The sequence below is a fragment of the Paraburkholderia unamae genome, assembly GCF_003268775.1.
Classification (GTDB): Bacteria; Pseudomonadota; Gammaproteobacteria; order Burkholderiales; family Burkholderiaceae; genus Paraburkholderia; species Paraburkholderia unamae.
Genome location: NZ_QLSU01000052.1, coordinates 1 through 53,653 on the forward strand (window position 1 = coordinate 1; position 53,653 = coordinate 53,653).

At 59.8% G+C, this 53,653-nt stretch carries 42 protein-coding genes; 26 read left to right on the forward strand and 16 right to left on the reverse strand.

What is annotated here, in order from left to right; translation table 11 throughout:
* Nucleotides 1–215 precede the first annotated feature (215 nt).
* Nucleotides 216–1,394: an MFS transporter gene (locus tag C7401_RS42740; protein WP_112178096.1), complete on the reverse strand. Its 1,179-nt coding sequence runs from the start codon at nt 1,392–1,394 to the stop codon at nt 216–218.
* Between the two features lie 72 nt (nt 1,395–1,466).
* Here C7401_RS42740 and C7401_RS46225 point away from each other — a divergent pair, with 72 nt between their 5' ends.
* On the forward strand, nt 1,467–2,036 hold the full coding sequence (locus C7401_RS46225; protein WP_112178097.1) for a CGNR zinc finger domain-containing protein: 570 nt from the start codon (nt 1,467–1,469) through the stop codon (nt 2,034–2,036).
* Nucleotides 2,037–2,448: 412 nt separating this feature from the next.
* Here the strand turns inward: C7401_RS46225 and C7401_RS42750 are convergent, their stop codons facing one another.
* Entirely contained in the window at nt 2,449–3,282 is an 834-nt protein-coding gene (locus C7401_RS42750) for an SDR family NAD(P)-dependent oxidoreductase (protein ID WP_112178098.1), read from the reverse strand.
* Nucleotides 3,283–3,515: 233 nt separating this feature from the next.
* Between C7401_RS42750 and C7401_RS42755 the strand changes: the two genes are divergently transcribed.
* From C7401_RS42755 to C7401_RS42765, 3 genes are all read left to right on the forward strand, one after another.
* The gene (locus C7401_RS42755; RefSeq protein WP_112178099.1) at nt 3,516–4,700 is read left to right on the forward strand and encodes a lipid-transfer protein; all 1,185 of its coding nucleotides are present in this window, start codon (nt 3,516–3,518) and stop codon (nt 4,698–4,700) included.
* Between the two features lie 20 nt (nt 4,701–4,720).
* Complete coding sequence (locus tag C7401_RS42760) at nt 4,721–5,869, forward strand: acyl-CoA dehydrogenase family protein (protein ID WP_112178100.1); 1,149 nt, start codon at nt 4,721–4,723, stop codon at nt 5,867–5,869.
* A gap of 133 nt (nt 5,870–6,002) precedes the next feature.
* On the forward strand, nt 6,003–6,974 hold the full coding sequence (locus C7401_RS42765; protein WP_112178133.1) for an NAD(P)H-dependent flavin oxidoreductase: 972 nt from the start codon (nt 6,003–6,005) through the stop codon (nt 6,972–6,974).
* Nucleotides 6,975–6,998: 24 nt separating this feature from the next.
* Here the strand turns inward: C7401_RS42765 and C7401_RS45280 are convergent, their stop codons facing one another.
* Nucleotides 6,999–9,674, reverse strand: coding sequence for a winged helix-turn-helix domain-containing protein (locus C7401_RS45280; RefSeq protein ID WP_181565829.1), 2,676 nt, complete (start codon nt 9,672–9,674; stop codon nt 6,999–7,001).
* 203 nt (nt 9,675–9,877) lie between these two features.
* Between C7401_RS45280 and C7401_RS42775 the strand changes: the two genes are divergently transcribed.
* The 4 genes from C7401_RS42775 to C7401_RS42790 all read left to right on the forward strand — a co-directional run bounded on the left by C7401_RS42775 (nt 9,878) and on the right by C7401_RS42790 (nt 15,348).
* A complete protein-coding gene (locus C7401_RS42775) occupies nt 9,878–11,002 on the forward strand; it encodes an acyl-CoA dehydrogenase family protein (protein WP_112178102.1) in 1,125 nt (374 codons plus the stop codon).
* Nucleotides 11,003–11,010: 8 nt separating this feature from the next.
* A complete protein-coding gene (locus C7401_RS42780) occupies nt 11,011–12,249 on the forward strand; it encodes an acyl-CoA dehydrogenase family protein (RefSeq protein ID WP_112178103.1) in 1,239 nt (412 codons plus the stop codon).
* Nucleotides 12,250–12,301: 52 nt separating this feature from the next.
* Nucleotides 12,302–13,879 carry a fatty acid--CoA ligase gene (locus C7401_RS42785; protein WP_112178104.1) on the forward strand — a complete coding sequence of 526 codons (1,578 nt, stop codon included), beginning with the start codon at nt 12,302–12,304 and terminating at the stop codon, nt 13,877–13,879.
* A 344-nt stretch (nt 13,880–14,223) separates the two neighbouring features.
* On the forward strand, nt 14,224–15,348 hold the full coding sequence (locus C7401_RS42790; protein ID WP_258397468.1) for a porin: 1,125 nt from the start codon (nt 14,224–14,226) through the stop codon (nt 15,346–15,348).
* Nucleotides 15,349–15,947: 599 nt separating this feature from the next.
* Here C7401_RS42790 and C7401_RS42795 read toward each other — a convergent pair.
* Nucleotides 15,948–16,709 carry an IclR family transcriptional regulator gene (locus C7401_RS42795; RefSeq protein WP_258397469.1) on the reverse strand — a complete coding sequence of 254 codons (762 nt, stop codon included), beginning with the start codon at nt 16,707–16,709 and terminating at the stop codon, nt 15,948–15,950.
* Nucleotides 16,710–16,907: 198 nt separating this feature from the next.
* Between C7401_RS42795 and C7401_RS42800 the strand changes: the two genes are divergently transcribed.
* From C7401_RS42800 to C7401_RS42825, 6 genes are all read left to right on the forward strand, one after another.
* Complete coding sequence (locus C7401_RS42800; RefSeq protein ID WP_112178106.1) at nt 16,908–18,353, forward strand: amidase; 1,446 nt, start codon at nt 16,908–16,910, stop codon at nt 18,351–18,353.
* 27 nt (nt 18,354–18,380) lie between these two features.
* Complete coding sequence (locus C7401_RS42805; RefSeq protein ID WP_220092909.1) at nt 18,381–19,694, forward strand: MFS transporter; 1,314 nt, start codon at nt 18,381–18,383, stop codon at nt 19,692–19,694.
* 99 nt (nt 19,695–19,793) lie between these two features.
* Entirely contained in the window at nt 19,794–20,600 is an 807-nt protein-coding gene (locus C7401_RS42810) for a polysaccharide deacetylase family protein (protein WP_220092910.1), read from the forward strand.
* A gap of 77 nt (nt 20,601–20,677) precedes the next feature.
* Entirely contained in the window at nt 20,678–21,439 is a 762-nt protein-coding gene (locus tag C7401_RS42815) for an SDR family NAD(P)-dependent oxidoreductase (RefSeq protein WP_220092911.1), read from the forward strand.
* A complete protein-coding gene (locus C7401_RS42820; RefSeq protein WP_112178110.1) occupies nt 21,436–22,170 on the forward strand; it encodes an SDR family NAD(P)-dependent oxidoreductase in 735 nt (244 codons plus the stop codon). The genes C7401_RS42815 and C7401_RS42820 overlap by 4 nt, the downstream gene beginning before the upstream one ends.
* A 181-nt stretch (nt 22,171–22,351) precedes the next feature.
* Nucleotides 22,352–23,587: a porin gene (locus C7401_RS42825; protein WP_373864497.1), complete on the forward strand. Its 1,236-nt coding sequence runs from the start codon at nt 22,352–22,354 to the stop codon at nt 23,585–23,587.
* 312 nt (nt 23,588–23,899) lie between these two features.
* Here the strand turns inward: C7401_RS42825 and C7401_RS42830 are convergent, their stop codons facing one another.
* The 3 genes from C7401_RS42830 to C7401_RS42840 all read right to left on the reverse strand — a co-directional run bounded on the left by C7401_RS42830 (nt 23,900) and on the right by C7401_RS42840 (nt 29,925).
* Nucleotides 23,900–25,216 carry an McrC family protein gene (locus tag C7401_RS42830; RefSeq protein WP_220092912.1) on the reverse strand — a complete coding sequence of 439 codons (1,317 nt, stop codon included), beginning with the start codon at nt 25,214–25,216 and terminating at the stop codon, nt 23,900–23,902.
* Nucleotides 25,213–27,681, reverse strand: a complete 2,469-nt coding sequence (locus C7401_RS42835; protein ID WP_112178112.1) for a DUF4357 domain-containing protein — start codon at nt 27,679–27,681, stop codon at nt 25,213–25,215. Before C7401_RS42835 ends, C7401_RS42830 begins: the two co-directional genes overlap by 4 nt.
* A gap of 384 nt (nt 27,682–28,065) precedes the next feature.
* Nucleotides 28,066–29,925, reverse strand: a complete 1,860-nt coding sequence (locus tag C7401_RS42840; RefSeq protein WP_112178113.1) for a site-specific integrase — start codon at nt 29,923–29,925, stop codon at nt 28,066–28,068.
* 246 nt (nt 29,926–30,171) lie between these two features.
* Here C7401_RS42840 and C7401_RS42845 point away from each other — a divergent pair, with 246 nt between their 5' ends.
* The 8 genes from C7401_RS42845 (at nt 30,172) to C7401_RS42875 (ending at nt 39,345) form a co-directional block, all read left to right on the forward strand.
* A complete protein-coding gene (locus C7401_RS42845) occupies nt 30,172–30,705 on the forward strand; it encodes a hypothetical protein (RefSeq protein ID WP_258397470.1) in 534 nt (177 codons plus the stop codon).
* Nucleotides 30,686–30,877: a hypothetical protein gene (locus C7401_RS44730; RefSeq protein WP_146758096.1), complete on the forward strand. Its 192-nt coding sequence runs from the start codon at nt 30,686–30,688 to the stop codon at nt 30,875–30,877. The genes C7401_RS42845 and C7401_RS44730 overlap by 20 nt, the downstream gene beginning before the upstream one ends.
* A gap of 440 nt (nt 30,878–31,317) precedes the next feature.
* Nucleotides 31,318–31,671, forward strand: coding sequence for a hypothetical protein (locus tag C7401_RS42850; protein ID WP_112178115.1), 354 nt, complete (start codon nt 31,318–31,320; stop codon nt 31,669–31,671).
* 179 nt (nt 31,672–31,850) lie between these two features.
* Nucleotides 31,851–32,930 carry a type IV toxin-antitoxin system AbiEi family antitoxin gene (locus tag C7401_RS42855; RefSeq protein ID WP_112178136.1) on the forward strand — a complete coding sequence of 360 codons (1,080 nt, stop codon included), beginning with the start codon at nt 31,851–31,853 and terminating at the stop codon, nt 32,928–32,930.
* The gene (locus C7401_RS42860) at nt 32,918–33,787 is read left to right on the forward strand and encodes a hypothetical protein (RefSeq protein ID WP_181565830.1); all 870 of its coding nucleotides are present in this window, start codon (nt 32,918–32,920) and stop codon (nt 33,785–33,787) included. The genes C7401_RS42855 and C7401_RS42860 overlap by 13 nt, the downstream gene beginning before the upstream one ends.
* A 59-nt stretch (nt 33,788–33,846) precedes the next feature.
* A complete protein-coding gene (locus tag C7401_RS42865) occupies nt 33,847–35,175 on the forward strand; it encodes an AbiJ-related protein (protein WP_258397471.1) in 1,329 nt (442 codons plus the stop codon).
* A gap of 77 nt (nt 35,176–35,252) precedes the next feature.
* Nucleotides 35,253–36,038 carry a hypothetical protein gene (locus C7401_RS42870; protein WP_112178117.1) on the forward strand — a complete coding sequence of 262 codons (786 nt, stop codon included), beginning with the start codon at nt 35,253–35,255 and terminating at the stop codon, nt 36,036–36,038.
* Nucleotides 36,031–39,345 (forward strand): DEAD/DEAH box helicase, encoded by a 3,315-nt coding sequence (locus C7401_RS42875; protein ID WP_112178118.1) that lies wholly within the window; start codon nt 36,031–36,033, stop codon nt 39,343–39,345. Before C7401_RS42870 ends, C7401_RS42875 begins: the two co-directional genes overlap by 8 nt.
* 136 nt (nt 39,346–39,481) lie before the next feature.
* Here C7401_RS42875 and C7401_RS42880 read toward each other — a convergent pair whose 3' ends face one another.
* Together C7401_RS42880 and C7401_RS42885 are read right to left on the reverse strand one after the other, a co-directional pair.
* Nucleotides 39,482–39,937 carry a DUF2971 domain-containing protein gene (locus C7401_RS42880; RefSeq protein ID WP_112178119.1) on the reverse strand — a complete coding sequence of 152 codons (456 nt, stop codon included), beginning with the start codon at nt 39,935–39,937 and terminating at the stop codon, nt 39,482–39,484.
* Between the two features lie 46 nt (nt 39,938–39,983).
* Nucleotides 39,984–40,388: a hypothetical protein gene (locus C7401_RS42885; RefSeq protein ID WP_112178120.1), complete on the reverse strand. Its 405-nt coding sequence runs from the start codon at nt 40,386–40,388 to the stop codon at nt 39,984–39,986.
* 591 nt (nt 40,389–40,979) lie between these two features.
* On the opposite strand from C7401_RS42885, the gene C7401_RS42890 reads away from it, so the two are divergent.
* From C7401_RS42890 to C7401_RS42905, 4 genes are all read left to right on the forward strand, one after another.
* Entirely contained in the window at nt 40,980–41,984 is a 1,005-nt protein-coding gene (locus C7401_RS42890) for a PD-(D/E)XK nuclease family protein (RefSeq protein WP_112178121.1), read from the forward strand.
* A 327-nt stretch (nt 41,985–42,311) separates the two neighbouring features.
* Nucleotides 42,312–43,235, forward strand: coding sequence for a hypothetical protein (locus C7401_RS42895; protein ID WP_112178122.1), 924 nt, complete (start codon nt 42,312–42,314; stop codon nt 43,233–43,235).
* Nucleotides 43,228–43,701 (forward strand): hypothetical protein, encoded by a 474-nt coding sequence (locus C7401_RS42900; protein ID WP_112178123.1) that lies wholly within the window; start codon nt 43,228–43,230, stop codon nt 43,699–43,701. Before C7401_RS42895 ends, C7401_RS42900 begins: the two co-directional genes overlap by 8 nt.
* On the forward strand, nt 43,698–45,755 hold the full coding sequence (locus C7401_RS42905; RefSeq protein WP_181565831.1) for an AAA family ATPase: 2,058 nt from the start codon (nt 43,698–43,700) through the stop codon (nt 45,753–45,755). Before C7401_RS42900 ends, C7401_RS42905 begins: the two co-directional genes overlap by 4 nt.
* Before the next feature lie 45 nt (nt 45,756–45,800).
* On the opposite strand, the gene C7401_RS42910 is transcribed toward C7401_RS42905, so the two are convergent.
* The 7 genes from C7401_RS42910 to C7401_RS42945 all read right to left on the reverse strand — a co-directional run bounded on the left by C7401_RS42910 (nt 45,801) and on the right by C7401_RS42945 (nt 53,308).
* A complete protein-coding gene (locus C7401_RS42910) occupies nt 45,801–46,145 on the reverse strand; it encodes a DCL family protein (RefSeq protein ID WP_146758097.1) in 345 nt (114 codons plus the stop codon).
* A 533-nt stretch (nt 46,146–46,678) separates the two neighbouring features.
* Nucleotides 46,679–48,664 (reverse strand): hypothetical protein, encoded by a 1,986-nt coding sequence (locus tag C7401_RS42915; RefSeq protein ID WP_112178126.1) that lies wholly within the window; start codon nt 48,662–48,664, stop codon nt 46,679–46,681.
* Between the two features lie 316 nt (nt 48,665–48,980).
* The gene (locus C7401_RS44735) at nt 48,981–49,289 is read right to left on the reverse strand and encodes a hypothetical protein (RefSeq protein WP_146758098.1); all 309 of its coding nucleotides are present in this window, start codon (nt 49,287–49,289) and stop codon (nt 48,981–48,983) included.
* 667 nt (nt 49,290–49,956) lie between these two features.
* Nucleotides 49,957–50,640, reverse strand: a complete 684-nt coding sequence (locus C7401_RS44740) for a hypothetical protein (protein WP_146758099.1) — start codon at nt 50,638–50,640, stop codon at nt 49,957–49,959.
* Between the two features lie 285 nt (nt 50,641–50,925).
* The gene (locus C7401_RS42935; protein ID WP_112178130.1) at nt 50,926–51,573 is read right to left on the reverse strand and encodes a hypothetical protein; all 648 of its coding nucleotides are present in this window, start codon (nt 51,571–51,573) and stop codon (nt 50,926–50,928) included.
* 254 nt (nt 51,574–51,827) lie between these two features.
* Nucleotides 51,828–52,451: a hypothetical protein gene (locus tag C7401_RS42940; RefSeq protein ID WP_112178131.1), complete on the reverse strand. Its 624-nt coding sequence runs from the start codon at nt 52,449–52,451 to the stop codon at nt 51,828–51,830.
* Between the two features lie 422 nt (nt 52,452–52,873).
* Nucleotides 52,874–53,308 carry an SET domain-containing protein gene (locus C7401_RS42945; protein WP_112178132.1) on the reverse strand — a complete coding sequence of 145 codons (435 nt, stop codon included), beginning with the start codon at nt 53,306–53,308 and terminating at the stop codon, nt 52,874–52,876.
* Nucleotides 53,309–53,653: the final 345 nt, after the last annotated feature.

Sequence of the window (53,653 nt, forward strand, 5' to 3'; positions counted from 1 at the left end):
CCTGCTCAAAGGTTGAGCAGGGCATTCAATCACGTGGGTCAAAATTCGATGAAAACTACATGTCTAGGTGGGTCAATTCTGGGTGAACGTCAACAGGGTAACTGCGCATGCATTGCGCGCAGGCCCCGATTGCTCGCTGGGGGGCAGTAGTCGGCCAGTTTGAGACATTCGATCGAGGCAGCAAGATCGTTGACGACAATGGGCTGAGTGCCGCTTTATCGCGGTGAAGTCCGAAGAAGGGTCTTCGGGAGGATCAGTGCAGCCGCCGCGAAGCCTAACCCACCGATACTTCCGAACGCAGTCCACGTTTCGAGCGATGTTGCGTTCATGATCAGCCAGCTGCCGCAGTAGTATCCCGCTGCGCCAGCAAGTGCCCCTGTGGCACTCAACACGCCAAAGAATGTGGCCTGACTTCCGTCAACAGCCAGCGAGCCAGTCATCGTTTCCAGTGCCGGAAGCATGGTCGTCTCAATAACCGTATATCCGGCGACGAACAAAAGAAACCATGCAAGGTTATTGAACGCAGCTACGCTGCTGAAGGCAATCGCGGCCGCCAGATAGGCATACGCGGTCGAAGTCGTGGGATTTAACCGGACAAGCCAGCGCTTCGCGGACAGCATGAATGCCAGTCCGATGACGCCGTTCACAACGTAGACAGCCGATGCCGCGTGCGGACCCGCAAGACGCCCTGCATACAGGGGAAAGGCAACGTAAAGCTGCGGGAATAGAAAGAACCATGGAAAGGAAACCACGATCAAGCGCCATAAATCGCGGTGAGTCGCAGCCGTGCGCAGGCTTGCAAAAACGGCACGGCGGCCCGATGTTTCGAGAGCTTCGACTGTTAACCGCAACACAGTCGCGCCCAGCAAGCCAAACAAAAGAGCACTTCCAACGAATGCAAAACGGACATCGATCAGACTCGCCAGTCCGCCGATTATTGGGCCGACTGCCGTTCCCATGTTCAGCATTTGGTTGTTGGCTGCGAACAGGTCAGAAAGCGATGCTCTCGGTTGGCGAGCCAGAATTCCGTACAGACCGGCCTCGTAACATGCAACGCCAGATCCGGCGGTAAAGGCAAAGCACACCCATGCAGTTACGTCAGTTGCGTAGCCGAAGCCAAGAAATCCCACCGCCCTCAACCAGAGCCCCAACACAATGAGCCGCCGGGAGCCAAAGCGGTCCGCCACCGCGCCGGCGATCAGCGGTAGCGCCTGTGCCGAAAGCATGTTCGCCGACATGACGGTTGCAAGCGCAACCGAGTTGAAACGCAGCGTCGTCGACATGTACAACGCGAGCAGTGGAACACTCATAAAGTGCGAAGCATTCATCACACCCTGCATGCGCAACAATGCCCGAATGTCGGGCGAGAAGGTCGAATTGGCCGATGCGTGCATCTTGCGCTCATGTAACCATCGTAGTATTTTGATGGTTACGTAAACTCTGCGCTTTTGCAATACGGAGAGGCAATGCCGGACCACAATCAGACTGCGCCGGGAGAGCTTGAAGCGGTGCGGCGGTTCATCAATACGTGGTCGATTCCAAACGACACGCGTAAGGCGACAGATGCACTGCCGGAATTGGCCCGCGCACCCGGAAGGTGGAACACTGAATTTCCGCGCCAACCGAGGTCGAGAGCCGACTCGCTGGACAGGCTACAACGGCTGCGCGCAGATTTGCGCAGCGCGTGCGACGGGGAACCCTCAGGCGACGAGGCACTGAACAAGTGGTTCAGCAGTGCCGCACTGGGTGTAAAAGCCCGATGGGAGGGTGGCACTACGAAGTTGGTCGTCGAATCGTCAGAAGCGAGCTTCGTGGGCTATATCGTAGCGGTGGTCGCAAATGCCATTGCGGCCGGCGATTGGCCACGTCTAAAGACTTGTCCCGATTGCCAGTGGGCCTTTTACGATCACACCCGGAACGGGAAAAAGCGCTGGTGCGGTATGACAAAAGGAGGGCCTGGCGGCAGGGCGTGCGGCACCATAGCTAAGGTCACAGCATACCGCGCTCGCGAGGCAATGAAGACTGGCGTTGCTTGACGTGTTTTTGCCGACGACTGGTTGCTGCGCGGTCTTTGGTCGCGCGGCACCGCCTCATTGAACGTCCGCTTTGCGGAACGCTGATTGTCCCTTGTGGGTCGGGTTGCGTCAGTCCGCTCTTCAAATTCATCGCCGGAAAGCGGCCAGTGGAGTTGAGCTTCCCGGAAGCGGCCAGTCGGCAGTGCGTACTCCCGACCCTGAGCTGCCGTTTGCCCCCGCGCGCCACAATGGCCGTTATGGTGCAAAAAGCGGCCAGTCCTTCCTCTCCGACCATGAGGTTGCCGTTGCGGAAGTCGCTATGGACGGGCGTGGGTCGCAGCGGCGCAGCCACTGGAACGCGAGTTCGAACACCGGATTCGCCGACCCGTAATCCGTCGTCATGGGCAGGACAACGGCTTCCGCGACATCGCGTTTAGAAGTTCCCGCCGGGACCGCCGCCGCAATAGAGAACTTGTCCCGAGAGATAGTTGGAGTCCGGCATGCAAAGGAAGCAGATCGGGCCCGCAGCTTCGAGCGCTGTGCCGGGGCGTCCGAGCGGGATCATCTTTTTCGATTTTTCGACCAGCGCCTCGCTGATGCCAACCTTGATCTCGCGGCCTTCGATATTGACTGTCGCACTCTCCTCGCCGGCGAAGGGAACGGTCAGGCGCGTTTCGATATGACCAAAGGCAACCGCATTCACGTTGACTTTCAGTCGGCCCCATTCCTTCGCGAGCGTCTTTGTCATGCCGAGGATGCCTGCTTTAGCGGCCGAGTAATTGATCTGGCCGGGATTGCCTCCGGCGGCGCCCGACGAGATATTAACGATCTTGCGAAATACCTCACGCCCTTCGGCGGCTTCGCTTTTTGCGGCAGCGCTGATAACCGGGTAGGCGGCGCGCAGGATGCGAAACGGCGCAGTGAGATGGCAGTCGATGATGGCGTGCCATTGTTCGTCGGACATCTTCTGGATCACGTTGTCCCAGGTGAAGCCAGCGTTGTTCACGATTATGTCAACGCCGCTGAAGTTATCGACCGCAGTGCCGACGAGCCGTGCTGCGAAGTCGTCCGCCGTGACGCTCCCGACACAGGCGACGGCCTCGCCACCTTGCGACCGGATAAGTTCGACGACTTCGTTTGCTGGTTCCGTATCGAGGTCGTTGATCACGACGCGGGCGCCGTCCGCGGCCAGTTTCAGTGCGACTTCACGGCCAATGCCGCGTCCCGACCCCGTGACGATAGCGGTCTTCCCTGCAAGCTTGCTCATACGCGGATTCCTTGAATTTCATTGGATGACGGGATGATTGTGCGGATCAGGGAGACCCCATGTCTGCGTTCGAACGATCGAATTTCAGCGGAGGTTCCGAGATGGTCCAAACGAACGGTTCGCCGTAGGCCGGCGCAGTGCAGGCGAGCGCCAGATTGCTCCATTCGACCGTCGATCCATGCGTGCAAGGCAAGTCAAACTCGCCGCATATCTCACATCGAAGGAGTATCTCCATGGGTAACAAGGTTGTTGTCGCCGGCGTCGGCATGATCCCGTTCACCAAGCCTGGGGCGAGCGACGACTATCACGTGATGGGGGCAGCGGCGGCCGCCGCAGCGCTTGCCGACGCGAGCATTGACTATCGCCTCGTCGATCAGGCCTTCGTGGGATACGTGTACGGCGATTCGACCTGTGGACAGGCCGCGGTCTATGGCGTCGGGTTGACGGGCATTCCGGTCGTCAATGTGAACAACAATTGCTCGACGGGTTCGACCGCGCTTTTTCTGGCGCGGCAGGCTGTGGAGAGCGGCGCAATCGAGTGCGCCATTGCGCTCGGCTTTGAGCAGATGGCTCCCGGGGCGCTGAAGGGCGCCTATACGGACCGCACGCCGCCAATGGCGCGGCACGCCGAAGTCATGGAGGGCCTGCAGGGTCTCGATCCGAACGCACCCTGTGCCGCACAGTTCTTCGGGGGCGCCGGGCGTGCCTATATGCAGAAGTACGGAATTGCGCGCGAGACGTTTGCGCGCATTTCAGTGAAGGCACGCCAGCATGCTGCACGTAATCCGTTGGCGGTGTTCCGCAATACCGTGACGCTCGAAGAGGTGATGGCGGCGCCATCCGTCTTCGACCCGCTCACCCAGCTGCAATGCTGCCCGCCGACCTGCGGAGCGGCGGCCGCGGTGATTTGCAGCGAAGCGTTCGCGCGCCGGCACGGCCTGGATACGAGCGTGGCCATTGCCGGCCAGGCAATGACCACGGACCGCGCGAGCACGTTCGACGATGGCGACATGCGCAAGGTCGTGGGCTACGACATGACGGTCGACGCGGCCGCCAAGGTTTACGCGCAGGCCGGCATCGGCCCCCAGGATGTCGACGTGGTCGAACTGCACGACTGCTTCACCGCGAACGAATTGATCACGTATGAGGGTCTCGGGCTGACGCCGGAAGGCACCGCCGAGAAGTTCATTCTCGACGGCGACAACACCTACGGTGGTCGCGTGGTGACCAATCCGTCCGGTGGTTTGCTGTCGAAGGGGCATCCGCTTGGCGCGACGGGACTCGCCCAATGCTACGAATTGACCCAGCAGTTGCGCGGGACGGCGGATGCGCGCCAGGTGGAAGGCGCACGCATCGCGCTGCAGCACAACCTGGGGCTTGGCGGCGCCTGCGTCGTCACGCTTTACGTGAAGCAGTAAAGGTACGGAGTACGAAAACCATGGACACTCGCAATTCGCCCTGGATTACCGAAGACCTCGTTATTTTCCAGGATGCCATACGCCGGTTCGTCGCTCGTGAACTCGTTCCGAACGAAGAGCGATGGGCAAAGCAGCAGCAGGTGGACAGAGAGGCCTGGCTGAAAGCCGGAGAAGTCGGGATGCTGTGTCCCAGCATCCCCGAAGAATACGGCGGCGGTGGCGGCACGTTCGCACACGACGCGATTATCACGCTGGAACAGACCCGTGCGGGCACGGCCAGTCTCGGGACCAACGTCCATAGCGGCATAGTTGCCCATTACCTGCTTCGCTATGCCACGGAAGAGCAGAAGCAGCGATGGCTGCCGAAGATGGCGCGTGGCGAGCTCATCGGCGCGATTGCGATGTCCGAACCGGGTGCCGGATCGGACCTCCAGGCGATCAAGATGCGCGCGGTGCGCGACGGCGATCACTACGTGCTCAACGGCTCGAAGACGTTCATCACGAACGGCATTCTTGCGGACTTGATTCTCGTCGTCGCGAAGACTGACCCGGCAAAAGGCAGCAAGGGAACGTCGATTGTGGTGCTGGAGACTGCGCAAGCCGAAGGCTTCCGCCGTGGGCGCAACCTCGAAAAGATCGGCCTGAAAGGCAACGACACGGCCGAGCTGTTCTTCGACGATGTGCGCGTTCCTTGCGAGAACCTGCTGGGCCCTGAGGAGGGCAAGGGATTCGTGCAGCTCATGCAGCAGTTGCCCCAGGAGCGCATGATCATTGCGCTCGGCGCGCTCGCCACGATGGAACGCGCGCTGGAGGAAACGATCGCGTACGTGCGCGATCGCAAGGTGTTCGGCCAATCGTTGCTCGACTTGCAGAACACCCGTTTCCGGCTGGCCGAATGCAAGACTGTGGCAACGATCGCGCGCACCTTCGTGGACGACTGCATGCAAAAGGTGCTGCGCGGGGAACTCGATCCCGAGACCGCCGCCATGGCCAAGTGGTGGTCCACGCAGCGCAGCTGCGAAGTCGTCGACGAGTGTCTTCAGCTCCACGGCGGCTATGGCTACATGATGGAGTACCCGATTGCGCGGCTGTATCTGAACGCCCGGGTCAGCAAGATCTTCGGCGGCTCCAACGAAATCATGAAGGAACTGGTGGCGCGGACGTTGTGAGCCCGAGCACGGGCAGGCTCGTCGTTTTACTCGAATCACGCGGTGGCGAGTCCCTTGAAGGATCCGTGACACACGGCACCAACGGGGGGCTTTTGCTCGCCGCAACTGAACGGAGCATCTGGCGATGAACGCCATGCGCACACGCATCACCGATTTGCTGGGCATTCGCTACCCCGTCATTCAGGGCGGCATGATGTGGGTCGGCTACGCCGAAATGGCGGCTGCGGTTTCCAATGCTGGCGGCCTCGGCATTCTCACCGCGCTTAGCCAGCCCACTCCCGACGATCTCGCGCGCGAAATCGAACGGTGTCGCAGCATGACCGATCAACCCTTCGGCGTGAACCTCACGATTCTTCCGTCGATCAATCCGCCGCCGTATGAGCGTTACCTCGACGTCGTTATCGACAGTGGCGTGAAGATCCTCGAGACCGCCGGCAACAATCCCCGGGCCTTCATCGACAAGGCGAAAGCTGCGGGTGTTCGGATCATTCACAAGTGCGTGGCGCTGCGTCATGCACTTTCGGCTGAACGCAACGGCGTAGATGCGGTGTCGATCGACGGTTTCGAATGTGCGGGACATCCCGGCGAGGACGACGTGCCGGGACTCGTGCTGATCCCGCTTGCGGCGCGCCGTCTGAAAATACCCGTAATTGCGTCCGGCGGTATCGCGGACGGTCGCGGCATGGCTGCTGCGCTGGCGCTGGGCGCAGAGGGCGTCAATATGGGCACACGGTTTTGTGCGACGCGCGAAGCGCCCATTCACAGCAACATCAAGCAAGCCATTGTCGCCGCCACCGAGCGTGACACGCGACTGATCTTTCGCACGCTGAACAATACGGCGCGCGTTTTACGGAATCGGGTTTCCGAGGAGGTCGTGGAAATCGAGCGCCGCCCCGGCGGTGCGCGTTTCGATGACATCCGGCACCTCGTGGCGGGCGCCCGCGGGCGGGCGGCGCTAGCGTCGGGTGACCCGGACGGCGGCATCGTCACGGCTGGCCAGTGTGCCGGACTGATCGACGACGTACCGACGTGTGCGGAGCTGATCGAGCGGATGGTCGCCGAATGCCGTGCCCAGCTAGGCGTGGCCACCGGCTATTTCGCTTGATGCGGCGTTGACGTGCAACTCGCGCTAATGCAGCAAGCCGAGGCGGCGTGCGATCGCTACCGCTTCGGTTCGCCCAGTCGCGCCAAGCTTGCTGTTAATGTTGCGCAGGTGCGATTTGACGGTGAATTCGGAAAGGAAGAGCCTGTCGGCGATGACCTTGTTGCGCAGCCCGAGCGCCAGAAGTTCGAGCACTTCGATCTCGCGGCCGGTTAGCGGATCCAGGAGGGCGGGCGGCGTGGGCATTGGCGAGGCGGTCAACGGCGACGTCGATGCTGCGGGAGCGTCATCGGGTCCCCCTGCAATCCCGATCACGCGCGCGGCGAACGCTGCGAGTCTGGTCTGCGTCGGATTGCGTGCGTACCAGGTCTTCAGGAGCCGCATCAGGCCTGCGCCTTCTTCGATGAACGTGGAAACGAATCCCTCATGAGCCGCGACCTCGAGTGCCGTGCCGAGGGCGTCCAGTGCGGGCTGTTCGCTGTTGCTGACGTTGAGGCACATCGCAAGCAGGATGCGAAGCTTCAGGGCACGTCGGCGCCGCTGCACGCTCTCCGATCGCTCGATGGCCGTGCTCAGCTCTTCGGCCAAACCGGCGGTGTCTCCCATTGCAACGCGCAGTCTCGCACGCGCTGCGAACGGCTCATCGACGTCGTTGGCCAGATAGGACAGTTCGGGCGAGGTCCAGTGACTGGTCAGGCCAGCGCTGCGCAGAGCGCGCTGGGCGGCATCGTATTCGCCGTCGAGCGTGGCCTGACGAGCGCGCTCCAGCCATGCGCTACAGACGATTCGCAACCCGCCCTCGCCACGCCCGAGCGCTTCGAGTTCGGCGAGTGTGCGCCGGGCAAGTTCGGTGTCTCCGCGCATCGTGGCGAGCCGCGCCGTCAGCACGTGGCTGATGATGAGCGAATCGTTCGTGCCACTGCTCTTGACGTAAGGCATGGCCGCGCCAAGCAGGTGCGCCGTCTCCTCGTATTCGCCGCATTCGTACAATGCTACCGCCAGTGGCATCGCCAACCCGGCGTGCGGTTTCCCCTGCGGTGAGGTTCCGTGCCTGGGTGGCACGCCATGCCGCCCGTCCAGCGCGAGGCGCGCGCGGGCGTTGTTTAACTGACCCTGCATCAGGTCAATGTGTATTTCGATGCTGGCGCCCACGTTCAGCATGAAACCCGCCTCGTGGTCCTGGTCGTGCTGTGCGGCGCGAGCGAGTATCGCCAGTGCCTCGTCGTGCCGCATCGCGACGGCGAGTCCCCATGCATAGGCATTGGCGACCGCAGCGCGATTGAAATAATCATCGGGCGGCAAGCGTTCGAGTCTGGCCTCGCCAAGCTCGCAGCAGGCCTGCACCTCATCCGTCATGGCGAGGATGACGAGTTGCAGTGCTCGAGCCTGCGCGCTTCCCGCCGAGGTCGGCGATTCGAGCAGACGCGTTGCATCGGTGAAGCGGCGGTTCAATGCGACTGCCCACGCGTAGTCGAGCAACAGGTCGTGGCGTCGCGCGAGGAGCGCGTGGGGAATCTGATCGAACCAGCGCGCGAGCAGGCGAACCCGGCCAGTCGCCCGCAGTGTGCCCACGCAGCTCGCGATGATGTCGAGCGCCTCCTCGTTCGCGTGGGCTTCGAGCAAATGCTCGACAGCCTGCACCGGGTGGCCGGCGCGGATATGCCAGTCGGCCGCGGCACGGTGCAGTTCCGGCGCGGCGCCTGGCAAATCCTTGTTGAGCCGGTCTCGCAGGAACTCTGCAAACAGACTGTGAAAGCGATACCAGGTGCCTGCTTCGTCTACGCGAAACAAGAACAGGTTGGCCTGTTCCATCGCTTCGAGCATGCGTGCGCTGTCGCGGCGGCCGAGTGCCGCGTCGCACAGTTCGGCGCAGAGCGGACCGAGCACGCTTGCGCGCAACAAGAAGTCGCGCGATTCGGCGTCCTGGCGTGCAAGCACGTCCTCGGCAAGATATTGCGCCAGTTCCCGATTCGAGCCGGAGAACGACGCGACGAAGGCTGCGTAGTCGGTGCGCGACTCGAGCGAAAGCGTCGCGAGGAATAGCGCGGCGACCCAGCCATCGGTGCTGCGGTGGAGCCTGGCGATATCGTCGTCCTGTAAGGGCAGACGTCGCTGCTCGCGCACGAAAGCGGTCGCTTCGTCCAGCGAGAAACGCAATGCGGCGGGGCCGATTTCCAGCATCTGGCCCCTTGTGCGCAGCCGCCCGAGATTCAGGTCAGGCATGGTGCGCGAGGCGATGACCAGTAATGAATGGTTGGGCAGGAGGTCGAGCAGCCGTCGCACATAGTCAAGCACGGGGGGCGCGTGAATGGCTTCGAACTCGTCGAGAAAAATCACGACGGGATGCGAACTGGCGGCGATGCGCTCCGAGAATTCGGCGTCGCCGTTGTCCTCGTCCGGCAGTCCGGCGGCTCCCGCTTCGAGATGCTCGACGAAGCGCGGCAGGTCGTTGTCCGAGCTATCGAGGCTTAGCCACAGCGTGTGTCTTCCCGACGCCTTTTCCGCAGCGTGGTACTGCTGCATCAACGTAGTTTTGCCGAAACCTCCCGGCGCACGTAGCAGAACGAGGCGCATGCCTGTGGCTCCGAGCGCATCGAGCAGCCGCTGGCGCGGCAATTGAAACGACAGGGACGGGGGTGGAGCCAGCTTGCTGGCTCTCACCGGGGATCGGTTGTGCTCCGAAGGAGGGCGCGATGCTTGCATGCTTTCTCGGACTGCGCTGTCGTAACGGCGGGCCGCTTGCCGCGAAGCCTAGATCATAAGCGTAGTCGGGTGGCTGGGCCTCGTTCGTTCGATCGATCGTTCGGACGAACGTCGTGGCAGACAGGATTACTCCATTCGACCGTGGTTTCCAGCGATTGCCGCGCACAAAATGGCTGCATTCTGTCCACAACCGGAGCCATCTCGTGGATTTCCGATTCAGCGATGAGCAGGTCATGTTGCGCGATACGCTCGCACGCTACCTGTCCGATCACTACCATTTCGATTCACGGCAGGCTGCGGCGCGTTCCGCTGCGGGTTGGCGTGCCGATTGCTGGAAAGCATTTGCGAGCGAACTCGGCCTGTTGGGCATCGGCGTTGCCGAACGCTTCGGCGGACTGGGCGGCGGGATGGTCGAGCACGTCGTCGTCATGGAGCAGTTCGGCAGGCATCTGGTGCTCGAACCCTATCTCGGTACAGCCATCCTCGCGACCGAAGCACTGCAGCACGGCAATGAGGCGCTTGCCGCCGGCGTGCTGCCCGCCATCGCTAACGGTGACGTCATCGCCGCCTGGGCTCACGCGGAGTCCGGCACGCGCCACGGATCGGCTGTGAGAACCCGCGCGCGCGCGGTGTCGGGCGGCTTTCTGCTGAGTGGGCGCAAGGCGCTCGTCGCCGGCGCGCCGTGGGCCACGCACATCATCGTGAGCGCCGACACGGAAGCCGGTCCGACGTTGTTCTGGATCGAGCGGGCTTCCGCCGGAGTGACCTTGCATGAATCGCCGACCTTCGACGGGGGCCGTACCGCGGACGTGTCGCTCGACGAGGTGTTCGTCGAAGAGGCGCAGTTGATTGGCGCGCCCGGTGCGGCCATGCCGTTGATCGACCGGTTGAACGACGTGGCGGCCGTGGCACTGTGCGCCGAAGCAACGGGCGCGACGGCGCGGATGATCGAGGACACGGTCGAGTACGCGCGCCAGCGCCGGCAGTTCGGCCAGGCCATCGGGAGCTTTCAGGCACTGCAGCACCGTATGGCTGATATGTACATGCTGCACGAGCAGGCGGTCGCGCTGACCCAGATGGCCGCCATGTCCATGGAGGCCGAACCCCGCACGCGCGCGCTTGCCGTCAGCACGGCCAAGGCGCATGTCGGCGAGGCCGGCCGCCGGATCGGTCAGGGCGCCGTGCAGATTCACGGCGGCATGGGCGTGACCGAGGAGACCGCGGTCGGCCACTACTTCAAGCGCGTCACTGCTATCGACCTGCAGTTCGGCAGTACCGCCTGGCACCTGCGCCGCTGCGCCGACCTGTGCTATCCCGTTGCCGCATGAGAGTTGCCATGGACCTGAACTACTCGACTGAAGACATGCAGTTTCGCGCCGAGGTGCGCAACTGGATCGCGGAAGCGTTCGACGAGCCGATGCGCGCGATGATGGCGCAATCGAAGAACGGCTATCTCGACAAGGCCGGACAAGTGCGCTGGCAAAAGGCGCTGCATGCGCGCGGCTGGGCCGCGCCCAACTGGCCGCAGGAGCATGGCGGCCCCGGCTGGTCGCCAACCCGCCGCCACCTGTTCCAGAGCGAACTGGCCGCCGCCGGCTGCCCGCCGGTGTCGCCGATGGGCTTCAAGATGGTGGCGCCGGTCATCATGAAGTACGGCACGCCGGAACAGAAGGCGCGCTTTTTGCCCCGCATTCTCGCCTCCGAAGACTGGTGGTGCCAGGGCTATTCCGAGCCCAACGCCGGCTCGGACCTTGCGTCGCTCCAGATGCGCGCCGTGCGTGGCCGCGACGCACAGGGCGACCATTATCTGCTCAACGGCTCCAAGATCTGGACCACTCACGCGCAATGGGCGGACTGGATCTTCTGCCTCGTGCGCACGTCACGGGCAGAGCGCCCGCAGGAAGGCATCACCTTCGTGCTGCTCGATATGCGCACGCCCGGCGTCACGGTGTCGGCGCTACCCACGCTCGATGGTCCTTGCGATGGCCAGCAGGAGGTCAACCAGGTTTTCTTCGACGATGTGCGTGTCCCCTTGGAGAATCGCATTGGCGAGGAAGGCATGGGCTGGGCCATTGCCAAGTACCTGCTCGAATTCGAACGCGGCGGCAGCTACGCGCCGATGTTGCGTCGCCAGCTCGACAAGGTTGCCGCCATCGCCGCCGACCAGCCGTGCGAGGACGGCACCGGCCGTCTCATCGACGATCCGGTTTTCCGTCAACGTCTCGCTGCGATGCACGTCCGAGTGGCGGCGGCGGAGGCGACCGAACTCCGGGTGTTCTCGAGCGTCGCGTCGGGAGCGTCGATCGGTGCCGCGTCGAGCATGATCAAGGTGATGGGCACCGAAACCGCACAGGCCATCTCCGAGCTGGCAGTGGACGCGCTCGGTCCCTACGCGTTGCCCTTCGTGCAGGACACCTGGGCAGAAATTCAGGGTCGCGCAGCGAGTCCCCGCCTCGGGCCGGACTACGCCGCGCCGGTCGTGCCGCGGTATTTCAATTACCGCAAGGCGTCGATTTACGGTGGATCGAGTGAGATCCAGCGCAACATCATCGCCCGGCAGGTCCTGCGGCTCTAGGCGTCTCGCCGGGACTGGGAAGCGTCGCACAAAACAACAGGAGACACTGCTCATGCAGACGGACTATCTCGCGACACTGCCAAGCGCGGTTCGCCACTTCGCGGTCGAACGACCGCAAACCGTCGTCTACGCGTTCGAAGGCCGTGAAACGACTTTCGAGGCGTTCGATCGCCACAGCGACCGGGTCGCCCAGGCGTTGGTGCAAGACGGCGTGAAGCCCGGCGATCGCATCGCGTACGTCGGCAAGAACAGCGACCACTACTTCGAGCTTTTCATTGGCGCCGCCAAGATGGGCGCGGTCATCGTCCCGGTGAGCTGGCGTCTCGCGGCACCCGAAGTGCAGTACATCCTTTCGTATAGCGATGCCGTGCGTCTCTTCGCAGGCCCCGAATCGTGCGCACTCGTACGCGGGCTGTTGCCGGAACTGCCGTTGGTGCGTGGCGTTGTGGCAATGGAAGGCCGCGAGGTCGGCTGGCCCGCTTATGCGGACTGGCGCGACGCGCAGCCGGACGTGGCGCCCGCTCATGAACCGCAACCGCAGGATGTCGTCCTGCAGCTCTATACGTCCGGCACCACAGGCAAGCCCAAGGGCGTCATGCTCATGCATCGCAACCTGACCTCCGGCACCCGGATCGCGCTGCACGACAGCGCCGACTGGTCGAAGTGGCGCGCCGACGACATCTCGCTCGTGGCCATGCCAGTCGCGCACATCGGCGGCTCGGGCTGGGGGGTGCGGGGGCTGTTGTCGGGCTGCAAAGGCGTAGTGGCACGCGAATTCAATCCACACGCGGTGCTCGACTTCATCGAACACGATCGCGTCAGCAAGCTCTTTCTCGTGCCCTCGGCCATGCAGATCGTCCTGCGCGATCCGCGCGCCCGGCAAGTGGACTACTCGCGCCTGCGACACATGTTGTACGGTTCGTCGCCGATTCCCGCCGCGCTCTTGCGCGAAGGCATGGAGGTCTTCAAATGTGGGTTTGTGCAGCAGTACGGCATGACGGAGACCACGGGCACGATCGTGGCGCTGCCGCCTGAAGACCACACGCTGGCCGACGTGCCCCGTATGCGCGCGGCCGGCCGCGCGATGCCGGGTTGCGAGGTTGCTGTGGTCGGACCTGACGGCAAGCGCCTGCCTACGTTCGAAGTGGGCGAAGTCGTGATCCGCTCGCAGCAGAACATGGCGGGCTACTGGAAGCAGCCGGAGGAAACCACCCGCGTCGTGGACGCCGATGGATGGCTGCGCAGCGGCGACGCTGGTTACATGGACAATGACGGCTACCTGTACATCTACGACCGCGTCAAGGATCTGATCATCAGCGGCGGCGAGAACGTCTATCCTGCCGAGGTGGAAAGCGCGATTTATGGCCACCCCGCTGTCGCCGACGTCGCGGTGATCGGCGTACCCGACGACAAATGGGGCGAGGCTGTGAAGGCGATCATCGTCTTGCGTGCGGGTTCCGCTCCTGATGAGGAAAGCATCCTCGCCTGGACTCGCGAACGGGTGGCCGCATTCAAGGTCCCCAAGAGTATCGACTTTGTCGATGCCCTGCCGCGCAATCCCTCCGGCAAGGTGTTGCGGCGTAGCCTGCGCGAACCCTTTTGGGCGGGGCGCTTGCGTCAAGTGAACTGAGACTGGACGAACACCAACGAACTCGCCGATCTCAGCCTGCAAGGTGCCACGCATCATCGACATTGTCGATGCGCTCCCGAAATCCGCCACCGGTAAGATCGAGTGGCGCAGGCTCCAGGAGAGTAGTGACGCCGGGGCGATAGTACGCTAAGGGGCGCTCTGGTGATGATGGATTTCAGTGGCAAATAATAAATAGGAATACTAGATAAATATATTTGGAAGCGAGTGCCTCATGGCCCGCGTGTCGTGATTCTTCGCATTTGTCCATCCGGTTTCACACGCAGTACCTGCAACGCAACCCAACCTGTCAATCGACGGGAACATAAGAGAGAAAGGAGACATGCATGCGTTTGAAGCCGATTTGTCACGGAGTGAGTGCGATGCTGTTGACACTCGCGACGGGTGCCGCCATGGCTGATCCGTCGAGCGTGACGCTCTACGGCGTAGCTGACAGTTTCCTCCAATATTTGAACAATGGAGGCAACGGCTCTGTGTCTATGCGTAGCGGCGGTAACACCGGGTCGATGTTCGGCCTGCGCGGGACCGAGGACCTTGGTGGAGGGCTAAAGGCCCAGTTCGTGCTGGAGAACGGCTACAACATCAACAACGGCTCGGGATTCGTTGACACCACGGCGATGTTCTATCGACAGGCCTGGGTGGGACTGAGTCACGACGCGTACGGATCGTTGACGTTCGGTCGACAATATGAGCCAAGCTTCCGGATTATCTATCCCTCTGATCCGTTTCGCGCGAACGAAATACTCTCGCCGCTTGCGGCGGGAGTATTGGCCGTCGACCGCAATACGCTATCAACGCAATACATTGCGGGGCGAGCCAGCAATTCGATTCTCTACCAGTCGCCCGTGCTCGGTGGTGTCCAGCTGAATGCGATGTACGCGTTTGCGTCGAGTATCACGCAGCCAGCTGTGGCGACGATGGGCAACATTCTCGATCTCTCGGTGTCGTACAGCGGTTACGGACTCTTTGCAGGTTTCGGCTACCAGTATCAGCATTCCGGATTCGAGGCCGTTCCAGGCCTTCCCGTCGCACTGACGCTGGCCGATACAGAGCACTTTTCCGCAGCGCTCACTTATCGCATTGGCATCGTGAACCTCATGGCCAACTACTCGTACAATCGCGCCAAAGCCGTACCCGAGCGATCGCTTGCGGCAACGCTGGGCACATCACGCTCATACAACCTCGCTGAAGCTGGTGCGACGATCCAGGCGACGTCTGCGGACTTGTTCGAAATCGCCGGGATTGAACGCAGCGTGCGTGGGGTGGACGATGGCACTTGGGGTATCCAGGCCGGCTACGATCATTCGATCTCGAAACGCACGAACCTCTATATGCGTGTGGGTTACATGAAAAATCACGGTGCGGGAACCATGAGCTGGCCGGGTGTCAGTGTCACCGCGGCGGGCACGTCACAGACGCTGGCCGTGATTGGTATGACGCACCGCTTCTAGGACCTGCGTTCAATCGTGAACTGTGTGGTGTCTGCGGGCGCTATTTCGGGTCTGCTGCCGCCCACTCGCGCGTTTGTGTCGTGCGTCCCGGCAGGGTTATGAGGTACGCCCGGAATAGGGCGTCCTGGACGTCACCTCATCTTCCATTGGCGTCGGCAAGACGAGGCACCCGCGTAGGTCGGGTAAAAGGCAGGAAGCGGACACTGTAGCGTCCAGCCGGCGTCGGGCGCGAACGGCCGCTCCTGGCCGAATTCGGACCGACGCTGTCAGTGGTAGCCGGCCCATCGCGTTCAGTCTCTGCTTGACTGCCTCCGACGACTGCTAATTGTGTTGACGCATCCGCTCGACGGTGCACGTGACGAGCGTGCCAGCGTTTTGCACGCACGGGCCGCCCTTTGTGCAGCAGGATTTTCAATGTCCAGCCACCGTCAACGCGGCGGGATGGACATGACCCGGAGTTGAGGCCTGCTCAGGGTTGACCCACGAGGTTGGAAACTTGCGCGACTTGCTGCAACGATGCGGTCGTTGGTGCGGGGTGCGCGATCAGCAGAACGCGGTGTTGGGCTCGAGGCTTCGTGTCTGCGCTGTGGGCGCGCTTTTCAGCGCCCGCCAAGTGCGCGTGCCGCCTCGATTGCAAGCGGTGAGAAGCGCCGGACGAACGCCGCTTTAGTCCAGTCGGAACAAGAACCGGCAATGTGGACGGCGCCTAGCGGCCGGCCGTCACGATCGAGCACGGCGCTCGCAAGCGCCAGTTCTCCGAGCAGACTTTCTTCTTCTGCGACCGCGAAATTGCGTGATCGCGCTTCTTCGATCTTTTCCTTGATGCGGAGAAGATCGGTTTCCGTTTTCGTGGTCAACGGCGTGAGCGTGGAGCGGCTCAGAATGTCGTCGACTTGTGCGTCGTCCAGCTTCGATAGCATGGCGCGCCCGCCCGACGAGCAGAACGTCGGAATGCGCCGGCCAATGAGCGTTGCATAGTACGTCTGTCGCTTCGACTGCCGGCGCAGCGCATAAATGATGTGCACGTCGTCGAACAGGCTCAGGTCGACGCGCTCGCCGGTTTCCTTCTGCAATTCCTCGAGGATCGGTGTGGCCCGTTCGATGAGCGTCGAATTGCGGAGGAAGTCAAAAGTGCGCGCGAGGATTTCCTTGCCCAGCACGAGGCCGCGTCCTCCGTCCGCCTTCTCCAGATAGCCCTTCAGCACGAGCGTATGCGCAAGACGCTGGCTCGCGCTGCGGTCCAGCCCGGTGAGATTGGCCAGTTCGCCGAGGCTTAGCGGTCCGCCCGTCGATGCAAACGCCTCCAGCAGATCGAGCCCACGCGCGAGCGACTGCACGTACAGGTTGTCCTTTGTTGCCACACGCCCTCCTGCATCCTCACGGATATTTTTCCGGTTGCGAACGATTATAAAAAATGCCAAGATGGCCATATATCAATGCAACTGTATTGATATTTAATACAGGTGTCAAGCGAAAAAATCGACCGGCCGGACATCTGCTGACAGGCGTAACGCCACGCAGCCAGGTTCCGGCGATTCATACTGGCCCAACACGACACAATGCGAGACTACGAATACCTTGAACTGGATGGCGTTGCGCTTTCGGAATTGCTGGCAACCGGCGAGACATCTTCCGAAGCACTGCTGGCGTGCGCGATTAGCATTGCCAGGCAAACGAATCCCGCGCTGAACGCCATTTGTTATCCCGACTACGAAGCCAGCATGCAACTTGCGCGCGACTGGCGGCCGAGCGGTGCTTTTCGCGGCATTCCCTTTTTGCTCAAAGACTCGGGCTTAGCGTCGGCACGGCTGAATTCGAAGCTCGGCTCGTCGCTCTTCGACAGCATCCAGTACAGTGCCGACTCGACGCTCGTGGCGCGCTTCGCGGATGCCGGGTTGATTTCGTTCGCCCGTACCACCGTGCCGGAGCTGTGCATGGCGCCAACTACGGAAGCCACGCAAAACGGCGGCCCAACGCGCAATCCGCATGATCATTCGCGATCCGCTGGCGGATCGAGTGGCGGCGCTGCGGCTGCCGTCGCGACCGGTATCGTTCCGGTTGCGCACGGCAGTGACGGCGCGGGCTCGATTCGCATTCCCTCGTCGTGCTGCGGCGTCTTCGGCCTGAAGCCTTCGCGGGGGCGCGTGCCGATGGGTCCGTACCGTGGTGAAGGGTGGGCGGGTCTTGCGGCCGACGGCGTGATCAGCCGCACTGTTCGCGACACGGCGGCGGCGCTCGACGCCGTTTCCGGTTTCGAGCCGGGTGCGCCATACTGCGCGCCGCCACTCAGTCGGCCTTTGATCGATGCGGTGCACCGGCCGTTCGACCGCCCGCTGCGTATTGCCGTGTGGAAGGAGCCGCTGGACGGAATCGCGCTCGCTCCCGAGTGTGCTGCCGCTGTCGATGCGACCGCGCAACTCCTGCGCGATCTCGGCCACGAGGTCGAATATCGGCCGCCGCCCGCCGGTCTCGACTATGAAGATTTCGTTGCCGACCACATTCGCGTGCTTGCCGCGAACATCGTGCTGTCCGTCGACGCGCGGCTGAATGTGCTGGGACGCAAGCTCCGCGACGGCGACCTGGAGCCGGCGATTCTCGACGGGTACGAACTTGGAAAAAGCATTTCGGCCTCGCAGTACGCTGCCGCGGTGACGCGGTTTCACTCGCTTGGCCGACTCCTCGATGAGCCGTTCGAGCACTACGACATCGTGCTGACCTCGACGCTCGCGCAACTGCCCGCAAGGCTCGGATCACTGTCGATGAACGACTCCTTCACGTCGTTCCGGGCAAAGGTCGGCCGCTATTCCACCTATTTGGCAATCCTGAACGCATCCGGTCAGCCCGCCGCAAGCGTCCCGACATACTGGACAGAGAACGGCCTGCCGGTCGGTTCCCAACTCGTCGGCCGCTTTGGCCGCGAGGACCTGATCGTTCAGCTCGCGTCGCAGCTGGAATCCACGGGCACCTGGCAGCCAGCCCGGCGACGTCCCCAATTTAACGCATAAGCAATGAATAACCGCTCAGAGGCAGCAATGGCAAACAGTCTGACCACCGCGCCCACCGTCGAAGCCGAAACCGGCGTGGAGAAGCTCGCCTATGCAAAGGTGACGCTGCGCTTGATTCCCTTGCTGTTCATCTGCTACGTCGCCGCGTATCTCGACCGCGTGAATGTCGGGTTCGCGAAGTTGCAAATGCTCTCGGACCTGCAGTTTAGCGAGACGGTCTATGGCCTTGGCGCCGGCATTTTCTTCATCGGCTACGCGCTGTGCGAAGTGCCGAGCAATATCATTCTTCACAAGGTCGGCGCGCGCACATGGATCTCGCGCATCATGATTACGTGGGGCGTGCTGGCCGGCGCCATGGTGTTCGTGAAGACGCCAACGTCGTTCTATATCGTTCGCCTGCTCCTGGGCATTGCCGAGGCCGGCTTTCTGCCCGGTGTGGTTCACTACCTGACCTACTGGTTTCCGAGCAGCAAGCGGGGCAAGGTCGCGGCGATCTTCTTCACGGCCATTCCGGCTTCCGGCGTGATCGGCGGGCCGCTGTCGGGCTGGATCATGCAGTCGATGAACGGTACGCACGGCCTGGCCGGCTGGCAATGGATGTTCGTGATCGAGGCGGTTCCATCTGTGCTCCTCGGTCTGCTCATCCTGTGGAAGCTGCCGAATCGCGTAGCCGACGCAAAGTGGCTCACGCAAGAGGAAAAGCACGCACTGCAAGGCGCAATCGACGCCGACGACGCACAGAAGTCGAGTATTCCCGTGAGCCGCATCTTCACGGACCGGCGTGTGCTTACGCTGATCGCAGTGTGTTATTGCATGGCCCTCGGCTCGTATGGAATCAGTTTCTGGCTGCCGTCGATCATCAAGGCCACAGGCATCAAGAGCTTGCTCGAAATCGGTGTGCTTTCGGCCATTCCTTCCGTGGCGGCCATTGTCGGCATGATCCTGTTCGGGCGTAGCGCCGACCAGCGCCGCGAAAGAAAATGGCATCTCGGGGCGGCGATCGCCATTGGGGGCGTTGGCATGCTGCTTAGCGTAGTCTTCAGCACGAATACGGCCGCGGCGCTTGCAGCACTATCCATTGCCTCAATTGGCGTATTTGCGGCGAACCCGCTGTTCTGGAGCTTGCCCACTGCATTCCTTTCCGGTGCGGGGGCGGCAGCAGCGGTCGCCTTCATCAACTGCACGACGAGCACGGCGGGCTTCGTGAGTCCCTATCTGATCGGCTGGATCAAGGAGACGACCGGCAGTACCAACGCCGCAATGCTGATTCTCGCCGCATGCAACGGCATTGGGCTGCTCATTCTCGCGACGTCGGTTCCGGCGAAGCTGGTCAATCGCTAGCCGCTGTCATCGTCGCCATGCGAAGCCGCTGGCTATCGCTCAACAAGCCAACAGGAGTGCAACATGCCTTTGAAACTCCCCCAGGGAAAGAAGATCGCCGTGAACATTGGCGTCGATTTCGACGGCCAATCGGTCTGGATGAATTCTTTCGGTCTCACTTCGCCAGGTTATCTGTCCCGTGGCGAGTTCTGCGCCGTTGTGGCAGCGCCGCGCCTGCTTGCAGAGTTGAAGCGATTCGACATCCCATCGACGTGGTTCACGCCGACGCATACGATGGAGACGTTTCCCGCGCAGTTCGATGCCGTGCTTGCACACGGGCACGAGATAGGCGCACACGGCTGCGTACACGAGAAGGTCGGCGGACTGACAGAGGAGGCCGAGCGGGCGCTGATGGAAAAGCAGTTGCGACTGCACGAGCGCATTGTCGGCAAGCGTCCGCGCGGCTACCGCTCGCCTTCGTGGGACCTCACCGAAAATACGCTGTCGATTCTCGAAGACAATGGTTTCGACTGGGATTCCTCTCTGATGGGCCGTGATTTCGAGCCCTACCGTCCGTGCAATGTCACACTGCGCGACGACGGTGGCAACGTGTTCGGGCCGCCGAGCACGAGGATTCTGGAAATGCCGGTTTCGTGGCATCTCGACGATTTTCCCGCGATCGAATATGTGCCGCGGATGAACGCCGGCATGTCCGCGCCGGATGTCATTCTCGGGCGGTGGATGGACCACTTCACCTATGCTTACGAAGAGGTTCCCAATGCGGCGGTGTTCTACACGCTGCATCCGCAGTCCATTGGCAAGGCGCCGTACATCCTGATGCTGCGCAGGCTGCTCGAGCGCATTTCGTCATACAGCGACGTCTGGTTCGCCACGATGAGCGAGATTCACGACTGTTGGGTCGATTGAATTCGCGCACGGAAATCATCGGAAATTTTCTTTGACTTTCGATGGCGGTTGCCGCTATCGCTTTCAGGTATCAGAGCATGAGAAGGTTCGAGGGACGTGTCATTGCCATCTCCGGCGCCGCTTCGGGTTTGGGCCGGGATCTGGCGCAGGCGTTCGCGCGCGAAGGGGCGCGAGAACTCTATCTTTTTGACATCGACATGGCAGGCTTGACGCAAACCGCCGCCACACTACCTGTCGAGGCAACGACCCGGGTTTGCGACGTTTCCAGTGAAGAGAGTGTCGAGTCGGCATGGCGCAACGTGCCGGCGGATGCGGGGCTGGACGTGCTCGTCACGGCAGCGGGAACCATAGGCGCGGGTTCCGCCATCGAAACGTGCAGCCTCGAAGAATGGGACCGCGTATTCAATATCAACGTTCGCGGAACGTTTCTTATGGTCAGGCACGCCTTGCCGCTATTGAAAAGGAACAAGGGAAATATCGTCACGTTCAGCTCGACGGCGGGACTGGCCGGGAGCGGCACGCTGCCGGCGTATTCCGCGTCGAAAGGCGCGGTTGCGATGTTCACGCGAAGTCTTGCGCTGGCCTACGCGAAAGACGGCATTCGCGCCAATAGTGTGTGCCCGGGCTCGATCGAAACGCCAATGCTGCAGGCCACGTTTGAAGCAGCGGGCGGCCCAGAAGCTGTGCAGGCCCGCAAGGCTGAGTATCTCAAACGCTATCCGCTGGGGCGCTTCGGCACACCGCGTGAAGTCACCGACGCCGCATTGTTTCTCGCAAGCGAGCAGGCGTCCTATACCACCGGCGTGTGTCTGCCCGTAGACGGAGGGCGACTGGCATGACGCAAGCAAATAAACGGCTCGCGCTCGTCACGGGCGGTAATCAGGGCATTGGGCTTGCGACGGTGAAACGGCTGCTTGGGAGCGGCGTTCAGGTTCTTGCCGTTGACCTCGCTGACGACAACCTGCTGGATTTTCCGGTTCATCGCCTCGTGCTCGATCTGGCGGCAAGCGACGCGCCGGCCAGGATCGTCGACGCGATTACGACGCTCGGGTCCGGACTCGACATTCTCGTCAACAACGCAGGCGTTGGCGGCTCGAAGCGGCTGGCCGACAGCGATGACGCATTGATCGACCGTATCGTCGACATCAACCTTCGCGCTGTGCTGCGCCTGACGCGCGATTGTCTGCCGTTGATGAACAGTGGCGCGGCGATCGTCAATGTCGCGTCGGTGTTCGGTGAAGTCGGGTTTCCGGGCTCGACAGCGTATGCCGTCACGAAAGCGGGCATTTCCCAGTTCACGCGGCAGCTGGCCTCCGAGATTTCCGGCAAAGGCATTCGCGTGAACGCCGTTGCGCCCGGCCTGATTCGCACACCGATGACCGAGGCGCGGCTCGAACGAGACGCGTCATACCGCGATGCGATGCTTGGCGCAACGCCCTTGCGCCGGGTGGGGCTTCCGGAAGACGTGGCTTCGGTCATCGGCTTTCTGGTCGGCGAAGACGCCTCGTTCGTCAATGGCCAGGTCATTGCCGTCGACGGGGGCTGGTTGACCTGCCGCTACCTGGACTGACACCCCCCGCTAGCCGACGTTTTTCCTGACGCGCGGACGCTGTTTCGCCCGCGCGTCGCCGGTTGACTTCCTGATGACGTTATTTTCCCGCTTCTCAGTGCGGCAGGGTGTATTAGCTCGTCTATCAATAAGGATAGCTAATAGAAACGAAAAAATGTACTAAAACCATAAAGGACTACAGATGGAAATTAAAAAGAAAGACATGATCGTCAGGGCCGGGAAGCTGGCTTTGATCTCGGGGATCGCCGTCCTCGATATGACGGGCGCCAGGGCGCAGACATCGCTGACGATGTTTGGGGTGGTCGACAACGGCATCATCTACCAGAACAGCCAGACCACGCTTGGCTCCAATTCGGGCGGTCGGTCGAACGTGAAGCTTTCGGCTGGAAACTGGCTGGGTAGCCGCTGGGGTTTCAAGGGGAGCGAGGAATTAGGCGGCGGCACGAAGGCGATCTTCACGCTCGAATCGCGTTTCAATACCAACACGGGTGGTGGCCAGTTCACGAATGCAGCATTCGGAGGGCAGGGATTCGTTGGCGTGACGAATCCGTTATACGGTACGCTCACCGCGGGGCGGCAGTACACACCGTATTACACGTTGCTCTATGCGTTTGGTCCGACGCCTTGGTTGTCTGGCGAAACGGGGGCGCACCCGGGCGATATTGACGGTCTCGATTCCGGGTATCGTGTGAATAATTCGCTGGTGTATACGTCCCCCGTCTTCGCGGGATTTACGGTTGGCGCTTCATATGCGTTGAGCGGCGTGCCGGGTACGCTCACGCGTGGTTCAACGTGGAGCCTCGCGGCCCAGTACGTGCGAGGCCCGGTCTCGCTCGCGGCGGGCTTTGAGCGCTTCAGCAATTCGAACCTGGGCGGTGGCGCGTGGGGTGCGGATTCAACGGCGACAACCGGTGGTCAGCCAGGAGTGTCGGCGCTGACCAACGGCTACCAGACCAACGCGGCGCAGCAACGCATCGCAGTGACAGGCGCCTATGCGATTTCCAGTGCTTTCGACATGTCATTTTCCTATTCGAACGTCCAGTATGTGCCCGGGATCAATTCGTCGTTTCACGACCTGGCAGTCTTCAACACAGTGGGTACGGTCGGTCACTGGCACGCCGGCCCCGCACTGGACGTGGGGGGAGGCTACAGCTATACGTGGACGAGCAAGGCGAACGGTATTGAGAATCCCGCCCAGTATCATCAGGTCAGTCTGGCCGAATCGTATGCATTGTCGAAGAGGACGACACTCTATTTTCTTCAGGCATGGCAGCGCGCGAGCGGACAGACGCTGGGCACCGCAGGAGCAGGCGACGTGATCAACGCCACGGCGACCATCGGCGATGGGTTCCAGTCGGCTCCCGCGTCGGGGCGCACGCAGATTGCCGCGGGTATGGGAATTGCCCACAGGTTCTAGACGCGCGGAGTTGCCATCGCGCGAGCGAGCTTCGGTAACGCGGTGTTCGGGAATAGATGCGTGCATCTCCCACGCATCTATCTGACCGCATTCGCAGGTTCCCCAACTCAATACGTCGGGAAATACGGGATTGGATCTGTGCCAGAGCGACAGCGTGGACTAACGACGTCGACGTTACGAAGTTTGCGGTGGTGCTGTCGCGCGGCGTGTTGCCGCCCTCGTGAAGCTCCCGGCAGCGTGGCTCGTTTTGGACGTTGGTCGCAGCACGGCAGTCTTGGCGTGTTAAGGGCGATCCACTCGACGGGCCGCTTTCTAGAAAGCCAGACGCTCCTCGGTGGTGGTAAGGAAGAGCGCATTCCTCAGGCGTGCCACAAGATCCTTCCCGTTGGCCACGTCGACGCTGGCTGTCTCGATGACCGTCTGCTGACCCGTGATCTGGAACTTCGCCTGAATGCCCTCATTGCCGCCAAGCCCTTCGTAATGGGGATAGAGCAGGGTCAGCCGGGGGGCCTTGTAGAGATGGGCGTAAGCCATCATCTGGTAGACGTCTCCTTGTGAAACGCCCTGCTTCGGATCATCGATCCGCGAGGATATGCGTTTCCATTTCGTGTCGATCACATGGGTAACCTGTCCCGCGCGCCAGATCAGTATGTCAGGCCTGGTCTGGAACACGGCACGCGCATCCTCCAGCGAAGTAAGACAGAACAGGCGCCCACCTTGCAGAGTTACGCGGAACTCCGTCCCGGCGAGAGCGCGCAAGACCAATCGACCCACATACTCTTCGAAAAGCGCGCTCATCTCAAAAAGGAGCGCCGAGCCTTGCCCTGAGCCACCGCTAGTCGTCTGGTATTGGTTCCGGAGGAACAGTTGTGCCATGCCGAACAGGTCCTGCCACGCGCGGTTGGTCCGATCGATGACGACCTCTGCCCAGTTTAGGGCCGGTGCCGGAACATCCGTGATATCGGCATAAACGAAGGCCAACTCACGCAGACGCTGCTGGTTCGTCGCATTCCGAGAAATCTTGAACAGGTGCGAGACGGCTGCCTTCGTGATGCGATTGAGCGCGATGTCTTCCGACAGATCGTCGAACCGGCAGGCAAGGCGTGCCGGGTTAGCCGCGTGGCGGGTGAATTGACGTGGCACATTGAGTGTGCCGCGTAGGGTTGAAAGGTCGTCCTCGTGGCCGAGATAGCGACGGGGTATGCCTCGACGGAGCGTTTCGGTCAGCTTGTCACAAAATATTCGGATCAGGATTTCGAGAAGCGTCTCGCGCTGCCAGTCGAGTTCCGTAATCCGTCCCGTCTCGATTTTCAGATCCAGCGCAACGGCGAGCATATGGACCAGGCGCTTGCGGATGGCAGCATTCTGACGCTCAGCGCCTTCCCCCAATGCAATGTCGATCTTAGGAAGGATCTCGAGGTTGCAGTCCTGCGTAGCAAGAACACCAACCACACCGCGAGCCCGCAACTCGTGCCGTCGATCCTCCAACACTCCATTGCCGCCCCGGCCAGCGAAAGGCGAAGTCTTGGCCAGTGCCACTAGCCGACTGGCCATATGTGGTGAAATGCAGCCCTCCACATCGCCATGGGGCAGTGTCTCCCACTCGCGGAGAGTGTAGGATGGCTTCAAGCCTCGAACTCCGAGAAAGTGAACTGGTCCTTCACACGCCAGCGCAGCTTTTCGCCAGCAAAATTATCCTCTTCAATACCAGCGGGCGCGGCAAGCCGCCGTGCCTCTAGGAACCGCCCCGGGCCTTGCCCCGTGTCACCGAGAACGGCGGCAACCTTCGACCAGTCCTCGTAGAAATACTCGGCCAGCAGCGGGATTACCTTGTGACGCATCACCTCTTCGACGTCGTCGCGGGTCGTGCAGTTGGTGAAATAGGCGTGCCCGATCTGATGGTCCCGGTCGAAGAGATACTCGATACGATCGTTGATGGAGGTCAGGAGCTTCTGCAGATCGATTCCGCCCACGTTCTTCGAAAGGACCATCGAATCGGGCATCAATTCGCGGAACGTGAAGCGACGGCGGAGCGCCGTATCCAGAAGCGCAATGGAGCGATCGGCCGTGTTCATTGTGCCGATGATGTGGAGGTTCGCTGGGATGCCGAACGGCTTCTTCGAATAGGGTAACAGGAGGCGTATCTCATTCTGCATGCCCAGCCGCTTGTCTGGTTCTAGAAGCGTGATGAGTTCACCAAAGACTTTCGAGATGTTTGCCCGGTTGATCTCGTCGATGATGAGGACGTGGTCCCGCGCTGACTGGCTTGCGCGAGGCCTCTCAGCGCCGAAGACAATCGCTTCCAGTGCATCCCAGTCCACGAGTGACTGATCGAGTTTGTAGACCGAATGCCGCCTGAAGCTGTTCGGGTAAAAGCGATCGCGCTCGGTCCCGTTGTCGTCGCGCCAAAGCCACTCCACGTGGCGGCGGTGTGGATGGAATGCGGCATCCGGATCGTAGAAATATTCACTGGTGACTCTGCCAAATGCCTGGAACCGATCCCGCCCATCTGAGACGACAATATAGTCGCCAACCTGCATGTCGGCCCTGAATGAGAAGGTGATCACGATGTTTCCATCGTGCCCGGTCGCCTCGGGGTCCTTCTGGGCTCTCCATTCGGAGAAAATCTCGTTGTAGTCATCGAACCGTTCGTCTGACCAGTCGATGTCCCCGCCCCAACCAACATGGATCAAGCCGTGATCCAGACCGAAGCGGATCCTGTCATCCTCGATTTGTCGCCTTCCAAGTGCGACCTTGAACACACGGGCGGAACGGTCGAGCCGCGCTGATGTATTTCCCCCTCCTTGATCAAGTCTTGCGCGTTCGCTGACGCGCTTGAAGACGCCATCGTATGTCTTCAAGCAGAAGCCGGAGCTAATTTCCACCTCGTCTGGTCCCTCACCAGGATCGTCTCCAGTGCTTGGCCGTAGGCCTTCGACGAATTCCTCGTAGGACATGGACTGATGGAAGGTCACGAACTCGATCCGTCCTTCGCTTGACAAACGCCGATACTCGTCCATCAACGCTTCACGCTTCTCGCTGCCCTGAAAGTCCACGGCAACCTGATCGCCAAGACAAAGGCGAACCGCTTCCAATGCGGTGCGGTAAGTTTTGCCCGTGCCGGGCGGTCCGTAAAAGATCAGGTTGGTTGCTGAGCGGTTTGGCGTTGCTGCTGCGTCTGTCACGGTGGCTGTCCCCGCCTGCGATGTGAACTTGTATGTGAAGATGGTCGAGCTGCTGGGGTTGGGCGTGGTATGTGATGGTGGGGGCACGTGGGCTAACTGCTGAAACTTCTCACCGCCGAGCGCGCTACAGATGGTCGGGAATCTGTCTCGTAAGCCCATCGCTTCGGCGATCTCGCTGGCGCGAATAGCGACCTCAACAGCGCCGCGCTCTCGCGCTGGTTCTATGAAGTAATTCACTGCGCAAAGACGTATTCGGTCTGCGTCGCTTGTGAGGTGATCATAGCGTTCAGGGGGAAGGATGGGCTTGTCATCTCGATCCACGATAATGAAGCCCGAATTGTGTAGCCGCGAGGCAGCATCTGCTTTCTGCCCCCAACCTCCGTTCAGCTCGGTCTTTTTTAAGATAAAGCCGACAAGGGGCTTCGAGGGATAAACGCGATTTGGACGCTCGCGACTGGAGCGCACCCAGAAATCGCGAGGGTCCCCGAACCGACTGAAGATATCTGAGTTTTCACCAGTTTCGCCGTGCCGATCAAAGGCGTCCATAGCCCCTTCAATCTCTGCTCTTGTAAAGACACCTTTTGCGTCGGTACTAATGAGAACGTTCATATTAGCCGGTTGCCAATGACTGCCATTGCTGTTGCCGTCGATAACTACGCCTGCCGCACGACTCTGGCTACTGAAGACATGATCGACGCTGAAACGGAAAAGCGCCGGGTTATTGTCGGGAACCAGAACACCCTGTGCCACCAAACGATGGCGTTCCGGCCTATCGCGTTTCTTATCCGGGGAACCTTCACGCATCGCGGTTGAACCCTCGCGAACAACAAAACCAGATGGAACTGGCTTGCCGAAGGCTAAGGCCTGTTCTTTCTGGATCTGAAGCCATTCACCTTCATCTTTTGCCATCGTCTTCTTTCACTTTTGAATTTTAGAAAATTCCAACGCACAGAGCGTGTCCCCCGGTTGCATCCTGCTCGACGGTATCGCATTTGGCCTCACGCAGGCGCGGCGCGCCAAAGACGAAGCGCCAGCCCCTTGGCGCGACACGGTCACGTTGATGCGGTCCAGTTCAGCTGCAACGTGGTCGCCACCGATTATGGCCGAATGACGGTGATGCGAAGAGTAGCCGCCGTCCCAGTTTTGCTCGGTGGAGGACGGCAACGGGTCGACACCGGAAGTTCGCGCGGCATTTGCTTGCAGCAGCCGCGCCTCTGCGCCCTCCAGTTGGACCGGATCGGTTGTCCCGCGCGAAGTCGCGCGCCCGCTGGGACGAAGCTGCCGATCGCGACTTTATGCGCGAGAGCGCGACTGTTCGGGCCACGCCGGCTCGCCGTCAGAAACCTCGTCCGGGTCCTGGCGCCCGGCACGGTTCCGTTTCCTGAACATCAGGCTGACCTCGCGCATCATGCGCTGCGTTTCGGCCTGCACGTAGATCGACGTGGTCTGCACAGACTGGTGACCGAGGACCTTCTGGATGACATCAATGGGCACAGCGTTGGCTGCGGCCTGGGTGCCGAACGTGTGCCGGAACGCGTGCGGAGACAGCTGTTCGAGCGACGCCTGCGTTGCGGGTGTCAGGCTCTCCAGTTCAACGAGCAGCTGCCGCCGCAGCCAGTCGATCAACCGGTTGAGGACGTCGGTGGCGTACGGCATGCGCTGCGAACCGTCGTGTTTCAGCCGCGCAGCTTTGGTCCGGGGAATCACAAGCGGCGAGAGCAGGGGGCCGGTGGCCGTCGGTGCGTCGAAATCCTCGCCGCGATCGCGCCAGTGTGCGCGGATCGCATCGACCGTCCCGGTGCTGACGGGAACCGTTCTTTCCCGGCTGCGTTTGCCGGTCACGGTCAGCGCCCACACGTCCGTGCCATCTGCAGCGGGGTAGGGATGCAGGGTCTCGCGCCGCGCGTTCGCTGCTTCCTCACGCCGGAGACCCGAGTCGCCCAGCAGCAGCATCAGGGCGTGAACGATTCGCCAGCGCTGATTTTCGGCTGCAGCGCTTCGACGTTGGACGTGCCGGCGTACATCCGACCACAGCTGCCCGGGCAGTGCACGCTCGACCCGCAGCTTTGCTTCCCGCTCGATCGTCACAGGATCGTTGACCATTTTCCATGGGTTGCCCGCGAGATACCGCGCGTCGACGAGCCAGGTGAAGGCCGCGCGTAGCGCCCGCACGGCGTAAAGCTGCGACCGGGGACTGAGACTGTCACTCGCGAAGGGGCGCCAGCGCCGGGAGGTGCGCGGCGCACGCGGCCCAACGAAAGACGGGGAGGGCTGCTTCAGGAAATCCTTGAAAGCCTCGCAATCGTCGACGTGCAGTGAGCTGAGGGCCTTGCCGCGGATGGTCACCGACCAGAGCAGGAAACGTTGGAGTTCCCTGGTATAGACACGCAGGGTTTTCGGCTGGTCCCGGTACAGGTGCAGGTAGGCGCGGATGGCCGCGAGATCGTTGTGCGCGTCGATATAGGGAAAGGCAGCGGAGCGATTTACGCCGCGCGAGCCGTCGAGCGCCTCACATATGGCCATGCGCTCGAGCGGTGCGAGCAGCCCGGCTTCGCCTCCCACAGTGATGACCCCAGAGTCGGGGGCGACGAGCGGATCGGCCACGTCGACGTAGGGTTCGACGCGCAGTCCGATTGCGCGTTCGTGCCGGCGCAGCCAGGCGACGATCCGGCGCGCGCGCCCGGGTCCGATGCGGGGCACTGAGCGCCACCCCCTGCCGCCGCGTGTGTTGCAGTAGCCGGCGAGATCGCCGGGCGTGGCGATGCTGCGGCCCTTCAGGTAACGGGCGCCCATCGGGCGAAACCACATCCCGATACCGTGTGAGGCCGCGGGCGTGGTGACGGCGAGCAGGGCGGCCTCCTCGACCAGCTTCAGCGAGCCAGCTGTGAGGCGGCCGCTTCCGTGTTGACGGATGGACGCCGTCAGATGGTCAGCCAGCACCGATGATCCATGCCCGATCGCCAGATCAAACAGCGTCGCCAGCATGTCACGCAGGTAGCGCTCCATGGCATCCGGCGTGGCAGCGTGCACATCTCCATTGGAATCGTAATAGGTGCGTGCGATGGTCGCGGGCGGGTGTTTCTGTAAGAACGCGCGCAGGGCGGCGAAGTCCTTTGACGAGAACCGGCGTTGCAGGGGGAGCTGTTCAGTCATGTGGCGATCCGGTAGGGACAATTCGCGCCCATGCAACTAACTGTCAGGCCCGGTCGCAGGCGGGCCGCGTCGACCGCCCGACGGCGGGCGACGGGTGAGCGCGCAACGGCGGCTATTAGACTTAACTACGTTCGAAAACCTGTAAAACTGGAACAGCTGGCCCTCCAGCAACCGTCCCGGCGGCGCCCGGAGCGCGTGTCTGGAAACAATGGAAGGAAAAGGCCCGACCGACGAATGATCAACTATGTGACCCCGGCGCTGATCGCGCGCCTGTTTCCGGACCCGCCCGACGACGTCATTGTGACCGAGCCGCTGCCCATCGACCCGACCGTGGAAGCGGTCGGCATCGACCTCGCGGGCACCCGATTTCTCGTCGTTTTTGCCGACGTCATGGCCTACGCAGGCAACGACCCCGATTTCATGCGGGACACGGCTGTCGCCTGGAACAATGGTTTTATTCCGGCGCCCGGTTCGCGCATCGTGAAGTTCCTGCGCGCCGGCGCCGACCGGGGCACCATGTTCGACCCGCACGCGTGGCCGCTGCCGGACATCGGCATGATCTGGCAGTTCATGGAGGTGCTCGCTGTAGCGGTCGAAGGCCATGCTCTGGCGTTTCCGGCCGTGCGCCAGTATTTCTATGCGCCGCAGAACGGCAAGCTCGACTCGATCAATAATAGGATGTCGCGCCAGTTTGGCCGGGGCGAATACGGGGCGTCGTTCCGGTGTGTGACGCGGCCCGCCACTGACGAAGGAGGAATCTATGGCTTTGAACGCATCTAGCAGGCTGCGCCCGAAAGTGGTCGCGATGCAGAAGCGCGGCTTTGCCGTGGTCCTCGAATATACCGAGGCGGCGATGGCGAATGGCACGCTGCCGAAGCAGCCTGCCCGGCCGATCTACCGGGCGACGCTGCGCGTGCGCGCGCGGCGCACCGCCGAATCCGGACAGGACTGATCCCGTCCGGGCACCGACAACGCCACCTTCGGGTGGCGTTTTTGTTGGCGGCGCGCGGCGGCGGTTCTTCGGCCGACCCCGTGGCACCTAGCCTTATGGCAATTTAACAGCTGCTGTGCCGGGCTGATTCTTCAAACGTGCCGGAGAAGTCAGCCGCGTGGTTATCGTCGCAGCCGTGACCAGCAACCGAAGGCGGCTTCCGATTCCTGAGTGGCGAAGCGCCAGGGTCCTCCTTTAGCTTGCCGTTACGAGTTATCAGACCTGACGACGTTCGCAAACTTACGAAATTACATCTTCAGCCGGGTGGCACCCGTGGCGACCCGGCTGACGCCAGGGCAGGCGAGGGCAGGCGGCCGTCGGCGCGCGCCGCAACGGCGGGGCCGTTGCGGCGCAGCCGGTTTTACGCCAGGATCGCGAGGCCCGGACTTCCCCTGCCGCCCATGGCCGACCGCCTCGAACTGGTTGCCCTCGCGCTGCCCCCCGGCTGCGCCCCCGAATCCCTGCCGCCGGCGGTCGTGCAGTTCATCGCCGCGTGCTGGCCCGGCATGAGCCGCGCCCAGCTGCTCGACCGGGCCCGGCGCCTTGCGCTGCGCGTGTCGCTGCGCGCCCGGCCCGCAGCGGGTCAGGCGGCCGGACCGGACGGTGTCAGGCGGTATGCGCTGGTCCTCACCCTCGGGGCGGCGAAGGCGGAGCTGGTTGCCCACGTGCGGCGGCTCGCGCGGCGCAGTGGCACCCGGCGTGCCCGGGCCTCGCTGCCGCCGGCGCGGGACGTGAGGCAGGCGGGGCTTTTCTGACCGCTCTGGTGGTAAGGGGCTACATCGAGCCGGTGTATGACCGGTTGCTTCGGCGCCGTTATTGTCTTGCAGCATCCCCCCGTATTTTCACCAGACGGTCGACTTTCATCATCCGTTGAAAGCGACCTAAATAATGAAATTCCGTTGCAACGTTTCACTGAATGAAGTACCTTCAGCAAATGTTGAAATGGGATATTTTAATGAAAGACGGTGAGATTCGCGCTAGGGACGCGCTGCGGAAGTTGCTCGAGAGGGTTCCGATTGTCGAGATCAACGAAATCACGTCCGAAGCCGCGTCCGGGGAAGAGAAGCCGGACATGGTCGCCCGACTGGTGGTTGACGGCAGGCAGCATGAGCTCGTCTGCGAGTACAAGCCGAACGGCCAGCCACGATACGCTCGTTCAGCGCTACTGGAACTGCGCGACTACGCACGACAATCCTCGCTCGCCACCCCCATCTTTATCGCGCCCTATATTTCTCCTGCAGTCAGGCAATTGTGCGAAGAAAAGGGCGTCGGCTATCTGGATCTGAAGGGGAACGCCCGCATTGCCTTCGGCGGCGTGTTCATCGAGCGTATCGTGGCGGAGAATTCAGGGGCCGAACAACGCGAACTCAAGTCACTTTTCAGGCCGAAATCTGCACAGGTCCTCCGCGCCATGCTGCGCGAACCTGACCGCTCATGGCGCGTTACCGACCTGTCAGAAGTCTCCGGCGTGAGTCTGGGCCATGTCAGCAATGTGCGCACAGCATTGATCGATCGAGAATGGGCGCTGGCTTCGGCCGAGGGTCTTCTGTTGACGAAACCAGATGAGTTGCTCGACGCCTGGCGCGATAGCTACACAGCGCCGTCCGGCGAGCGCATGCGGTTTTACACCCCATTGCACGGCACCGCACTGGAGGATGCCGCCCGCAGTGTGCTCAGCGCGGGCGACGGACCTGGACATGCTGCCTTTGCATCGTTCTCAGCTGCGCATTGGCTTGCTCCTTATGGGCGCACAGGCACGCACTACCTTTACGCCGATCCCGAAGGAGTGGAGAAGATGCGGGTGGCGTTGAGGCTCGCGCCTGCCTCGAAGGGAGAAAACGTGCTCATCACAATTCCAAAAGACGCGGGTCTGCTCGCTGACACGGTTGAGCCGGCCCCCGGCGCAATATGCACGGATCCTATCCAGACTTATCTTGATCTATCCATTGCGGGTGAACGCGGTGCTGAAGCCGCCGAGCATCTGCGTCGGGAAAAACTGTCATGGCCAAAATGACCACCCAGGAGCCGCAGTCAGCCGCGGAGTATGACGACCGCACTACCGTAGCCGTGAAGTCTGTGCTGGTCGAGATCGGTCAAATACTCGGCAGCTTCAAGGGCAAATTCGCCATCATTGGGGGGGCCGTCCCGTGGTTGCTGCTGGCCAATGAGGACATGCCGCACGTTGGCACGCTCGATGTGGATGTCGGGCTGGATGCGGAAGCACTCGGCGACGGCGAGTATGCGACCCTCGTTGGGGCTCTTCAGGCTCAGGGATACGCCCAGCGCGAGGGGCTTCGGCGCTTCCAGTTGGTTCGCCAGGTCCCCGCGCGCGACGGCGGCGAGGCGATCGACATTGTTGTCGACTTCCTGATGCCGCGGGACGCGGAAATCGTCAAGAATGATCCGCCGCTCGTCGCCGACTTCGCTGTGCAACGAGCGGACGGCGCCGATCTGGCGATGCGGTTCTATCAGATGGTTGCGGTTGCAGGGCCGATGCCTAACGGTGAAACGAATCGCGTGGAAATTGCGGTGTGCTCGATACCCGCGCTGCTGGCGATGAAAGGTCATGCACTCGCGGGACGCTACAAGCAGAAGGACGCGTACGACATTTACTACTGCGTCCGAAACTATCCTGGCGGGATCGAAACCTTGGCTCACGAATGCCGCCAAGTGCTCGGCCTCCCGAGCGGAAAGCGTGGCTTCGGGCACATTGCCGACAAGTTCGATAGCTTCGAAGGCTATGGCCCCACCTGCGTGAGACGCTTTGTCGAAGACACGCATGTGCTGGGCGAGCGCACGCCGGAACAGTGGCAGCAGGACGCGTTTGGACAAATTGACGCGCTGCTGCGTGCCATGGGGTTGAGGGTTTAATCCGCGGAACAGACAGGATCATGGACTACGCGCGACTTCGCGATCTCTTGGAGCCCCTGGTGACCAGTCTGAAGGATGCTGTTACGCACACAATGCTGCCGGCGCTGTGCGAAGAACTGGGGCTGCCCGCGCCCGCTGTCGAGGGCTCCAAGCGTGAACGCGTCACAGCCAGTTTCAACGCCCTTGCGAACGCGGACCTGCCGGCCGTCGCCCGCAAGCTGCTGCTTCGCCATCCTCCCGAGGCCGCGACGCGCAATCAGATCCAGGATGTCCTCTGGAACGATCGATCATTCCCGCCCATCCCGAAACGGTATCGGCGGGAAGTCGCACGCAGGCTCAATAGCGAAGAGCTGTACGGCGACGCACGCGGTTTCGACGAATTGCTGGAGCGGCTGTGGATTTTGGACACCGACGGCTGGATGGCGCTGTTCAACGGAAAGCCTTCGGGCCTGCGGGCTGAAATTGAGCAACATGTGCATCGCAACCCGGAGGACTGGTCCGCGGAGGTTTTGTTCGACCGATTGGGCGCGTACGACTCATCCGACCGGCGCTTCGCCCTGTTTCTGGAGGGACTCGTATCGCCTGATGTTCGTCCTGATGAGGCCGCGCAACGTCACATCGTTGCTTGCATTAACGAACCACTACGCGCCTGCGGGGTCGAACTGCGCGAGACCGGTACCGAAGGAGGTTACCCGGTCTTCTCCTTGGTTCCACTGCACACAGCTACAAAGGGGCGTCCGAAGAATCTCATCTTCGCGTCGCCCGACAAGCCCGACCTGCGCTTTACCGATGCCCTGGATAACGATGTCGAGATCGTCACCAATGCGGACAAGGTTCTAGTCTATGACCGGCCCATCGGCAATGATGGATTGCGTTGGTGCGATCTGCAGCAATGGTGGCAGGAAACAGAGCACGTCGCGGATGCCGACATCGCCAAGCGCTCACTGTACGCTCGGCTCAAGTCCAGCCTGCCGCAAAACTCTCCACCGCAAATGCTGCTGTTCGAGGCTTTCTTCGAAGGCTTCCGCAGTGCAGTGCCAGGCCTGCCCGCACTTCTGCCGGAGGTATGGCTGCACTGGGATCCGCGAACCGTCAAGGAGCGAGGCCCAGATGCCCTGCTGAGGTTTCGCATGGACTTCCTGCTTCTGTTGCCGCAGGGTGTGCGGGTCGTCGTGGAGGTGGACGGAAAACATCACTATGCGGACTCCGCAGGTACAGCCGACGCGCACCGCTACTCGCAGATGGTCAGGGGCGACCGTGAACTCAAACTCGCGGGCTACGAAGTCTTCCGTTTTGGGGCCGCGGAACTTCAGGCGCCGACAGCGAAGGCCGACGTCAAGGCCTTCTTCGAGGCAATGTTCAAACGCTATGGCGTTCCACTCTACTAAGACTCCCAGAATGTCCGCAGTAGAGCGCAATCAACGCGATCGCTATTAAAAATAGAGGCGAAGCCGCCACGGAGAGTATGACAATCAATCTGACACCGTACGAGCACGGATCACTCTGTCACGGTAACACGTGGGCCGTCGCGGACGAACACGTCCTCGCACAGCAAATCGCGCGCGTCGCGCTGGGGCAGTCGCGGCATGTGCAAAAGATTCTCGCGGGAGCATCCCTTGGTGTACCTGCGTCCACGAAAAATGCGGCAGCGGGAGCGATAGAACTGCTCACCGTTGCCAAGGGCGAGGATCCTTGGCATCGGGACGGCTGGATGTTTCAAGTGCTATCGTGGGTCGCAGCCCATCGTGCGGCCCCGGGTGGGATTATCCGGGCACCACACATGATATTGGCGCATAAAGGTTTTGACGGGCTTCAGCTCGAAGTCGACAAAGGGAAGGTGAAGGCTGCCATAATTTTTGAGGACAAGGCCACCGACAATCCCCGAGCCACCATTCGCGATGACGTTTGGCCCGAGTTCAAAGCCTTTGAGGCTGGCGACCGCGAAAACGTGCTGACAGCCGAAGTAACAGCGCTCCTCGCGACACAGCCGAATATTGACCCTGACATCGCGATCGAGAATGTCATTTGGAAGAATGTCCGCCAATACCGCGTCAGCATCACCGTCAACGACACTCATTCTGATGACGCAGGCCGGGGTCGGCTTTTTAAAGGTTATGACCAGGTCGCTGCTGGAGAAAATCGGAGGCGCCGAGGCGAAACGCTCCATATCAAGAACTTACGGGCATGGATGCAAGACTTGGCGGATCTCGCGATCGTCGCAGTTAACGCGGAGGTGACGGGGAATGTTTGATGCCGATACCGTTGTGCTGATTTCGAGTGCACCCCCGCTTCCGGGGCTCGATCTCGCCGATCTCCCTCAGCGACTAACAGACGCGTATGCAACGCTTGTCGCCGCTCGAATTCGCATCCGCAAGCTGGCGAATGGGAACTCGCTGCCGGAGGACATCACAAGACTTGTCAAGGAAACAAACCGTCTTGCCTTCTCACAAGAAGCGCTCGTATCCGCGCTAGGTGATCGTGAAAATCGTGCGGCGGCCGCCTTCGTAGGCGGCGCGGCGCACCACGTGGCATTGCTGGCTGACAAGATAAGTGAAGCCGAGCCGCGACCGAGCAGGCTTGCACTGGAAGGCATCTCTCCTGAAGTTTCGGCGACGATCCTTTTCCTTATTGCCGAATCCAGCGCTGACGCAGCAGAGATGGCGAAGGCTATCATCATCGAAGCCGTCAACCCAGTCGAGGCTGCGTTGCTTGCTGCGATTGTGCATCTTGCAAACGGAAGACTGCAAAAGGTCCTTGATATCTCCCTGCCGAATGACGCGCAGATACTGATCGGAAACCGGCAGGACCAAGCCGTCAGCGCGCTTTACCTCATGCTGCTGCGAGGCGTGCGTCTGATGGCTGGAAAAATGCTCGGCGGTGATGACCAAGACCCTTTTGCCGATGAAGCCGATGCCCGCGAATTGTTCGACCGGGTGAAAGCCCTCTGTGTTGAGTCGTTAGATGATCTGGCGGGGGCGATGGGTGCGATGCCCTACAGCGTCTATCCCGGTCCACGCCACCTTGCGTCCTTGCTATCTTCTGCCTCACGAGATCTAGCAGCTTCTGCACTTGTCAATACGCCTCCGCCGTCTGGCATAGATGGCGGGCAATGGCACGAATTGATGAAAAAGATTGCCGAGCGGCGGCCTTATTTGTGGCGGAATCACAGGCAAGCGATCGCGTCGGGATACCTCGAACCCGGTGTCTCCGCAGCTGTCAGCTTTCCGACCGGCGCGGGGAAGTCAACCTTGGCAGAACTCAAGATTGCGACGGCGCTGTTACGGGGTGCAAAAGCAGTTTTCCTGGCGCCCACCCTCGCGCTCGTTGACCAGACCGCAAGCGCCCTGAAGGTGACTTTCCCGGATTCGGATGTATTGCGAGAGCGAACAGACGAACTGGTCCTGGATGTCGGAGGTGACGCACTGCCGCCAATTTCAGTGATGACCCCGGAGCGATGCCTGGCTATGCTCAGTTTTAACCGGGAGATTTTTTCTGACGTCGGTCTTTTGGTGTTCGACGAATGCCATCTTTTGCATCCTCGGCAGACAGAAACGAGTCGCCGTGCGATTGACGCCATGCTTTCGGTGCTAAATTTTGTCGTTGTCGCACCGAAAGCCGATTTGCTGTTTCTATCGGCGATGATGATGAACACGCAGGAGATGGCCGATTGGATGGGTGAGCTCACCGGACGTCACTGCTTGTCACTTACGTTGACCTGGAAGCCTACCCGGCAGGTTCGCGGGTGCGTGGTATATGGCGACGAGGAAATAAAGACCCTGAACCTTCGTTTGCGTCAAACGCGTGCGAAGGTTTCGAATAAGGATGCGCCGGCCGAACTCAAACGTAGCTTGAAAATCTCGCCATTTGGATTCTTTTGCCTGCACCAAACCTGGCAGTCGAGAGCCCGCAAGGATTATGCACTCCTGCCACTGCTCGAGGAGCAGGTGAGGCTTTCTACTGGGACAACAAAAAATCGGGATTGGTACCTTACACCAAACGGGAACCAGGTCGCCGCAGCGATCGCTCAGGCAACCGCTCGCCAAGGGTTGAAGACTCTTGTGTTCACACAGACTGTTCCCCTCGCCAACAGCGCTTCGAACATTCTCTCGCAGGAACTGGGCCAGCCCGGCTGTTTCTTGAGCGCTGATGAGCTGGAACTCTATTCCGCAGCCGCTGACGAGACCGGAGGCGCCGCGCATTTATATCTGCAGGTCGACGATGAAGGAAGGTTGTTGTCGTCAAGTGCATGTCATCATGGGTTGCTTCTTCCAGCCGAACGGAACCTTCACGAATCTCTGTTCAGAAGGAAGGACGGCATTAATGTCCTCGTCGCGACGTCAACTCTTGCACAAGGCATGAATCTTCCCAGCGAAGTGGTCATCATCGGAGGAGACAGCCGGTTCGACCCGAACGCAGACCGGTTGGAGAAGCTTGATGCTCACGAGCTACTGAATGCCGCGGGTCGGGCAGGCCGGGCGGGAGACGCGTCCTACGGCTTTGTCCTGGTCGTGCCGAGCAAAGTGGTCAATTTCGATGACAAGGCCAGCAAAATTCACAGTCATTGGACCGATTTGCAAACCATCTTTGCGCAGAGCGACCAATGCCTCATTATCGATGACCCACTAACCAGGCTGCTCGATCAGATCCACGACGCGACAGCCTCAAAATCTGAAATGGCAATGTACTTGCTGCGACGGTTACCTGTTTCGGTTCCATCGGATGTAGGCGATGAAGACGCGCCGGCTAAAGCATTGCTTGGTCGATCGTTCGCCGCATTTCGGGCTAAGCAGCGAGGGGATGCCCAGTGGACACAATCGCGAATTGACGCCGCGATCGCCCTTAGACGAGCTGATCCTGAAACGCCTTCTGTGCTGACATGGGTGGACCGCCTGGCTGCGTCCGCCGGAATTCCTGTTGCAATCATCCGTGAGCTAGGTGAGGCATTGTCAGAACCCATGAATCCCAGTGCTACGGTGCGCGACTTATACTTATGGCTCGTTGGCTGGCTCTCGCAGAGACCGCATTTGATACCGCAACTCATTCGCAAAGAAAGTCTCGAAGGGATGTTCGGAACGACGTACAAGAAACTTCAAGGCGATGAAGCGCGCGGAACGTACGCTGTCGGCCGCATTTTTTCACTGCTAGAACGTTGGATGGCAGGAGACACGCTCGCGGACATGGAGCGCGCGTTTGGTACGCAAGAGGCGCGTCTTGGCAAATGCGAGGCCGCACGGGAATTCGTTTTGCGTTTATTGCCGGAGATTTCATATTTTTTCAGTCTACCGGCGCAGATATTCCGGGCAATCGCGATCGAAAACGGCCAACATTCTGACACGCCGCTGGTGATCAACTTACTTGGCTCATGCGTTCGCCAGGGTTTTGACGATGCAGACAAGCTGGTCCTGCGGCAATACCTGTCCGGGCGGCCGGCTCGTCGCGCAGTGCACCAGAAGTTCACGGACATTGCGCCCGTTTTACAAGCCCCCCTCGCAGATGAAGACTTCGGCCGTGCGCTTAAACGGGTCGCTCAAGCCGTCGAGATTTCTGCATTCCTGTAACCATTAGGTTCTCGCGGCGGAAATCAACAGCGTGTCTACGGCCGCCGGCCGTCGCGCTGTTCGTAGCCTACTTGGAGAAGCACGCCGGCAAGGGGAAGAAAAAAACGCGAGCGGATGCCTGGCGAATGATGATTTTTCATTTGCCTACGCTATGGCCTGCCACGAGGGCGGGTTTCTGTAGTTGCTCTGTGATCTTGAACTGCTTGAACGCCAACCGTGCCTTACGGATCTCAACGTCGTGCCCTAGATTTCCGATCCACTCCGCGACCTCACGCTGAGATGTATCGCAGCGTACTCCGATCACCACCTCGCGCAACATCATGTGTTCGCCAAAGTCCGCATAGAAATGTCCGTCGGTATCTTGATCTTTTAGTTCCGCTATGACCCGGTATTCGTTCTCGTATCTCCAGGCGTCAAACTTCGTGAGCAGCATGGCTTTCACCATGTCTGGACCAACGCCTGCGTTGTGTGCCGAAAGATCAATGTCAAATTCGAGACGGTTCGGCTCGTAGCTAACTCGCATCGCTAGCTTGTCAGGAATGTCGAACCCGAGACAGACACCATAGTGCTTCGCACCGTAGTGCGCCCACATGACAAGATTTTGCCAATCGGTAGAAAAGCAGATGACCCCCCGTTGTTTAGAGAGATACTCGTGCAACCTGACGATGCTCGCGACTCGGCAAAACGTGAGGCAACAACTCGAAGGGATCGTTGAGTTCACCGAAGAGGGAGATTTTCAACCTTCGTTCGGCGATACTCTTCTTCGCCCACTTCTCAGCCGTTAGGTAGTAGAGCTGCATGTGGTTTGTCCCGAGCGTGGCAAGTCTGCGGATTGTAGCAATCACGAGGTGCCGAACCTCGTCTTCGACATTCGCCGAGGGTTGGGCAGAGATGGCTGACTTGGACTTTAGCGCGCTTTCTATTGTGACGCCTGATCTCGTGAGCGCGCGCGCCGAGCGGAAATGACACGCCGCCTCGCTGGCATCGGTTTGGTAGCGCGAACGCACACGCTGGGTGTCACCGCCGGCGACGAGGATTTCCAAACCGCCGGGTGCTTGCAGCAGATGTATTTTCCGTGCGCGCCCCACACCCTATCCGCGGGACACAGGCGGTCGCCTTCGACAAACGGATCGTACTTCTCGGGTAGCGCGAAACAGTTCTTACCGTCCTTTGGCCATTTGAACTCAGGATTACAGTCGCGACGGCCGTCCCGGCAATCCTGCCCGTTTCCGTCCGAGGCGTGGTCCGAAGCCGGTGCCGGGTGCGCCGAAGCACCCACGCTCATGAGCAAAGCCGAAGCACAGAGGCACACCGCAGCGCCAACGTAAGCAATTCGCATATTTTTCTCGTTCTGGTTAAACGCGGCAGCGGGCCCACCGTCATGAATGACGAGAGTCCGCCCATGTTCTGTGTGTCGCGCCAATTGTATCGGGTACCGCGATCGCCAAGAGATCGACGGACTCGTGCTATGAGTGTTTCCGATCGCGTTCGCCAACCCTAGGTGTGTCATCGGTTCGGAAAATACAGAGCGAGGGCGCAGGCCGCCGCCCACCGAGATAACATGGTAGCGTTATTCGACGCTGCCTAACGGACGCCGTTCACTCGGTCTGCACACTGATCTCCACACAGCCCACATGAACATCTTCTACGCACTGTCGGAAGGGCGCGGGCGCCTGACCGAGACCAATCTGAGCGCCTTCGTCGCCTTTCTGCTCGAGCCGCACAAGCCACACGGTCTTTCCGACGTCTTCCTTCGCGCGTTCCTGAGCGAGGTCGCGAAAAGCTGCGGCGAGCCGGGTCGCTTCGATGATGTGTTATCGAGCCCGCTTCTGGCCGTCCAGGTGGGTCTCGAGAAGCGCTACGGTGACCGGGATTCCCGGACCGTGGACATCGATATCCAGATCATGACGGGCGAAGGGGAGGGCCAGCGAAAGGCCCATCATCTGATCGTCGAGAACAAGGTGAAGGCGTCCTCTGCTCAGCGCACGCAACTGGCTGATGAGTTTGCTTGCGTAAGCGCCGCTATTCGGGAGGCGGACCCGGCGCCCATCACGGTGGTCTTCCTCACGCCTCCGGGCGAATCGGGCGCACTGCGAGACGAGTTTGGCACCCTGGAGCTCGATGGCCGGGACGCGCACCGAAAAGCCTGGATGCGCTGGCGCGCGCCAGCCGCTGAGCATCAGCAAACCATTGTTGACTTGATCCGTGAACTGCTTCGCCGAGAAGCCATCGCCGAGATCGAGCCGATCACCGACTACATTCGCCACACGCTCAAGGCGTTCGTCCTGTTCCTTCAACGCGAGATCGTTTCGGAATCCGCGGAAAAGCGACGGCTCCCGAGTCTGGATGCAATGGATGCGACCGACCAACGCATTGTCGAGCTCGACCGCGAACACTATCTGATCGTGCGGTACGGGGACGAAACCGTGAAGGTGTTTGATGTCGAAAAGGATCAGGAAGTCGACGCGCATCCGAAACTGCGGCGCACAAACGAGGCCTATGGCTTGGATATCCCGCTGACCTACGCCTCGCAGCGCATTAAAAATACCCGCGTGCTTGGCAAGCAAGTCCTGAAGGCGCTGTCAGAGCGCAATCTTGGCGTTGTGCCGGATGTGGCTCCCGGTCAGAGCACAGCGTGACTCGCTCAGGCGCTGCACGCAAGCCCCGTAGTCTCAGATTGGTTCTGTCGCATCGCTAGATACGCCGTCTTGCTAAATCTGAGCAGTCAACTCCCAGAATTTTTGCTTTACAAGCAACTATTTGTATCGAACAATGCGCAAATCACACCCCGCGTGGCATGTTTGTGCAGCTTCCGCGGCGCTAACAATCTGGGAGGACCGCTTGCGCACAACGCCAATCACTTCAGACGGCATTCGCCAAACTACATCTTCACTACTTTTCTCGAGAGCAGTGATCATCGGTATCTCCGTTCCGCATCTTGGCTAAGCGATAGCGATAACTCAAGCGTGTTTCAGACTCCCTACGGCGCATTCGACGGAAACAGCTGGGAACGGCTGTGTCAGCTGGTCTTCAAGCGCAAGTTCACGGACGACGGCTACACCCATATTCCGGCTACTCCCGGCGACTACGGCTTGGAGGGTTTCACTAAGACCACAGGTTACGGGTATCAGTGCTACTGCCCAGATAAGGTCTACCCGCCGAAAGATCTCTATGAGAAGCAGCGGGACAAAATCACGACAGACCTGAAGAAGCTTCAGACCAACGAAACCGACCTGACGAAGGTGTTGGGCACGACCAAGCTGCGGCGCTGGTACTTGGTGACGCCGACTATCGCCCACAACGACCTCATCAAGCACGCGCAGGCGAAGGAGGCTGAGGTTCGCGGGTGGAATCTGTCAATTTTAGCCCCCGACTTTCAGGTGCTGGTCCATGACGCCGACCACTACGCGACTGAGATTCAGCAAATGAAGCTTGCCGTCGGTCAGGCACTGGATTTCGGTAGCTTGCCTGCGGTCTTGCCCGACCTGAACAGCAACTCCGAGACCTATGAGAAGAACATCATGCGCAAGACGCGGACGCGACTTGCACATGCTCCGGCCGACAAACTGGAAGGTCGGGTTGCTCGCCTTTACGCGAAGACCCTGCGAGAGTTCCTTGACCACGGCCCCTATCTCAAACGGATGAACGACACGGCACCAACCGTCCATTCACGGCTTGCGCGGCTCATCAACGGGTACGAAGCCGAAGTCGATGAAAGGTGCTTTACCTGGGAAGGAACACCCCAAGAGCTGACCGACAAGATTCGCGATGGCCTTACCGCGCGCATCGTCAGGGAGCTAGCCCCCTCTATTGGCGAAACCGACGCCGCAGACATCGCCCGCATGATCGTCGCAAGGTGGATTGCAGTTTGCGAGGTTGACTATGACTGAAGCCGTCGCCGTCGAGCCTCGACGTCTGCGCTTCGTCCGGCGGCCGTCTCCAGTGCTGGTGGAGCACCGCCCGCTCTACAAGATCACGCAACTGCTTCTGGTTCTCCAGATGTCGTCTCGCGGCGGGAAGTCAACGTTGCCGCGCCTGCACCTGTTCAACTGGGCGTTAAAGAGTACCGATCGGATTCAGAAACTGGTCGACGCCGCGAAGGCCAAGGTACTGAACATGACGGGGTGGGGCTTCGACCCCGCTCTAGCCATCGCCATTCGGTTTGCCGTGGCCGAGAACTTGATCGAGACCACCTCAACCGGATACCAATTGACCGAAAAAGGCCGAGCCTTCATTGCCGAAGTCCTCAAGGATACCGACGCCTTCACACCCGAGCGCAAGCTTCTGGCGCAGATCGGTAAGGACATCACAGAAGGCATGGTCGAGAAAGTTGCGAAGGGATGGGAGTCGGCATGAAGATCAGGGCCGTAAAACTAAGAATCACCACAGCCCAAGGCGAGTTCGGATTCAAGTTTGAATTCAGCCGTGGCCTAACCGTCATCCGGGGTAGCAACTCGAGCGGCAAAAGCACGTTCTACAACACCCTCATTTACGGCTTGGGCATGGAAGAGCTAATCGGCGGCAAGGGCGAGAAGGTGCTGCCCTATGCGGTCAAAGAGTATTTCGTGCAAGGCGATAGCCGCGTCACAGTGGGGAGCTCCGAGGTTCTTGTCGAGCTGGAGAACGCCTCTGGGGGCTGCGTTACGCTGCGCCGGGCAATTCGCGATTCCGTGCGTCAGTCCAAGTTGATGGAGGTTTTTGAGGGCGCCCATCTCACAGAGGGCGCCGAACTCGGTATGCCGCGGCCAACCTACCTCTTTGATCCTGGCAGCGCCCAGAAGCAGGAAGGCTATTTCCAGTTCCTCGAAGGGTTCATGGGCTATCAACTGCCACAAGTCCCAGCGACGAATGGCGGCATGGCCAAGCTGTATCTGCAGACGATCTTCGCCGCGCTCGCGGTGGAGCAGAAGCGCGGGTGGACTGACTACATCGCCAATATCCCCTTCTTCGGGATTCGCGACGCGCGCATTAGGGTCACCGAGTTCCTGCTGGGTCTGGGAGTGTTCGAGCGACAGGCCAAACGAGCGGCACTTGACGCCGACTCCATAGCGATTGACTCTGACTGGCGCAAGGCCTACGACACTCTGCGGCAGGCCGCAGTTGCAAACGGCATCGTCATTGAAGGCCTGTCTGCCACGCCGGTCTCGATGTTCGACCCCGCGACCGTCCTGCTCGTGAAGTCGGATGGCAAGACCAAGACCACTTTGCTGGACCAAGTCAGCAAGCTTCGCGCCGAACACAATTCACTGGGAGCGAAGGCGGAGGCATACGGAAAGGCCTCCGGCGCAGAGGCTCTACAAGAACTCGAGGGTGCCTCATCTGAACTGCAACGGCTCAGCGTGCTGCATGAACGTGCGACCACGAATCTGACGCTACAGAAAGCTGCGTTGGATGAACTGCGCCTCCTTCTGGTCGAAGCCAGTGAAGACCTGGAGCGGAACAAGACGGCTCTGAAGCTGCGGAATCTTGGCGCTCAGATGGAGATAGAGGTTGCAACGGACCATTGCCCAACCTGCCATCAAGCAGTCGACGACACGTTGCTGCTCGGCATCGTGACGGGTCCGCAGATGGACCTGAACACCAACATCGACTATCTCGACAGCCAGCGAAAGATGCTGCAAAACCAGATCAACGGGGCGGTAGAGGAAATTCGTCAGTCTGAAATTACCGTCGCAGACGTAGCTGCCCGTTTGGCGGCGACTCATGACTACCGCAACTCGCTACGCGGCGACGTGAGCACCGGTATGGCGGAGTCTCGCGCCATCGTCCGCCGACAGATTCAGATTGAACTAGAGCTATCGAACTTGCAAGCATTCAACACGCAGGCGGAGGCTCTCATGTTTGCCTTTGGAGAGATTGCCGACCGTCTGGCTGCGAACCAAGGTGACAGGCGGGCGCTTCCTAAAGAGACCTACAGCGATGTCGACGTATCCAGAATCTCGCTCTTCGAGAAAAACTTCAGAGGCAATGCCAGTTCCTTCGGATATGAGAGTGCAGAGATTGCCGACATCCACATTAGCTTGGACACGCTGACACCCATTCTTTCGGAGCTAGAGCTGCGCGAGATTCTTCGTCCGAAGGTGCAGACAAGCCTAACTGCGGACTCGAGCGCGAGCGACTTCGTCCGCCTCATCTGGAGCTACTTGCTGGCCCTGTACCAAACGTCTGCGACCCGCGGGTTCGAAGGGCAGCACCCTGGACTCCTTCTGATGGATGAGCCTGGCCAGCATTCGATGCGTTCAGCCAGTCAGCGCGCGCTACTTCAACTGCTAATCGCGCAGCCCGGCCTTCAGGCCATCGTTGCCGCATCGTTCGATGAGGACGAGTCGGTGTTTATGACAGCAACAGCTGGACTGGAGTTTCAGTTGATCCAGTGGGAAGGCAAGGTTATCCGACCCCTAGTCGCATGAGCGGAACGATCCATCAAGGCGACCTAGCCGCGTGGGTTCTTGCTGTCAGGACGCCTTCTCGCTGGCGACATCGAGCGCCCGCCGAGTGCTAAAGTCGATGCTGGTACCATCGGTGCGCACGACGAAGAAGCATGAGGTGTGGCCAGGGTGATCTTGATCCCTGCGTCGCTCAAAGTGCGACACGCCTGCCCCCACCTTGCTCGGCCGACCCGCATCCAAGACCGAGTCATACACTTCCAGCAGAGACACCAAGTCATTGTGATCTGTCGGGTCAGAAACCCGCGAGCCATCTCGGTATCGGGCAAGCATCTCCTTGAAGTGATCTATGGCATCGCCTTTCTTAGGCCAGGTACGCCCGTTGGGAAGGGTGATGGTCTTGGCTTTACTCACGGCTCCTCCGCAAAGACTGATCGCTTACCGTATAGCCTATCCACAGGTTTGTCGAAGGTTAACAGAAACGTCCGATATTGTCCTTCGCTGACAGCACTTGATCGCACCGGTCGTTCGGAGGGGGCGATCGGCAATTTTCAGCGGTACCGGCCGCTTGATTTACAGACCTGCGGAGAGACGAACGGCCGGGGTTGGCCGAGGGCTACCGCCTGAAGTGGTCGGCTGTAGTCGACCCACAAAGGACGGATGCTTTTCTCCACAGCGGACGCTCGCACCAGCATTGCATCACTCAAAAATAATGACAGCGGTCAAATGGAGGCTGTGCTGATCATCCTCAATGTAGAGATTTAGCCGGAATTGCCCGAAGGCGACGGCTACGCGAGCACACTCGTGAACTTCCGCTTCATCGCCAACGGTCTTTGGACGACCGATGAGACGATCCGCCAAGTCGCGGGTAAGCAAGTGAGCAAGGGGGCGGCGTGAGAGAACAAAGTGCCGGCCCACCGAGTCCTCTTCAGATCTCAAGGACTCTGTCAATCGCCTGAGCCATCTTCGTCATCGTCCAGAACGGTGGCGGTCGAATCATCGGCATCGTCCCCGTCGGGGACAAGCGTCATCTGCCCCCACTCGTCCTTTCGGTAGATAGCGATGTAGTCAGGGACACGTCGAGGCGGCGGCACGTGCTCCTTTGGAAGCCGCACAAGCGCTTCCGCGCAAGCAGCCTTCAACTTGGCATAGCCCACCTTGTCAGCGTACTTCATGGCCTTGGCCAGCATGACCTGGTGCATCGTCAGGACGTAGTCGCGCTTGTGCTTTTGCCGGTAGAGGGCGTCGTAAGCGTCGGTGCCCTTCTCCAGGTCCTCCAGCTTGGCCTTGTAGGCCGCAGGATCTTCCAAGACAACGCGCTGGCGCATCATGACCATCATCCGTCCGTAGTCGCGAACGATAGTCAACAGGTCCTGCTCGGTCGGCGGAACCTGATCGTTCAGATCGTCCAGATCGAGCACGTAAGGCATGAAGAGATCGAAGTCGCGCTCAGCGAACTTGGACATCAGATCTCGAGCCAGCCGCCACTGATTGCCGTGGTCGAGGGTATCGCGTGCAAAAGTCAGCCGCTGCTCCTTGCTGAACGCGATCAAGTAGTTCTCGCCCAGATTGAAGGCGATGAACTCGAGCAGGTGATCAACGTTGAATTGCAGCTTGGGGCTCTCCTGGCCTTCAGGCGGCTCGGGCTCCCCTTCCTTGCGAAACGGGTAAAAGGGAAAAAGGTCGAACTCGGTATACAGCGCGGCCCGACACGGCGAGGCGGCGAGCGCTGCAAGCACGTCTCGCAACGCTGTCTTATCAGCGTGGCCAATCGCCATGGTGATCATGTCCCCGATCAGCGCCTTGAACATCAACGTGTTCAGTCCGCCCGTGTGGACGAGTGCCTGCCCAAGGAAGCGAATCGCCACGTCCACCGCGCGGCGAGTATCGAACATACCGTCGCACGCGGACAAAACATAGAGGCACTCGCCAACGTTCTCTGTTAACTGAGCGGCATTGAAGAGCTCAGGCCGCCGATCGAGCTCGTCGATCAAGTGCATGTACATGTCACGTTGAACCCCGAACGGGTCCTTCGCACACGGATAGTCTGCGAGGTAGCGGTCAATGGCGTCCAAGTCCGCCGGGGTCGCCCGTATGGCCACTTTTCCCAAGGTCTCCGCACGGGCTGCATTGCGCGCGTCGACCGGTGTGGCAAGGCTGCGGTTCCTGCGCGACTTGATGAACTGCGGCGTGCTCGCCAGCAGCGCATCCCGATCGAACCGATCACCCTGGAAGACTGGCCCGTACTCGGGCCGGAAATCCGCAATGTCGACGGTTGACTCGGCGAGCAAGAAGCTGATCGAATGGAAGTGCGAATAGGCCTTGCCATTGTTGCCCGTCCAAGGCTGATCCCACGCGGGAAAGGCAGACATGATGCGATTGCCGCGCATCTGGACGCGAATTAGCATGGCCTTCAATGGGTCAGTCAGCCTGGCGTAGCCGTACAGCACGCCGTCGGGCTTTTCCGCAGTAATCGAATCCGAGAGCTCCCGGTCGAGGTTCTTGAGCGCCTCGTCGATCACATCGATGATGTCGTCCTCGGTGAACGTCACCGGAAACAGCGTCTTCCAGAGATAGCCAGACTTGTAGTAGTTGTCTGGCTGCTGCGTGATCCCGGCAGCCCCTTTGGTGAACAGCCGTCTGGGGATCTTCAGCGTGATGCACCCGTTCTGAAGCTCCCGCGCGAACCACCAGGCGTCATGGACGCCAAGGCGAAACTCCATCAGGTGAACAACCTTTGGGTGCAGGTCCAGGAATTTCTTCCAGCGGGCGTAGGTGTGCAGGCCACCCGACAGCACCGTCTCTTGGTACTTGCCGGTCGGGGTCACCACAGGACGAATCGTCGTCTCGCCTGCGACTATGTGGTCAAACGATTCTTTGCTGAGCTCGTACTGGCCTTGATCGCCGAAGCGCAACGGGAAGGATTTCGTCATGGATACGCTGGTTGTGTTCGGGAGATTGCCTGAGGGTATCGACGCCCTACTTCGCTCGCCTGGCTCCACTAAATTGGCGCGCGCGACGAAACTCATTTTCCATGCGTGTTGGCGCCGATTCAAAAATTGAGCGTCCCAGACGAAGCAGCACTATACGACGCCGGAAGGCTTGATTGTTGGCGATTTAGGCACCGACGTCGACCGCACGCTCGTGGCCGACCGCTGCCCGATGCGGTGGGCTGAAGCCGACCCACAAACTGCGGATCGGAGCCGCAGAGCGAACGGCTGGGCTGTCTTGTGAGAAGGCTGGATGAGGCTAGATGTGTTCGACTTGGTTGGGATACCCAGCATCGGCCCAGTTCACCGCGAGCGCGCGCAATTTTTCGCGCTTTACGGCGTAGTCAAAATCGCTGCGAACCATTACGAAGTAGTTGTCGCCGTTCCAATTCGGATGGGTGGTCGTGTGATGCGTATTAAATTCAAAATCGACCAGCGCTTCCACTTGCGGGGCAAGGTCTCTTTCGGCGCTAGTCGGGTGCGTGAACACGACAAGCTCGTCGTTGCTTAGGTCTGAAGCGATCTGCGTGTCTGAGGGTGTTTTGTTGTAGAAATTGACCAGTGCCACGGTTCGACCTTTAACTTGTTTGTTGACGGATCAACATAGCACATCTCCGCTGCGGCAAGTTCAGACGACCGCTCCTATCGTGGCAAACGTCCTGTAATTCCAGCCTCGTGCTCGTGTTAGCCATTGATCGCACATCCTTTGGCGATCTACCAGTTCGATGCTCAGCGCTGCCATGGCCATATACTCCAGCGCGCGCCAGTTCGCATCGTCCCCCCTTCCTGAAAGAGGCTTCGATGGCATCCAGCGCCAGTTCGAGCTCGTTGTGCGCCAGGAACTCCTCAAATTAGGCGATCTCATCCGCGCACACGCCTTCGGCAGTTTCCGAGAGGTGGGCTCGCGCCTCGCGAAGATACTCCGAGGTCTTGCTCCACTTCGAGTGGAAAGCGCGATCAGCCAGCATGCGCGCTCTCTTTAGGTCGGACTACTGCCCGACGCGGAAGCCCGTAACCGACCCGCTAGAGACACTCAGCTTCCTCGATACTGGCCATTCGCGAAGGGAAGAACAGCGGGCTATCAGCGGCTGTGTGATGGGTTGAGCTCACCCATGTTCGAGAAAGAATCGGCGATTTCAGGCACCGAGCACAAGTGGTCCCAAGGAATTATCGGTAAGAACTTTCTATCCACCGCCGGTTTGCCCGCGGAAGACTGTCGTGGGGGCGCAGCGCGATCACTTCGTTTGCTTGAATAGAGCATTGCAAGCATCGGTATCCGCAAAGACGCGCGAATTCTTCGAGACATCCCAAACGCCCGGATACGCATCTTGACTACAGTCGATCTGGCCGTCCGCAGCAACATAGCGTCCATCTGGCGAAATGATAGAAGAGCCAGCATCGCCGGATGTCGAAAACGCGGCTTTTTTCAGTTGATTGATGCTTTTCCCAACGATGTATGCGCCATCCAGATTTATGAGGTTTCTCTTGGTGCCGATCTTCGCGACTGTCGCTAGATAAAGCATCGGCTGCGTGCTCACAAAGTCAAGGGATATGTATATTCCTTGGGGAACGTTAATATCCGATAAAAATCCAACCCCGTCAGGGATATTCTTAACGTGAAGATTACTGCCCGCTTGACAGTTCTTGAGATCAGACTTTAGTACGTACCCTCGATCCGATACCATGATGGACTGACCATCAGTGCTCTGAACTGCGTAGGTTGGCGAAATATCCAGGCTGCAATGTATCTGTTTCCCATCTATCGAGGCATCGACAAACTTCCCGCTGGTGGAGAGGCTATCGTCTGCAAAGCTTGTCTGCGTATATGCTGCAGATGCTACAGAAAGGGTAAGAACGGAAATTACTTTAAGATAAAATGTTTTTTTCAGCACGTGTGTAATCCCATCGTTTTCTGTCATCCCATGCGCCGCCATTGATTGCTTTCGTGACGCCTTGCGAAATTGCAAATTCGGCAGTTTTCTCCGACTCAGTTATCGCTGCTTCCGCTTTGTCTATATCCATCGCGCGGGACAACCGATCCGGTGCCAACCGGAGGGCGCAGAGGCGTGGCTGCGGCAAGCACATGCCGCGCGAACTGCCGGTGTCGACCCAAAGCGGCCCTTTCCCCTTTGGCAAAGCAGACGGCCAACTCCTGAATTCGCCAGCGTACACGGCCTTTCGCACCGGTCCGGTGCAATGATGAGTTAGTTAGCATCTTCAGCAAGCGTAGCCGTGATTTTTTCTAAGAATGGCTTAATTCGCCAGTATCCTGTCTTAGCTTGCTCAAGTTCTACCTCGATCTGCTTTTCTGCTTCAGTCTCGATATGCGCGAGATTGCGCAGTTCATAGATTCGCTTGATATCTTCTGCATAGGCGCCATCAATGAAGCCAATACGCACCGCGCAATCAACTTTGTCTTTGAATGGAATGCTATTCCTTGGGGTCTTTGCATCGCGATAGACACAAGTAAACAGATCTTCTTCGCCGTATTTAATTTTTGTCAAGCCACCAAGAGCACTAACGGGTTTGTAGGCTTTGTGTGTTTGCAGCTTCTTGACTTCGACGTGATCGGCATATTTACCCCACAGCAGGTATGAGACTACGGCTTCATAAATCGAAGCGTATTGCATGATCTGAAATTTCACGAATGGATGAATTTCATCTCCGGTTGCAAACAGTGCTTCCATCAGCTTTGCGAGGTATCTCGCCGAGTAGAACGCACGTCCAAGACGCTTCTTTAGCTCTGGATCTTCCACAAATTGAAACTGGTCTATATGCCACTGAAGATCACCAGGGAGATCGCGAATGCAGTACGCATGAATATCATTTCGGAATGACTCGTCTAGTGGCATGGCAAGAAAATCCTATTAGCTAAAATTATTAAGTACGGAAATAATAAGACGAACAGAAGCTGGGTCCGTTTTGGTGCGTTTTCTTGAGTGATCGTTTCTAGCCGACCCCGGAAGTCCACGCCAGCCGATGCACAATGCATCCCACTCGCGCCGTGAACTTCCCAGCACGACCCAATGTGGCCGTTGAGTTATAAGGAAAGCTGCCGTTCAACGTTTGACTGAGTACGCTGCAAGCGTCATCTGCAACCACTTGTTTAACCTTTTATTTTTTCAAGAAGAAGCCCAACTTTATCAAAATTATCTTGGGTAAAAAACAGAAGAAGGGATAGTTGTTCAAACATCCCTTTTGCTGTCAAAAGCACTTCCGAAATTTGCTCGGTTGTGTAGGAGATTTTATTGTGATTATAGAAAGCCCGCAGGACTTCGCCCCTGCCGTGGGAGAATAATGAGAATTTTTCATAGCTCGCCAAATATTTCTTGGTGAACTGATTGAATGAACATTTAAAATCTCCGTATGAATCATGTTTATATTCTTCAAGCGCCTTGGTCATTGTGAAGAAACTTGGAAAATCTTTTTCTCCAGAAATGAAATCATCAACAATGGCCTCCTTTTCTTTTTCAATAAACTCCAAATAAAACGTTTTTACGAATAGCTCTAGCATTGCTCGCATGAGCAAAATTCCAGAACTCAAGTGACAATTCTGTACCAGAATGCACAACGACTCAAAATGAGTGCAAAACAATCTGAAATACGTGTAATTTATTTTTTTGTAGGGATCGTTAAGGTTGAAATTCTCTCCATTAATTATATTGTGCGAAAAGGTGAATATTTCATCAATTTCTTTTAGGATATCATCTATATTTGTGTTGTCGTCCATATAAATTTCCCTTTATTAAAGAATCTAACTAGTTTTCTGACGACAGCTCTACTGAGTAGCATCCGAGTGGGATAAGACTTCCTAGATGCAACTTTAGAACAATAAGCGCTCCACGCAAAGAAATGACAAGACTAGAATGCAGCAGCCGACGGCATAGTTAGCTGATGTGGCCCATCGCTAGCATACTGCCTTGCTTGGATGGCCGCTATCTGGATTGGGTGGCGAGTGGCCGCTCATGGCCGACACCGGCACTTCGGCGGCAACGGCGCGTTGAGCAAATAATGTCCCAACGGCCACATGCAGTGCGGACCACGGCCTTTGACGCGTTCGGTGTGCCTGATGTGCGGAGGCTTCCGCGCCTAGCGGCACTGGCCCCGCAGTCGCCGCGTACTGCGTTGATGGGAACCGTCTGCGGAGAGAACCTAGATCGGAGCAAGCATGGTGCCGCGGCAACGCCTGGCACCACAGCGACAGGCGTACTCGCTGGCTGAATCGCGCGCTTTCGCCGAGACTTCAAGCGCATAGTCGATGAACAACTCCTCGCCGGGCTGGATGTCCCTGAGAGCGTTGATGTAGACGCGGCCTGATTGCTCGATCGCCTCGCAGTTCGCCTTGCACGCATGGTTGAGCCACCTTGCGCCGTTACCGCCGCGGCCGCCATCAATGACGCGCCCGTCCGACAATCCAAAGAGGAAAGTGTGCCCGGCATCGGCGCGCCGCGCGTAGGCGCGGGTCGCTTCCCGCCAGGTGGTGACAAGCCCCTTGTACTCAAAGATGCGCTCGCCGACGGAAAGCGCCCGCAGGGCAAAGACACCCTTTCCGTGAATGGGAGAGTGCCGAACGGAAACGCGCTTCATGCCGGGAAAGTGTGAGCAAGGGAGATCCGGAGTATAGCGGCAGCAATGGCTTCCAACATGTGACGATGGATCGTTGCGGGTGTCTGGTCATGGGCCGGCACATATGAGCCACTCGGCGCTCACGTCGTCGTCGCAAACGCGCCGGCTATTTGCCTCTTAAGTTTGACCTCGTCGCTGTGCAGATTTTGAGGTGGTCGAGGCCGAAGCATGCCGCAATTGTGCGCACCGTGGTGAGTTCCGCGCGGTTTAGTAGTCCGGCCTGAACAATTCGTTTTGTGCGGCGCTAGCCCTCATGCCTTGAAGACGACAGTGGGCGAGCGGTTGAGCAAAGCGAACAGAACACGG

Bases quoted from the DNA above. Each gene is read 5' to 3' on its own strand.
- C7401_RS42790 (WP_258397468.1), top strand. From the start codon at position 14,224: ATGCGTTTGAAGCCGATTTGTCACGGAGTGAGTGCGATGCTGTTGACA.
- C7401_RS42905 (WP_181565831.1), top strand. From the start codon at position 43,698: ATGAAGATCAGGGCCGTAAAACTAAGAATCACCACAGCCCAAGGCGAG.
- C7401_RS42875 (WP_112178118.1), top strand. From the start codon at position 36,031: ATGTTTGATGCCGATACCGTTGTGCTGATTTCGAGTGCACCCCCGCTT.
- C7401_RS45280 (WP_181565829.1), bottom strand. From the start codon at position 9,674: ATGCAAGCATCGCGCCCTCCTTCGGAGCACAACCGATCCCCGGTGAGA.
- C7401_RS42750 (WP_112178098.1), bottom strand. From the start codon at position 3,282: ATGAGCAAGCTTGCAGGGAAGACCGCTATCGTCACGGGGTCGGGACGC.
- C7401_RS42860 (WP_181565830.1), top strand. From the start codon at position 32,918: ATGGCCAAAATGACCACCCAGGAGCCGCAGTCAGCCGCGGAGTATGAC.
- C7401_RS42880 (WP_112178119.1), bottom strand. From the start codon at position 39,937: ATGTGGGCGCACTACGGTGCGAAGCACTATGGTGTCTGTCTCGGGTTC.
- C7401_RS42805 (WP_220092909.1), top strand. From the start codon at position 18,381: ATGGCAAACAGTCTGACCACCGCGCCCACCGTCGAAGCCGAAACCGGC.
- C7401_RS42765 (WP_112178133.1), top strand. From the start codon at position 6,003: ATGCGCACACGCATCACCGATTTGCTGGGCATTCGCTACCCCGTCATT.
- C7401_RS42870 (WP_112178117.1), top strand. From the start codon at position 35,253: ATGACAATCAATCTGACACCGTACGAGCACGGATCACTCTGTCACGGT.
- C7401_RS42840 (WP_112178113.1), bottom strand. From the start codon at position 29,925: ATGACTGAACAGCTCCCCCTGCAACGCCGGTTCTCGTCAAAGGACTTC.
- C7401_RS42825 (WP_373864497.1), top strand. From the start codon at position 22,352: ATGGAAATTAAAAAGAAAGACATGATCGTCAGGGCCGGGAAGCTGGCT.
- C7401_RS42945 (WP_112178132.1), bottom strand. From the start codon at position 53,308: ATGAAGCGCGTTTCCGTTCGGCACTCTCCCATTCACGGAAAGGGTGTC.
- C7401_RS42835 (WP_112178112.1), bottom strand. From the start codon at position 27,681: ATGGCAAAAGATGAAGGTGAATGGCTTCAGATCCAGAAAGAACAGGCC.
- C7401_RS42915 (WP_112178126.1), bottom strand. From the start codon at position 48,664: ATGACGAAATCCTTCCCGTTGCGCTTCGGCGATCAAGGCCAGTACGAG.
- C7401_RS42740 (WP_112178096.1), bottom strand. From the start codon at position 1,394: ATGCACGCATCGGCCAATTCGACCTTCTCGCCCGACATTCGGGCATTG.
- C7401_RS42820 (WP_112178110.1), top strand. From the start codon at position 21,436: ATGACGCAAGCAAATAAACGGCTCGCGCTCGTCACGGGCGGTAATCAG.
- C7401_RS42760 (WP_112178100.1), top strand. From the start codon at position 4,721: ATGGACACTCGCAATTCGCCCTGGATTACCGAAGACCTCGTTATTTTC.
- C7401_RS44740 (WP_146758099.1), bottom strand. From the start codon at position 50,640: ATGACAGAAAACGATGGGATTACACACGTGCTGAAAAAAACATTTTAT.
- C7401_RS42800 (WP_112178106.1), top strand. From the start codon at position 16,908: ATGCGAGACTACGAATACCTTGAACTGGATGGCGTTGCGCTTTCGGAA.
- C7401_RS42850 (WP_112178115.1), top strand. From the start codon at position 31,318: ATGGCCGACCGCCTCGAACTGGTTGCCCTCGCGCTGCCCCCCGGCTGC.
- C7401_RS42855 (WP_112178136.1), top strand. From the start codon at position 31,851: ATGTTGAAATGGGATATTTTAATGAAAGACGGTGAGATTCGCGCTAGG.
- C7401_RS42785 (WP_112178104.1), top strand. From the start codon at position 12,302: ATGCAGACGGACTATCTCGCGACACTGCCAAGCGCGGTTCGCCACTTC.
- C7401_RS46225 (WP_112178097.1), top strand. From the start codon at position 1,467: ATGCCGGACCACAATCAGACTGCGCCGGGAGAGCTTGAAGCGGTGCGG.
- C7401_RS42935 (WP_112178130.1), bottom strand. From the start codon at position 51,573: ATGCCACTAGACGAGTCATTCCGAAATGATATTCATGCGTACTGCATT.
- C7401_RS42890 (WP_112178121.1), top strand. From the start codon at position 40,980: ATGAACATCTTCTACGCACTGTCGGAAGGGCGCGGGCGCCTGACCGAG.
- C7401_RS42780 (WP_112178103.1), top strand. From the start codon at position 11,011: ATGGACCTGAACTACTCGACTGAAGACATGCAGTTTCGCGCCGAGGTG.
- C7401_RS42900 (WP_112178123.1), top strand. From the start codon at position 43,228: ATGACTGAAGCCGTCGCCGTCGAGCCTCGACGTCTGCGCTTCGTCCGG.
- C7401_RS44730 (WP_146758096.1), top strand. From the start codon at position 30,686: ATGGCTTTGAACGCATCTAGCAGGCTGCGCCCGAAAGTGGTCGCGATG.
- C7401_RS42815 (WP_220092911.1), top strand. From the start codon at position 20,678: ATGAGAAGGTTCGAGGGACGTGTCATTGCCATCTCCGGCGCCGCTTCG.
- C7401_RS42755 (WP_112178099.1), top strand. From the start codon at position 3,516: ATGGGTAACAAGGTTGTTGTCGCCGGCGTCGGCATGATCCCGTTCACC.
- C7401_RS42940 (WP_112178131.1), bottom strand. From the start codon at position 52,451: ATGGACGACAACACAAATATAGATGATATCCTAAAAGAAATTGATGAA.